This window comes from Nisaea sediminum, assembly GCF_014904705.1.
GTDB classification, from domain to species: domain Bacteria; phylum Pseudomonadota; class Alphaproteobacteria; order Thalassobaculales; family Thalassobaculaceae; genus Nisaea; species Nisaea sediminum.
Genome location: NZ_JACZCQ010000010.1, coordinates 114,887 through 171,177, shown reverse-complemented (window position 1 = coordinate 171,177; position 56,291 = coordinate 114,887). Strand labels below are relative to the sequence as shown.

Sequence of the window (56,291 nt, the reverse complement as noted above, 5' to 3'; positions counted from 1 at the left end):
CGCGACCAAGAAGGCGAACGAGCTCCTGAGCTATTCCTACGCCCATCTCTACCGCGTGCCCTCGACCGGACTGCGCTTCTTCACGGTCTACGGCCCGTGGGGGCGGCCCGACATGTCGCCCTGGCTCTTCACCAGCGCGATCCTCGAAGGCCGTCCGATCCGCGTCTTCAACAACGGCGACATGATGCGGGACTTCACCTATATCGACGACATCGCGAAAGGCGTCGTCGCGGCGCTCGACAATCCGCCGTCGGGCGCGGACGGCGCCTGCCCGCACATGGTCTACAACCTCGGCAATAACAATCCGGTGAAGCTGCTGGATTACATCCGGGTGATCGAACAGGCCTGCGGAGTCGAGGCGATCATGGACATGCAGCCGATGCAGCCGGGCGACGTCTACGCCACCTACGCCGACATCGACCCGGCGGCGCGGGATCTCGGCTACGCGCCGAGCACGCCGATCGAGGTCGGGATCCCGAAATTCGTCGACTGGCACAAGCGCTATCACGGGATGTGAGCGCTAACCCCTCAAATCAAAAACGGTCGTCATCCCCATGCAAATGGGAACCCAGGGATCGTAGGGCACCGACCTCGATCCCTAGGTCCCCGCGTTCGCGGGAATGACGACCCTTTTTTGGCACTCTATTCGTCATCCCGACGGAGGTCGGGACCCAGGGATGACAGGCGGAGATCTACGATCCTCTGGGTCCCGGCCTGCGCCGGGATGACGATCCGGAGAGTTGTTCTAAGCGGCGTCCGCCACCGCGCCCGCAGCTTCACCCGCCTTCAGCTTCGCCGCGACACTCGCGACATGGCGACCCTGGCTTTCGGCGATCTTGAGCTCGATCTCGCTCGGCGTGCGGCTGCCGTCAGGGCCGGCGATGGTGCCGGCGCCGTAGGGCGAGCCGCCGCGCACTTCGCTGACATTGGTCAGGGCCTGTTCACTGTAAGGCACGCCGACGAAGATCATGCCGTGATGCACCAGGGTCGGAAGGGTGGAGAGAATGGTCGCTTCCATGCCCGCGCCGGTGCCGGTCGAGGTGAAGACGCTGGCGACCTTGCCGATCAGCGCGCCCTTGGCCCAGAGCCCGCCGGTCTGGTCGAGGAAATTCCGCATCTGGGCTGCCATGTTGCCGAAGCGGGTCGGGGTGCCGAAGATGATCGCATCGTAGTCGGCAAGCTCTGAAGGCTCTGCGATCGGCGCTTCCTGGTCGAGCTTGACGCCGGCATTCTTCGCCACCTCTTCCGGCATCAGCTCCGGAACGCGCTTCACCGTGACCTCGACCTTGTCGACGGAGCCGGCGCCCTTGGCGATCGCGCCGGCCAGGGTTTCGATATGGCCGTAGGAGGAATAGTAGAGGACAAGGACCTTGGTCATGATTGCGGTCTCCGGACAGGGGGTTGGTTGCTGCCCCTTACCTGAGGCCATTCCCCTCCCCGGACAATCCAGCTAGATTGAACCGATCTGTTTCATGACAGAAACAATCGTCGCGCGGGGAAAGACATATGCTGGAGAACCTGACCGGGCTGGTGGTGTTCGCGAAGGTGGTCGAGGAAGGGGGATTCTCGAAGGCGGCGGCAAGCCTCGGCATCTCGAAATCTTCGGTCTCGAAGCAGGTGAGCGCGCTGGAGGACCATCTCGGGACCCGCCTGCTCAATCGCACGACGCGCCGCTTCAGCCTGACGGAATCCGGTACCCTGCTCTACGAGCGCTGCCAGCGGATCGTCGCGGAGGTCGATGCGGCCGAACGCGAGGCAGGCTCGCTGCAATCCAAACCGAGCGGGCTGCTCAGGGTCAGCGCCGGAGTCTCTTTCGGCCGGGTCCAGCTGGCGAAGCTGTTGCCGGGATTCCTGTTCGACTATCCGGATCTCTCGGTCGAGCTGGTACTCAACGACCGCAGGGTGGATCTTGTCGAAGAAGGTTATGACGTCGCGCTCAGGATCGGTGACCTCGCCGATTCCTCGCTGATCGCCCGCAAGCTCTGCCCCGTCCGCGTTGTCACCGTGGCCTCGCCGGACTACCTGAAGAAGCGCGGTGAGCCAAAACATCCGGACGATCTCGCCGGACACGCACATCTCGCCTACAGTTACCTCAACGAAGGCATGTCCTGGAATTTCAGGGCCGGGGACCGGACCCAACATGCCCGCATCTCGCCCCGGGCGCTCGCGAACAATGGCGACGCGATCCTGACCATGGCCGAAAGCGGCGGCGGCATCGCGCAGATCCCGACCTTCATCTGCGCGGACAGTGTGCGCGCCGGGCGGCTGAAACCGATCCTCTGCGACTTCGAGCCCGCGGAGTTCGGTCTCTACGCGATGTATCCCCACGCGCGGAACCTGCCGCTCAAGGTCCGGGTGTTCGTGGACTTCCTCAGCCGCAAGTTCCGCGGCGAGCCCGACTGGGATTTCGGGATCGAAGGGCCCTGAGCGACCTTACCAGTCCTCGCTCACCTTGCCGGTCTTGCGGAAGCTCTCGATCATCCCGGCCAGTTTTTCCCGGTCCTCGCATCCGGTCCCGGCCTTGCAGAGTTCGTCGAGCACGGCAAGGCGCTTCTCCGCATCCAGCACGCGGCCGGTTTCGAGATAGAGCTTGCCCGCATAGGCATTCGCGGCAAGGTGCTTGGGATTGATGCCAAGCGCCTGCTGGTAGGCATGCTCACTATCGACATAGCGTTTCAGCTTGCGCAGGCTGAAACCGACGAGCGACCAGGAATCCGCGTCCTTCGGATCTTCCTCGACGAAGGAGCGCATGATCTCAAGGCCCTTGGCGTATTCCCCGTCCTCGATCGCCTTCACGCCTGCCGCCCAGATCGGAGGGCGCTCGACGGCGCTGTCGGTCTCCGGGAACACGGCGCCGGCAGGTTGTAGCCCGGCGAGCAGAAGTCCGGCGGCGATCAATGCGGTTCTCATCATCTCCATCTCCTCCCGCCCTCAGGCGCTATGAGTGGTCTCATCCTAACCGATGCCGCAGGCAAAAATGTGGCGCCTCGCACGCAACGGGTCACGCCAGGAACCAGGGGTTCTCGCGCATGAAGGACTGGCAGTACCGAGTCCATGGCAACGCATAGGCATAGGTCTCGAAATGGTCTCGCTCTTCGGGCCCTCGAGCCGGAAGGTTTGCGCGGTACCGCTGCAGGTGAGAAGCGCCGAGTTCCGTGAATCGGGCGTCCAGCTCCGGATCCGCGTCGAAGCTTCCGTCGAGACGGGCCTCCATCTCCATGACCGCGGCCAGAATCTGTTCCGGGCTGTTGTCTTCGAGCACGACCCCGGCACGCTCGAACCCCTCGACCGTGTTCACGAGGAAGAGATCGCGCCGCAGCATTTCGTCATACCCGATGGGAGCCCCGGTTTCCCGATCGCGGTAGGTCTTGAACAGCAGCAAGTCATTCGCGTTCAGCCAGTGGTCCGGTTGACTGTAGCCGTTCACCAGAACCATCGGGCGGTTGAGGATGCGGGAGACTGCTTCGGGCCCCGAGGAACATGTGATCGCGAACCGCGCCTCGGCGATGCAGACGATATCCAGGACGTCAGAATAGTCCGGGAGGTGAGGAAGATCGACCACCAGCGGGTTCTCGTGGTTGAGCGGAACCGATGTCCGGTCCCCAAGGCGGAAGATCCGGTAACCTTTTGCCACCAGATGATTGATCGCGGGCATGTAATGCTCGATCCGTGCGGCCCGGAAGTGATGGTAGGCCATCTCCGGCAGGTATCCGGTATCGCGGACGTGAAGGGCGACAGACGGGCGGCCATCGTCGAACCCCATGGCGGCGAATCGGGCCCGCCCCTCGGCGCGCAGATCCTCCGGCACGGCAAGATGCCGCATCGGTGCGCCGCTCTCCAGATGCAGCACGAAATCGCGAAACAGCGCGCTCGGCGAGATGACCGCCCAGGTCAGGGGACCGATATCCATCGCGCGTGCATTGAAATGCCCCATCATGACCAGCTTGTGGTTCATGGTTTCCAGAAAATCGATGCGCGGTTCGTGCAGCCGGCGCACAGCGGAACTGTGCTTCTGGAAGCGGTGGTCGTGGATGATCGCGGCGATATTCCGATGGCTCTCGCCATAGAGATTGCGCAGGTAGAATGGTTCGAGACACATGTGCCCGATACGGGACGCCGCCGGCAGCATGTAGGCGAGCGTGCGGCCACCGCGCTGCAAGATCGGGCCGATGATCTCAACCAGCGCCTTCAGATTTTCTTCGGAAAAGATCTGCCGGGTCGCATCGAGATCGACCGACGCGAGTTCTGGCTTTCTGTCCGTCATAGAGCCCGCTTCTTCAGTGGCATCATACCGGAGTCTAGCGCGGCCCGCCGCGCTGCGACAGGCCGGTAAAGGCCTTTTTGTGATGGCCTAAAATCTTTTCGCAGACCTTCCTGCCCGGCATTCCCGGTTGATCGGGACGAGCCTTCGTCCTAAGTACCGCTGGACCAGCCAGCGCCGGAAGGCCAGACGTGACGCATTCCAGTCTTTCAAGCTCCCGACCGGAGACCGGCGAGACGCCGCTGCTCTCCATAATCGTTCCGGTTCTGAACGAGGCCGACAATATCGCCCCGCTCGTCGCGGAGATCGAGGCGGCGCTGACGGGCGTCTGCTCTTTCGAGATTCTCTATATCGACGACGCAAGCACCGACCGGACGCCCGAAATCCTGACGGATTTGAAGGCGACGCGCCCTCATCTCCGCATCATCAGGCATGACCGGACCTGCGGTCAGAGCGCGGGGCTCCGCAACGGGGTTCTCGCGGCACGAGGAGAGCTGATCGCGACGCTGGACGGCGACGGGCAGAACGACCCGGCGGACATTCCGAAGCTGCTCGCGAAGTACCGCGAGACCGCGACTGGCACCCGCCCGGTTATGATCACCGGGCACCGGGTCAACCGGCGCGACACCGCCTCGAAGCGCTGGGCCTCGAAATATGCGAACAAGATCAGACGCCTCCTCTTGAAGGACGACAATCCGGACACCGGCTGCTCGCTGAAGCTCTATGCCCGCGAGACCTTCCTACGCTTTCCTTACTTCGACCACATGCACCGCTTCCTGCCGGCGCTGGCGAAACGGGAGAATTGCGCGGTGCACGTGGTTCCGGTAAACCATCGCCACCGTCGGCACGGCCAGTCGAAATATTCCAATCTCGGCCGGGCTCTGGTCGGCATTCCCGATCTGCTGGGCGTGGCATGGCTGCTGCGCCGCAGTCCGGGACGCCTCGAAGCGAAAGAAATCGACACGTGAACCTCGACTCGTTTTTCGACCTCTCTATCGAAGAGATGGTCATGTTGACCTTCGGATTCGTCGCCCAGGCCCTGTTCGCCGCGCGCTTCATCGTGCAGTGGGTGAAGAGCGAGATCGGCCGCAAGAGCGTCGTGCCGGTGGCCTTCTGGTACTTCAGCGCGGCCGGCGGCCTGATGATGCTGGTCTACGCGATCTGGCGAAAAGATCCGGTCTTCATCGTCGGCCAGTCGACCGGTCTCGTGGTCTATCTCCGCAACCTCCACCTGATCCATCGCGAGAAGCGGGTCGCCCTGTCGATGGCGAAAGACGAGGCCGGCGACGACTGACCTGACGGTAATTTGCCGTCTGTCATATTGCTGCAACCATTTCAGGGGACACCTTCCCTCCTTTCGACGTTCAGCCCGCCCGAGGTTTCATGTCACTCACCCTGGTCAATGCGCGCATCCTGCTCGAGAGCGGTGCGATCGAGAAAACCGAGCTGCAGATAGACGGCGGTGAGATCCGCCGGATCGGCACTGGTGCAGGGCGCGGCAAGACGCTCGATCTCGGCGGTCGGCTGCTGCTTCCCGGCATCATCGACCTGCACGGTGACGGTTTCGAACGGAGCCTCGCACCGAGGGCGGGCACGGAGTTCCCGATCGACATCGCACTGATGGACGCGGACCGGGCAATCCTTGCCTCCGGCATCACCACGGCACTGCTCGCACAGGGCGTCAGCTGGGAAGGACGGTTGCGCAGCGGCGCGACGGCGGAGCGGATCCTAGATGCGATCGAACGCGCCCGGCACCGGTTCGGCGCCGACCTGCGCTTCCACCTCCGCTTCGAGATCTTCGCCATGGAGGAGCAGGAGCGTGCGCGGAAATGGATCGAGGACGGCCGCGTCGCGATGATGGTGTTCAACGACCATCTGCCGCAATACGAAGAATCGCTGCGCAACAGCCCCGAACGAATGCAGCGCTGGTCCCATATCATCGGCATGAGCTTCGACGAGTTCCGCGCCGAGCTGAAGGCCCGCCGGGCCCGCGAAGCAGAGGCCGAGGCCAATGTCCGGGCGATCGCCGAAGTGGCGCGCCGCGCCGGTGTGCCGATCGGATCGCACGACGACGATACGCCGGAGCTGCGAGAGAGATACAACGCGCTCGGTGCCGAAGTCGCGGAATTTCCGGTCAACATGGAGACCGCCCGGGCCGCGCGTGCGCTCGGAAACCCGGTCGGCATGGGGGCGCCGAATGTGCTCCGCGGCGGCAGCGCCTCGGGCAATGTCGCCGCGCGCGACGTCATCGAGGACGGTCTCTGCGACTATCTGATCTCGGATTACTACTACCCGGCCCAATTTCATGCTGCCTTCAAGCTCGTTGCCGACGGCGTGCTGCCGCTCGGCGATGCCTGGTCGCTGGTTTCGGCGGGCCCCGCGCGGGTCGGCAATATGCCCGACCGCGGCACGATCGCGCCCGGCAAGCGTGCGGACCTCATCGTCGTCGACGATAGCGAACCCGGCCTGCCGACACCGGTGGCGGCGTTCGTCGCCGGCAAGCTGTGCTATGCAGCGACCGATCTCGGGCTCGGCGCCGTGCCGGGACTGACACCTGCCTGACCGCTTTCGCGACGGCAACCGGGATGCCAGACTGAGCGGATGGACATACCTGCCCCCTTCCTGCTGACCGCTCATATCGTCTTCGGCGCGCTTTCGCTTGCCGCCGCCGCTTTCGCCGTCGCCGCGCCGAAGGGCCGCCGTCTGCACCGGATCGCGGGCAGGATCTACGTGTTGGCGATGACCGGCGTCTTCGTCAGCGCCATCATGCTCAGTCTACGGAGCAACGATCTCTTCCTGATGGTCGTCGGCATCTTCAGCTACTACATGGTGCTGAGCGGCTATCGCGCGCTCTACCTGAAGCAGCCCGCCGCATCCGCCGATCTGCGTTTCCGGCCCGGTGCGCTCGACAAGGGCGCCGCCCAGTTCACGCTGATCGCCTGTTCAGGGCTGGCGGCCTACGGGGCGGTCTACTGGTACACGGACCTCGCGCCGGTTCTGATGGTACTCGGCAGCATCGGGGCGTTGATGGCCCTGTTGGACCTGCGCAGGTTCAAGTCTACGAGAGTCGAGCCAACGCGCTGGTTCTTCACCCACATGATCCGCATGCTCGGTGGCACCATCGCGTCGGTCACTGCCTTTCTCGTGACCAATGCCGAGATGCTCCCGCCGCTTGCCCGCTGGCTCGCGCCGACCCTCGCCGGCACTGTCGTGATCACGCTCTGGGTTTTCTGGTACAAGCGGAAATTCGCTTCGGGGAGTGCGCCCGAGACGGTCGCGGATGTGAGGATCGGTGAATACGAAAATGACGATTGAGTTCAGATGCCGGGAAATGACAGCCACGGACCGGAGTATCTGGCTCGCGATGCGTTGTCGTATGTGGGAGCACCATCCCGGAACCGAACACGAGATCGATATCGACAAGATGCTTGATGTCGCGCATCGGTCAGGATTTTTGGTCGAGACGGCTTCGGGAACGCCTGTCGGCTTCGCGGAGACCTGCATCCGGGAGTACGCGAACGGGTGTACCGAACAGCCGGTGCCGTTCCTGGAAGGTATCTGGATCGAGCCCGGGTACCGCCGGCATGGTGCGGGGAGCGCACTCTTGCAACATATCGAGACGCTTCTGCGCGCCGAGGGGTACCGCGAGATCTGCTCGGACGCTGACCTCGAAAACCTGATCTCGCAGGCGGCGCACGCCTCCTGGGGCTTCGCGGAGACGGAACGGGTCGTCTATTTCCGAAAGGGACTCTGAGACGGGCAAGACTCGTTCAGAGCTCGGTCCCGGCCATGGAGAGGATCAGCTTCCATTGCTCTGCCGTGACCGGAACGACGGAGAGCCGGGACTGGCGCACCAGCCCGAACTCCTCGAGCCGCGGGTCCGCCTTGATGTCCGCCAGGGTCACCGGCTTCTCGACCGGCTTCACCGCCTTGATGGTCACCATGCCGAAGCGGCCTTTCGCATCGGTCGGGTCCGGATGGTATTCCTCGATCACCTCGACGATGCCGACGATCTGCTTCTCGTTGACCGAGTGGTAGAAGAAACCGAGATCGCCGATCTTCATGGCCTTCATGTTGTTCGAGGCCTGGTAGTTGCGGACCCCGTCCCAGCCTTCGCCTGCCGCGCCCTTGCGGACCTGATCGTCCCAGGACCAGGTATTCGGCTCGGATTTGAACAACCAGTAGGCCATCTGATCAGTCTCCTTGTCGGTCAGGAAGCGGACGGTCCGGCGTCCGCGAACTCCCAGCCGATCGGCCGGGAAAGAAGCTCTTTCACCACCGTGCCGGGATCGATGCCCCGGTTCAAGACCGCATCGACGCCCTCGGCAATCGGCATCTCGACGCCGAGTACGCGGGCCCGGCGGTGCAGGGCGGCGGCAGTGAACACGCCCTCGACGACGGACGGGCTGCCGCCCAGAATATCCTCGAGCGTTTCGCCCTTTCCAAGGCGCGTGCCGAGGGTGAAATTGCGCGAGCTCGTGCTCGAGCAGGTCAGCACCAGATCGCCGAGCCCCGAGAGTCCCATGAGGGTTTCCGGCCTACCGCCGAGGGCGACGGCGAAACGGGTGGCTTCGGCAAGGCCGCGGGTGATCAGCGCGGCGCGGGCATTGTCCCCGAGATTCATGCCGGACACGATACCAGCGGCGATGGCGAGCACATTCTTCACCGCGCCGCCGACCTCGGCGCCAACGATATCGGTCGAGGCATAGGGCCGGAAGGTTCCGGATCCGAAGGCCTCCCCCAGCTTCAGGGCCAATGCTTTGTCGGCGGCGGCGAGGGTGACCGCGGTCGGTTTCCCGGATGCGGCCTCGCCGGCAAAACTCGGGCCGGAAAGCACAGCGACCGGATTGTCCGGCAGCAGCTCCGCGAGGACCTGGCTCATGGTCTTGTCTGTGCCGTTCTCGATCCCCTTTGCGGCGGAGACCAGCGGGACGCCGGGCGCAATCGAAAATCCCGCGAGCGCCGCGCGCATATGCTGCGCCGGGACGACGAGAAGCAGGGCATCGGCACCGTCGATCGCGGTCTCCGGGTCGCTTGTGACCTCGATCTCGTCAGGCAGGCGGATCCCCGGAAGATAGACCCGGTTTTCGCGGAGGCGTCGCATTTCCTCCGCCTGTTCGGCGCGGCGAGCCCAGAGCGAGACCGAACGGCCGGCTCGGCGCGCCGCGAGTGCGAGCGCGGTACCCCAGGCCCCGGCCCCGAGTACGGCGATCCGTTCGATCTTCATGCCTTCACTCCAGCGCCGACGGCCTTTGGCGCGCCCGGATCGAGCGGCCAGCGCGGGCGCGGCGCGAAGCTGAGCGGATCTCTCTCGCCGGCACGCAACCGTTCGATCCCGGCCCAGGCGACCATGGCGGCGTTGTCGGTACAGAGCCCGATCGGCGGCGCGACGAAATCCATCCCGCTCTTCCCGGCCAGGTCCGAGAGGGCAGCGCGGAGATGTTTGTTCGCCGCGACGCCGCCGGCGACGACCAGCGCATGTCCGGCCCCGTGCATTTCGGAAAAAACCTGGATCGCGTTGCGGCAGCGGTTCACGAGGCTCGCGGCGACGGCGTGCTGGAACGCGGCGGCAATGTCCGCGATGTCCTGCTCCGTTGGCTCACCGAGGGCCGAGACCTTCTGCCGGACGGCGGTCTTCAGACCGGAGAAGGAAAAGTCGCAACCGGGTTTGCCCACCATCGGCCGCGGCAGTTCGAAGCGCTCCGGATTGCCCTTCTCTGCAGCCTTTTCCAATTCAGGACCGCCCGGATATCCCATGCCGAGCAGTTTCGCCGTCTTGTCGAAAGCCTCGCCGACCGCGTCGTCGATCGTCGTCCCGAGACGGCGGTACTTCCCGAGTCCTTCCACAGCGATGAGCTGGCAATGGCCGCCGGAAACGAGAAGAAGAAGATAAGGAAAGGGTACGTGATCGGTCAGCCGGGCGGTCAGCGCATGGGCCTCCAGATGGTTGACCGCGAGATAGGGGATGCCGCGCGCCATGGCGATGGCCTTCGCCGTCATGGTGCCGACGAGCACGCCGCCGATCAACCCGGGCCCGCCGGTCGCGGCGACTGCGTCGAGCGCCTCGAAACCGATACCGGCCTCCTCAAGCGCACGCTCGATCACCGGACGCAGATGGTCGAGATGCGCCCGCGCGGCGATCTCCGGGACCACACCGCCGAAAGGCGCGTGATCCTCGATCTGGGTGAAGACCACATTGGCATGGATCCGCCCGTCGCCGTCGACGACCGCCGCCGCGGTCTCGTCGCAGCTGGTCTCGATCCCGAGCACCAGCGGGTTTCCGCCAATTTCTCTTTGCTCTTCCAATGCCATGCGCTCCGGTCTACACAGTCCGCCCATGGAAGACCAGTCGAAAGCAAAAGCTCTGATCCGCCTCGGCACGCGCGGCTCCAAACTCGCGCTGGCCCAGGCCTACGAGACCAAGCGCCGGCTTGGTGAAGCCTTCCCGGAACTGGCGCCGGAAGGCGCGGTCGAGATCGTCGAGATCAAGACCACCGGCGACAAGGTGCAGGACCGCGCGCTGGCCGAGATCGGCGGCAAGGGCCTGTTCATGAAGGAGATCGAGGCGGCCCTGCTGGACCGCCGGATCGACATCGCCGTGCACTCCCTGAAGGATGTCGAGACGTTCCTGACTGAAGGCACCGAACTCGCGGCGATCCTGCCCCGCGAGGACCCTCGTGACGCGCTGATTTCGTTCAAGGCGGATCGCATCGAGGACCTTCCGCAAGGCGCGGTCATCGGCACCGCATCCGTCCGCCGCGCGGCACAGCTCCTCAGCAAGCGGCCGGATTTCAAGACCATCCTGTTCCGCGGCAATGTCGAGACACGGTTGCGCAAGCTTGCCGAAGGCGAGTGCGACGCGACGCTTCTGGCGATCGCCGGCCTCTCCCGCCTCGGCCTCGGCGACCGTGCGACCCGGGTTCTGGAACCTGAAGAAATGCTGCCGGCAGTCTCCCAGGGCGCGATCGGCATCCAGTGCCGGATCGGAAATACGCCCGATGACGAGCGGATCTTCGACTGGGTGCGCGGGATCAACCACGCCGAGAGCGAGACGCGGGTCAAGGCCGAACGGGCGATGCTTGCACGCCTCGACGGGTCATGCCGTACACCGATTGCCGGGCTTGCGGAACTGATCGGCGACGGCATGCTCCGTCTGCGCGGCCAGCTTGCCGCGCTCGACGGCTCCGCGCTCTGGTCGGCAGAGGCGACCGGGCCGGCAGACGCCCCGGAGACGCTCGGGGAACTCGTCGGCGAGGACCTGATCGCGCAGGCTGGCCCCGGCTACAAGGTCTGAGCAGTATGCGCGTCCTCATCACGCGAGCGGTTGAGGATGCAGAGGCCCTGGCCGGGGATCTGGTCACCGTGGGGATCGAAAGCGTGCTCGCCCCGATGCTGTCCTGCGACTTCCTCGACCCGAGACCGGATCCCGCGCTCCGGCCCGCCGCATTCATCGTGACCAGCCGCAACGGTGCCGAAGCTCTGGCCCGCTACACACGGGATCGCTCTCTCCCGGTTTACGCTGTCGGCGATGCGACGGCCGAACGCCTCCGCCGGCTGGGTTTCGAGACAGTGGAAAGCGCGGCCGGCGATGCGGCGGCTCTCGTCGACCTGATCGCCCGCCGGATGGAACCGAATGACGGCCCGCTCGTTTTCCTCAGTGCAGAGGAAGTCGCCGGGGACATCGACGGGACGCTCAGGGAACGCGGATACGATCTGCGACGCATCGTCGCTTACCGAAGCGTGCCCGTAACCGGATTTCCGCGAGAGACCGAGACCGCGCTGCGCGAAGGGAAGCTCGACGGGGCGTTGTTCTTTTCGTCGAAAACGGGCCGCACTTTCGTCTCCCTTGTCGAGAGAGCGGGCCTGGCCTCATGCTGTCACGACTTGACCGCTTTCTGTCTCAGCGAGGCGGTGGCCGACAGTGTCTCGGAGCTTCCGTGGGGCTCGGTCCGCGTCGCGGAGCGGCCGACCAAGACGGACTTACTCGGGCTGATAACCGCCCTATGTAACAAAGACGATTGAAAAAAATTTGCTGATTCCGCTGCGCCTTGATGCTTCGATGGCAGTGGAGCCTGAACGGGATACGAAGCGTCCCGTGTCGTGGAACTGGGATGACCTGAGGCGATGAGCGATCCAAAGAGCGATACCGGCGGACTGTCCGACAAGGAAGCCGTGGAGACGTTGAAAGACGTGGAGGATGCGACGGTGATCGATGCCGATCCGGCCGGGGAGTCCGGGCCGAAGTCGGTGTTTTCCTCGCGGACGAAAGTGATCGGAATTCTCATCGTCCTGTTGCTTCTCAGCGGCGGCGTCGCAGCGGCGCTCTATCCGCTCTGGCAGGATCACGCAGAAAACTTCGTCGAGCAGAACGGCATTCCGGTCACCGTCCCGGAAGTGCCGGAGAACGGTTTCTACGGGATGGTCTCGGACGTCATCGCGTTCCTCCGCGGAGCGCCGAGCGAACAGGCTCCGCAACAGGCCGCAGAGCCGGGGGCGGAACCGCAGCCGGTCGCCGAAACCGCGCCCGATCCCCTGACGGCGCTCGCCGACCGTGTCGTAGCGCTTGAAGCTCAGATCGAAACTCTGACGCGGGACTTGCAGGCCGCCCGAACCGCCGCTGACGATGCGGCACTGGCGGCAAGCGAGGCCTCGAACGCGCTCGGCGCCCTCAAGACCGGTTCCGCAGACCGGTCCGAGGCGGAGGCGGGACTTAAGGCTGAGTTGGAGGCCCTGCAAGGCCGGATCGACGAACTTGCAGCGCGCCAGGCCGTGGCCGGTGGCAGCGGAAGCGGTGCCGCAATCAATGAAGCGCTTCTGAGCACCATCGGCGCGTTGCGGGAACGGATCGTCGTTCTCGAGGCGCAGGAGAAGGTCTCCCCTTCCGATCTGAGCGCCGTCGCAAGCCGGATCGACTCCGCCGAGAGCGGTGCCGGAGAGCGCATCGCCAGTCTGGAAGCCGAACTTTCCGCGGTCCGCCAGATTGCGGAGAAACGTGCGCCCGAACGGGAGCAGGCGGGTTTGCTGCTGCTCGCTGTCGGCCAGCTCGAGGCCGTGACGATTACGTCCGCGTCCTTCGACGGGCAGCTTGCCGCGGTGAAGGACCTTGCCACCGGTGGAAATCCTGCAGTCGATGACGCGGTCGCCGTGCTCGACCGTCACAGCGCCGGTGTCGACACGATCTCCGCGCTTACGGAGCGCTTCGACGGCATGGCGAAGGCGGTGTCCCAGGCGAAGATCGCCGGCAGCGACGAAGGCCTTGTCGGCAAGACCCTGAACAAGGTGGCCTCCCTGGTGACGGTGCGGCGGACGGACGTCGCCGAAGGACCGGGCGTCGATGCCGTTCTGGTGCGGGCCGAAACCGCCCTCGACGCGGGCGATCTTTCCGGTGCCGTCTCAGCGCTCGAGGAATTGAGCGGTCCGCCCGCGGAGCGCGCAGGCGACTGGATCGCGGCCGCCAAGGCGCGCCTCGCGGTCGACGGAGCGGTCTCGCAGCTCCGCGGTGCCGCGCTCTCCTCCGTCGCGAAGGCAGGATAGCGCCATGTTCAGGATCTTCGGGTTCTTCATCCTCGTCGGCGCGCTGGTTTTCGCCTCGATCCAGCTTGCCGACAATCCGGGACAGATCTCCGTCGAGTGGCTCGGCTACAGGATCGATACCTATTTCGGGGTCGCCCTGCTGGTTCTGCTCGTCGCGCTCTACCTCCTGCTCGTCGCCTATCGCCTCGTGCGCGGCCTGCTCGGTCTGCCCGGCGGATTTCTCGACCGCCGCGCGGCGCGGCGGCGTGACGACGGGCTGAACGCCCTCAGCCTCGGCATGGCGGCGATTGCTGTCGGCGACGCCGAGGAAGCGCGCAAACAGGCGCGGCGGGCCGAGAAACTGCTCGGCGATCCCGCCAAGACCCGGCTGTTGTCCGCCCAGGCGGCGGCGCTCGGCGGCGACAGGGATGCCGCCGGCCGCTATTTCGACGCGCTGACGGAAAGCCCCGAAACCAAGTTCGTCGGGCTGATCGGCAAGCTGCGTCAGGCTCTTGAGGCGGGAGACAGCGAAGCCGCACTACCGCTGGCTCGGCAGGCCCGCAACCTGCGGCCCGATTCCGCCTTTGCCGCCCGCACCCTCTTTACACTCGAAACCGAGGCGGAAGACTGGGACGAGGCACAGAAGACTCTGTTCGATGCCGTCCGTCGCGATCTGATCCCTGAAAGCGAGGCCAAGCGCTACCGCGTCGCCATCGACATGGAGCGGGCCCGCCTGAAAGAGGCGGAAGGCCAGCTCTCCGAAGCGGCCGATTTCGCGCTGCGCGCCCTCAAGGTCGAACCGGCCTTCGCGCCGGCGGTGCAGATCGCTGCAGCCGCGGAGACTTCCAAGGGTCGGACCAAGAAGGCGCAGAAGCTGCTGGAGGATGCCTGGCAACAGGCACCGCATCCGAACTTCGCAAAGCGCTACGCGGATCTCTGGCCGGATGATTCGCCGGTCCAGCGCTTCAAGCACATCCAGAAGCTTGTCGGCACCGGGAAGGAAACCACCACCGGGCGGATCGCGCTTGCCGAAGCGGCGATCGCAGCCGAACTCTGGGGCGATGCCCGGGCGGCACTTGATGCCATTCCGGCGCCGGAGCGCCGGGCCGCGGTCTTCCGCTTGCTGGCCTATCTGGCGCAGGCCGAACACGGCAACGCGAGCGAAGCGCGGGCCCTGCTCGAGCGCGCCGGTTCCGCTGCACCCGACCCTGCCTGGACCTGTGCCGATTGCGGCGCCACCGCCGAGGTCTGGACCGTTTCCTGCGGCAATTGCGGTCACTTCGCCAGCCTGTCCTGGAAGCAGCCACCGCGGGTCTCGACCCTCGTCAGCCTGCCCCCGGAAGCCATCTCCGAACCGGCTGTACCGGAGACGCCACTGATCGTCGGCGACATTGAGGTCGCCGAGGCACCGGCGCCGGATCCGGCTCCCGAGAAGGGGCCACCCGCCCCGACGGAGAAACCGGGTGCGGCGGACGGCGAACCCTCCGCAGAGGATGGGGACAGGCCAAACCCGGAAGACGTGGTGCGTCGACTCGCGTGACTCTTACTGCAAGCTGAGTTAAATTAGCGGTTGGTTCCGGTACAATACCGGTTGGGGGGGAAGTCGCCCCGGGTGAGCTTAGGGTCCAGAATGGAGCCGTTCCGATGACAACCATATCCTCGATCTCATCTCTGTTCAGACCGACTCCGCCGGAACCGCGGACCGTCGGCACTTCCGGCACGGCCCGCAGCGAGCAATCGGCGCCGCTTCCGACCTTCCGTACCGCGAACCCTGTCGCCTTTTCCGCTTCCGTGACCTCGGAAACTCGGACGCAGAGCGGCCTCGAGAACCTTTTCGGAAGCGAACTTGAAACCATCTTCGGCGCCCTTAACAAGCGGGGCGACTCCGAGGCATTCCTCAAGGAAGCACTCGACAGCCTTAAGGACCTGACGCAGAAGGCGCTCGAGGATCCGAGCGTCAGCGGGATCCAGATCCGCATTTCGAGCGTCAGCCAGCAGTTTCGCTCCGCCGATGGTGAAGGCGGTGTCTTTTCCAGTATTTCCCAGCTCTCGATAGAGGTTGGCCTGGTGCGGGACGGCAAGGTTGCCGCCGCCGACACCGAACTCCTGTCCTTCGAAGGCAAGAAACTTGCGCTGACAGAAGCGCAAAAGCAGACCGGTATCGTCAGCGGCCTGTTCACGATCGACGACAAGGAAGCCGAGACCGCCCCCAACAAGGCCCAGGCCGCCGCGATCGAAAAAGCTCTGGAGCGGCTGCGCCTTGTCAATGACGCGCTCGCCGCCTTCCGAAAGGGTGACCTTCGCCCGCTGCAAGAGATCGAGACCCTGTTCCGCGGCGGGACGCTCGACGCCGAAACCGTGCGCGCACTTTCCAAGGCCAAGGACGTCACCGGCAGCAAGGTCTTTCCCGGTAGCGGCATTCTCGATCTCTGAGATCTTCCGGCACTCGACAGGCCTTGGGGCTTCCGGCTAAACCGGGCGCGGGGATTCCGCTCCCCGTTTCGCACGCCCGATACCGGATTGGCCCATGTATATCTCGACCGAAGAGCAGAAAAACGAAGCCCGCGCCTGGTTCGAAACCCTGCGCGACCGGATCTGCGCCGCATTCGAAAAGATGGAGGACGACTACGAGGGGCCGTTGAAGGACCGGCCCGCCGGTCGCTTCAAGCGAAAGAGCTGGGAACGCGAGGGCGGCGGCGGTGGCGTGATGTCGCTGATGCAGGGCCGGGTCTTCGAGAAGGTCGGAGTGAACGTCTCGACCGTGCATGGCACCTTCTCGGAAGAGTTCCGCAAGTCGATCCCGGGCGCAGATGAGGATCCGCGCTTCTGGGCCTCCGGCATCTCTCTGGTCGCGCACATGCACTCACCCAAGGTACCGGCCGTACATATGAACACGCGGCACATCACCACGACGAAATCCTGGTTCGGCGGCGGTGCGGACCTGACGCCGATGGTGCCGGAACAGGTCGACACGGATGCCTTCCATGCCGGTTTCAAGGCGGCCTGCGACAAGCACGATCCGGCCTACTATCCGAAATTCAAGGAATGGTGCGACGAGTACTTTTTCCTGAAGCACCGCAACGAACCCCGTGGTGTCGGCGGGATCTTCTACGATTATGTGGACGGCGATTTCGGGAAGGATTTCGCCTTCACCCGGGACGTCGGCACCGCCTTTCTGGAGACGTATCCGAAGATCGCGCGCCGGCGGATGAACGAGGACTGGACCGAGGCCGAGCGGCACCACCAGCTGGTTCGCCGCGGGCGTTATGTCGAATTCAATCTGCTCTACGACCGCGGCACGCTTTTCGGGCTGAAAACCGGCGGAAATGTCGAGGCCATCCTGATGAGCATGCCGCCGCAGGTGATCTGGCCGGCCCCCGAGGGTCTCTGAGGCACCAAGTGATACTCCTATTTCAGTTGGGATTCGTAAAATTTTGCATTAACTTCTTCTTTACCTTTCGGCAGACGGTTGCCGGGGAACGTGATTTATGTGGCATGAGTGATGTCGATATCCGGAACGCTCATATTTCCGACGACCATTTCACCCGAAGGACCGGTTGCGTCCTTCAGGGCGGAAACGCGTGCGGAAGAGCGGCAGCCGGTCGGCAACGAGCGCTTTACCGCGCCGCGCGATCAGGAGACACCGTCGCCATCTGACCAGCGGATCCCGCAGGCTTCGCCCCAACCGATCGTCAATCCGGCAAATCTCTCTCAGGCTCAGGAAACCGGAACGCCGTCACAACCCGCGGCCGGTCCGGTTCAGCAGGCCGAAGCCGGGACAGACGGGGAGCCGCCCCGCGCGTTCGCCGACCCGACGCGGCTTCGCGAGGTCCAGCAGGGCGAAGGAGGCGAGAGCGACGAAATCAGGCTCGGACTGCAGGGCGAAGAGAAATCGACCGACATCGCGGCCCGCCTGGTCCCCGTGTCAGGCGTCGAGAGCGCGGACTCCGTGGCGCTCGACGGCCGTCCGGACTCGGTCCGTGTCGGCGACCTGATCAGCGATGACCAGCGCCTGACCGGCGATCCCCTGGAAGTCCCTAATTACGCCATCGATCCGGACGAACGCTCGCTCCAGATCTTTAACGAGCGCTTGACCCGGACAACCGAGGTCCTGCAGTTCCTGAGCAGCCGCCCCAACGTGGGCACGGCACGCGGCGTCAGCATCATCGTCTGAGCCGAGTAGTTCCGCTTCAGTCGAAGCGCATCTCCGCCTCTCCCAGTCCCGGAAACTCGATCTTTGCGGCAACGCCGGCACCCGCGAACGAGATCCCGTTCCACGATCCGGTCGTAATCACATCCCCCGACTTGAGGCCGCGCCCCGTCATGGAACCGGTGCGCTCCAGCGCGTGATTGGCGAGCCAGGCCATCAGGGTAAAGGGGTCCCCGCCCTTGAAGCTGCCTGTATCCTCGAAAACAACCTTGCCGTCGAACAGAACCCGGACCGGCTGATTGGGGATATCGAGCGCTTCCGGCACCGGCATTTCCGTGCCGAGCACGAGAGAGTCGTTGGCCTGGAAGTCCATCAGCGCCCAGAGCGGATCGACTTTCGGCCAGTCCCGAAGGCGTGATTCCACGACCTCCATGGTGACGATCAGGGTCGAGGCCGCCGCGCGCAGATCCTCTGCCGTATAGGGGACATCGCGCGCCGGAAGGTCCCGGCCGAGACGAAAGGCGATCTCCGCCTCGATACCGAAATTGCGGTGCGCTTTCGAGGGCAGGACCTGTCCCGAGGGATAGAGCTTCGACGCCGCGATCGGTGCCGCCGTCGGCGCGGTACCGGGACTGCTTCCAACCTTCCAGGCACCTGCCGTGCGTCCGAGCAGATCGAAAGCGGCGTCCTGGATTGCGAATGCTTCCTGCTGCGTGGCGGGCGCGTCCCCGGCCGGGATATCGGCGATCGGCACACCGCTTTCGAACGCCGCGTGGAGTCTGGCGGCGGTTCGGGCAATCTTCTCGCTCATGTCTTTTCCTCGGCAATCATCCGGCGGGTTTCGGCAAGGCAGGCGTCCCGGTCCGGAACAAAGTCCCGTGCGATCCACCAAGCTTCCAGGCGGCGGAGAGCCTCGCCGACGGACGGGCCGGCGGCAAGTCCCATTTCCACCAAATCGGCGCCGCGGACCGGAAGGTCCGGCTTGGGCCAGGTCCGCGACGCTTCGATCATGGCCTCGGCATCGGCGGAACTGATCGCCCCCCGGGCGGCCTTCAGACGGACCGCATCCTCGAACAGCGCGTTGCCGAGGCGGTATATGTCCGGGCGGAACGAAGGAGCGCCAGGCTCCGGTTCGGAGACGGAAAGCGCATGAAACCGGGCGGCCTCGGCGTTCGAGAACCGCATGCGCTCCGAGGCGCGGAATGCATGGCCGTTTCGTTCGGGCGCGAGGGCGGCGAGCCGAAGAACCGGGTCCGCCGCTTCGTCATCCATCTCGATCAGGCGCAATAGCGCCTCCAGATCGTAGGGACCGGGCAGGAATACTTGAAGCACGCCGGCATTTTCCATCAGATCGAGCACCGGAACAGGAGACGGCGCCGAGAGAAGCTTCAGGAACTCGACCCGGATCCGCTCGCCGGACAGGCTGTCGATCAGACCCGCATGCTCGCGGCAGGCCTTGAGCCCGGCCGGGTCGACCTCGCCCTTGCCGTAATAGGCGTGAAACCGGAAGAAGCGCAGGATCCGGAGCACATCCTCCCGGATCCGCGTGGTCGGATCGCCGACGAAGCGGACCTTGCCTGCCAGCGCATCGCCATGCCCGCCGAAAGGGTCGTCGATACTGCCGTCCGGGCGCAGGAACATCGCATTCATGGTGAAGTCGCGGCGCGCCGCGTCCTCGCGCCAATCTTCCGTAAAGGCAACGACGGCGCGGCGGCCGTCGGTCTCTACGTCGAGCCGGAGCGTGGTGATCTCGAAATGCTCATGATTGACGACCGCCGTGACAGTGCCGTGGTCGAGCCCGGTCGGAACCACGCGGATGCCGGCATCCCTCAGCAACTCCATCACCTTTTCCGGCGTGTAACGGGTGGCGATGTCGACATCGGCGATCGGGATGTCGAGGACCGCACTCCGCACGCATCCGCCGACGAACCGTGCCATGTCGCCGTCGCGGTTCAGGACCTCCATGACGGCGCGGGTCTCGGGGGCCGTCATCCAGGGTTTCGGGGAAATGCGCATAAAGCGGGTTCCGGATTCAGTTGCCGCGTTCAGGCGTCGACGCGTGGCAACAGGACGTCGACGAAGTTGACCAGCATTCCGGCCGTAGCACCCCAGATATAATAATCGCCATAGGGCATGGCGTAGAAGCTGCGTGTCTGGTTGTTCCACTCGCGGCTGTGGCGCTGGTGGTTCGCGCGGTCGAGAAAGAACGGCAGCGGCACCTCGAAGATTTCCTGCACCTCGCCGGGCTCGGGCCTGAGTTCGAACGGCGGGGTCAGCAGGCCGACGACCGGCGTGATCTCGAAACCGGTCCGGGTGCGGTAGAGATCGAGCTGGCCCACCACCTCGATATGCCGGCGGTGCACGCCGATCTCCTCTTCCGTTTCCCGAAGCGCGGTATCCGCTGGCCCCTGGTCCTCTGCTTCGGCCCGTCCGCCTGGAAAGCTGATCTGGCCCGGATGCACCGGCAGATCGTCCGACCGCCGCGTGAAGAGAAGCGTCAGGCCGCCCTCGCGTTCGACCACCGGAATCAGGACCGCGGCGGGGCGCCGTCGCTCGGCCACTTCCATGCCGGGATTGAGATCGTGATCGCCGCGCCCGGCGCCGTTCTCGATGGCGCTCGTCAGCGCCGCGCGCAACCGCTCCCTGTCAAAGATGCCGGTCATATCGACCCCAACTCGTGAAAAATGCCGCCACTCCAGAGACCAAGCACAGTTTCTCCATCGCGCTCCATCGGTATCGCCTGATCGACCAGATCGTAAAATATCGATCTTGTGATCAGTGCATCCAGCCCGTTTCCGGTATCGATATAGGGACGCGGCTCGCCGCTTTCCGGATTGGTCTCGACACGAATCCGGTGTTCCGGTCCGGCAGCCACAATGCGGTCAAGGTTTGTGCGGAGCATGAGTCTCCGAGTTGTCATGTCCTCCGCACCGGTCTCGTCGTACCATGCGGCGACGATGGTGAAGGGCGCGTCGTCCACCGTGATTCGGCCGCGCTCGACCGGGGTGCGGAGCGAATAGCCGCCATCCTCGTCCCGGTGGAGGACGGTGGCGAAGAGCTTTACCAGGGGGAGCCGATTGATAGGAGTGCCAAGATGATACCAGGTGCCGTCGCGATCGATCCGGATCCCGTAATGCCCCATATCGATCTGTTTGCGCGGTTCCGGCTTGCCAGTTGCTGCGGCTGCGATACGCTCTAACTGATCTTTGGATGGGGGGAGATCGGAAGACGCGTTCGATGCGGTCATCGGTAATGGCTGCTTCTATGAGTTCTTCGGCGTGCGCCGGCCAGGTCCGGCGGGCCAGTGATTAGAAGGAAGTATAGAGTCCATGACCAATTCCTCCACTCTCGATCAACGGCTCGAAACCGAGACCGTCGAAAAAATCGATGCGCTGGGTGCCCGCATGGCGAAAGCGAGGGCGCAGGTAGAGACGGTGATCTTCGGCCAGCGCGACGTCGTCGACCAGACACTGACCACCGTTCTCGCCGGCGGACATGCGCTTCTGATCGGCGTTCCCGGCCTCGCCAAGACGCGCCTCGTCGAGACCCTCGGCATCGTGCTCGGGCTCGAGGACAAGCGTATCCAGTGTACCCCGGACCTGATGCCCGCCGATATCATCGGCGCCGAGATTCTCGAGGAATCGGACGATGGCAGGCGGCATTTCCGTTTCGTGAAGGGACCGGTCTTCGCGCAGATCCTGATGGCGGACGAAATCAACCGCGCCAGCCCGCGCACCCAGTCGGCGCTGCTGCAGGCGATGCAAGAACGCACCGTCTCGGTTGGCGGCCATACTTACGAACTGCCCTCCCCCTTCCTGGTGCTCGCGACCCAGAACCCGCTGGAGCAGGAAGGCACCTATCCGCTCCCCGAAGCCCAGCTCGACCGCTTCCTGCTGCAGATCGATGTCGGCTATCCCGACCATGATGCCGAGCGCCGCATGCTGCTCGCGACCACCGGAAGCGAGGACGTGAAGGTCGAGCCGGTGCTGAACGGCCCGGAGCTGATCGAGGCACAGAAGCTGCTGCGCCAGATCCCGGTCGGCGAGAGCGTTGTCGAAGCGATCCTCGGAATCGTCCGCTCCGGCCGCCTGGAGACCACCGAGGTGGAAGAGGTGAAGCGGCATGTCGCCTGGGGGCCCGGACCGCGCGCCAGCCAGGCGCTGATGCTCGCGGCCCGCGCCCGCGCGGTGCTCGACGGCCGGCTCTCGCCCTCGATCGAGGATGTTCTGGAACTGGCGCCGCCGGTGCTCAGGCACCGCATGGCGCTGAATTTCGCCGCGCGTGCCGAAGGCGTCTCGCTCGACGATATCATCCAGCGGCTGCTGGCCGACTATCGCTGACCCGGGGGGCGCGCCATGCGTCATCACGCCGAGGAACTCGCCGGTAAATTCCCGCCCCTGCTCGTGGCGGCGGAGCGGGTTGCCGCGACCGTCTCGCAAGGCATGCACGGGCGGCGGCGCGTCGGCATGGGCGAGGCCTTCTGGCAGTTCCGTCCCTACCAGATCACCGACTCGGTGCGCCGGATCGACTGGCGCCGCACGGCCCGAAGCGACGAGGTCTATGTCCGCGAGACGGAGTGGGAGGCCTCCCAGAGCGTCTGGATCTGGCGCGACGCCTCGCCGTCCATGCGTTTCGCCTCCGATCGGACCCTGCCGGAAAAGACGGTGCGCACCGATCTCCTGGTCCTTGCTCTTGGCGCATTGCTGACCGAGGCCGGAGAGCGGATCGCACTGCTCGGCGAGGGAACCCCGCCGCGCGGCGGGCGGAGCGGTTTGAACCTCTTCGCGAACACGCTGGAGAACGCTCGAAACAGCGCCGCCAGCCTGCCGGCGCTGGAGCATCTTCCGCGCCATGCGGTCACCGTGATGGTCTCCGATTTCATGGAGCCGGCGGAGGATTATGCCGAAATCATCGGTCACTTCGCCGCTTCCGGCGTCTCCGGCTTCCTGCTGCAGGTGACCGACCCGGCAGAAGAAGCGTTTCCGTTCCAGGGGCGCATCCGTTTCGAAGGCACCGAAGCCGAGACCGCGCACCTGCTCCGCCGCGCCGACAGGGTGCGCGAAGCCTATGTCGAAAAACTGGCGCTGCACCGCGCCCGGCTGAAGGACGCCTGCCGCAAGGCCGGCTGGTTCTTCGCCCAGCACGTCACCTCCGAAGCGCCGGAAGCGGCCCTGCTGCAACTCTATGCCGCGATGACGCGGCAGAACGGGTAGGGCGACGCCATGCTGAGTCTCGGCCCGCTCGCCTTCGCCTCTCCCTGGATCCTGACGGCGCTCATCGTGCTGCCGGCGATCTGGCTGCTGATCCGGATCACCCCGCCCTCTCCTCGCACCGTCGCCTTCCCGGCGATCCGGCTGCTCTATGGGTTGCAGTCTCCGGAAGAGACGCCGGACCGCACGCCCTGGTGGCTCTTACTGCTGCGCCTGCTGTTTGCGGCCCTCGTCATCCTCGCGCTGTCACAGCCGCTGATCGGCGCCAGGGATGAGCTCGACGGGGGCGGCCCGGTGGTGATCGTCGTCGATAACGGATGGGCGGCCGCGCCGGGCTGGGCCGAGCGCAAGTCTGCCGCTCTGGACCTGATCGAGCGCGCAGAACGGGCCGGTCGGGAAATCGCGGTCTTCCCGACTGCGTTCTCGGATTCGGCGGCACTGGAGCGCGGCGGACTGATGGCGCCCGAGGCGGCCCGCACTTTCGTCAATGCGCTCGCACCCCAGCCCTGGGCCAGCGTCCCCTTCGTCGCGGCGGAACGGATCGGGGCGGCGCCGATCGAACGGCCGGCCTCCGTCTTCTGGCTCACCGACGGGATCCAGGACGCGGACGATGCCGTTCTCGCGGAACAGCTGATCCGTTTCGGCGCCCTGACCGTCTATGAGGGCGGCCAGCAGCCGATGGCGCTGACGGCGCGGATCGGGGACGGCAATGCACTGACGGCGCGGGTCACGCGGCTGAAACCCGGCGCCGAGCAGGGCGTGAACATCCGCGCCGTGGCGACCGACGGACGGGTTCTGACCCGCACCGCTGCGACCTTCGCCGAGGGTGAGCCTGCGGCGGAAGTGAATGTGGAGTTGCCGCTGGAACTGAGGAACGAGCTCGCCCGGCTCGAGCTTGCCGATCTGCCTGGAGCGGCCTCCGTCGCCCTTTTGGACGAGAGTTTTCGCCGCCGTCCGGTCGGTCTCGTCTCCGGCACCGGCTTTGCCGACTCCCAGCCGCTGCTGGAGGAGATGTTCTTCATCGACCGGGCCCTGTCGCCGTTCAGCGAGGTCAGCCGCGGCACACTCGCGGAGTTCCTCGAGCGCGACATCTCGGTGATCGTGCTGCCCGATACCGGCCTGTTGCCGCCGGCGGAAAAGCAGAAGCTGTTCGACTGGGTCGAGAAGGGCGGCACGCTGATCCGCTTCGCCGGCCCGCGCCTCGCCGCCGCAAGCTTGGAAAACCGCGGGCTCGGCGAGTCGGAACTGCTGCCGGTCCGGCTCCGCGGCGGCGACCGCTCGCTCGGCGGCGTGCTCTCCTGGTCGGAACCGGCCGCACTCGCCCCGTTCGACGGCGAGACGCCGTTCGCCGATCTGCCCGATTACGACAACGTGCTGATCTACAAGCAGGTGCTCGCCGATCCCTCGATCGAACTCGCGGACCGGACCTGGGCCAGCCTCGTTGACGGCACGCCCATCGTGACCGCGATGGCGCGCGAAGACGGGCGCATCGTCCTCTTCCACACCACGGCCAACACGGACTGGAGCGATCTCTCGCTCTCGGGCGCCTTCGTCGAGATGCTCCGACGTATTGTCGCCGTCAGTGCCGGCGTCGGACAGCGGACGGATGGCGGGGCCGCGGCACCGGTCGAAACGCTGGATGGCCTGGGCCAGCTCGGGACCCCGCCGGCGAGCGCACGCGCCATTTCCTTCCTGAAGGGCGAGGCGGCCAATATCGATCACGAGCATCCGCCCGGCTACTACGGCAGCGAGCTCTCTCGCACGGCCGTCAATCTCGGGCCGGAAGCGGCAAGGATGACGCCGCTGGAGACCCTGCCGGGAGGCACATCGCGGGTCAGCTACGGCGGCGGCGACGAACTCGATCTCGCGCCCTGGGCGCTCACGGCGGCGGTCCTGCTGCTGCTGGCGGATTTCGTCATCACGCTGGTGATGCGCGGCCTCGTGCCGGGCGTGGGCAATGCACGGGTGCGCGAAACGGCGGCGATGCTGCTGCTCGGCGCAACGCTTGCGACGGTTCCCGTGACGGCGAGTGCGCAGAACATCATCTCCAGCGGCGCGCCGATGAGCGAGGAGGACCGCTGGATCATGCGCGCGGCGCTCGCCACGAGGCTCGCCTATGTCATCACCGGCGACCGGGAGGTGGACGAGATCAGCCGCTCCGGTCTCAGCAGCCTGACCGAGGTCCTGACCCAGCGCACGGCGGTCGAGCCGCTGGAGCCGATGGCGGTCGATGTCGAGGTCGACGAGCTCTCGCTCTTCCCCTTGCTCTACTGGCCGATCACGGAGGCGCAGAGCGACCTGACGCCGAACGGTGTCGTGCGGCTCAACCTCTACATGCGGAACGGCGGCACGCTCTTCTTCGATACGCGGGACCGGATCGACAGCGGCGCGGGCGCGGGCGCCGGCCTGCAGCGCCTACGCAGCCTGACCCGCGAACTCGACATCCCCGCGCTCGCACCTGTGCCGGAGAACCACGTCCTGACCAAGGCCTTCTACCTGCTCGACAGCTTCCCCGGGCGCTACGAGGGCGGCCGGCTCTATGTCCAGCAGGACGAGGGCGACCGCTCGAGCGAGGTCTCGCCGGTGATCATCGGCAGCCATGACTGGGCCGCCGCCTGGGCGAAATCCGACGACGGCTTCTACCAATTCCCGGTGGTGCCGGGCGGCGAGATCCAGCGCGAGATGGCCCTCCGCTCCGGCGTCAACCTGGTGATGTACATGCTGACCGGGAACTACAAGGCCGATCAGGTGCATGTCCCCGCCATTCTCGAAAGGCTCGGGCAATGAGGGGGACGCGGCAATGATCGGCTCCGCCGTCGGCATAGACTTCTCGCCGATGATCCCCTGGTGGGCAATCGCACTCTTCGCCGCCGCCGGGATTCTGCTGGTGATCTACACGGCCGTGATGCGCGGCCGCGGCGTGGTCTGGCGCAGCCTCGCGCTCGCGGTGCTCGTCGCGGCGCTCGCCAACCCCTATCTGATCGCCGAGGATCGCGATCCGCGCAACGACGTCGCCGTGCTGCTGCTCGACGAGAGCACCAGCCAGAGCATCGACGGGCGTACGGAGCGGGCGGCCGCGATCTCCGAAAACCTGCAGCGCCAGCTCCAGGATTTCGAGGATCTCGATCTCCGCGTGGTGACCCTCGACGGCGGCCGGGCCCGGGCCAGCAGCGGGCGCGACGGCACCCGCTTCTTCGCCGCCCTGCGCGACGTGCTGGACGACGTGCCGCAAGGCCGTCTCGCCGGCGTGCTGGCGGTCACCGACGGGCAGAGCCACGACCGAGTGGAGGAGCTGCGCGGCCGCGACCTCGGTGCGCCACTGCACGTGATCCTGACCGGCAAGCGCGGCGAACGGGACCGCCGCCTCGTGGTCGAGCATGTCCCCTCCTTCGGCGTCGTCGGCCGCTCCGTCACCGCGAAGATCCGGGTCGAGGATGCGGAGGAAGCGGCGGCGGTGCCCTTCAGCCTCTCCATCGACGGTGTCGCCCAGCCGGACCAGGTGATCCGCGCCAACCAGGTGGTGGAGATCGAGATCCCGATCACCCATGGCGGCGAGACCATTGTCGAGCTCACCGCGGCGCCGGGCGAGGACGAGCTGACCATAAAGAACAACCGCGCCGTGCTCGCCATCAACGGCGTGCGCGACCGGCTGCGCGTGCTGCTGGTCTCCGGCGCCCCGCATGCGGGCGAACGCACCTGGCGCGACCTGCTGAAAGCCGACCCCTCTGTCGACCTCGTGCATTTCACTATTCTGCGCCCGCCGGAGAAGCAGGACGGCACGCCGGTGCGCGAGCTTTCGCTAATCGCCTTCCCGGTGCGCGAGCTGTTCGAGCTGAAGCTGGACGAGTTCGACCTGATCATCTTCGACCAGTACCAGCGCCGCGGCGTGCTGCCGCGCAGCTACCTGCGCAACATCGTCGAGTTCGTACGCAAGGGCGGCGCCTTCCTGGAGGCGAGCGGTCCGCCCTTCGCCTCGCGCCTGTCGCTCGCCAATACGCCGCTCGGCGAGGTCCTGCCGGCACTGCCGACGGGCGCCATCGTCGAGGAGCCGTTCCGCGCGCACACCACGCTCGACGGCCATCGCCATCCGGTGACCTCCGGCCTCAGCGGCGGCCCGCTGCTGGACGCCGACGGGATCGAGACCGAGACGGCGACCTGGGGCCGCTGGTTCCGCCAGATCGAGGCCGACGTGCTGCGCGGCGTGGTGCTGATGGACGGGCCGGAAGGCCGCCCGCTGCTGGTGCTCGACCGCTTCGGCGAGGGCCGGGTCGCGCATCTGCTGACCGACCAGATGTGGCTCTGGACCCGCGGCTTCGACGGCGGCGGCCCGCAGGCCGAACTGCTGCGCCGCACCGCCCACTGGCTGATGCGGGAGCCGGACCTGGAGGAGAACGATCTCCGCGTCCGGGTGCGCGGCGAGGAGATCGAAGTGATCCGCCGCTCGCTCGACGGCGAGCTGCCGGACGTGACCATGACCCTGCCGGACGGCGAACGCGTCACCCTGCCGCTCACCCGCACCGGCCCCGGCCGCGGCCAGGCGAGCTTCACCACGGACCAGGTCGGGCTGCACAGCTTCGCCGACGGGGTGCTGACCAAGCTCGCCGCCGTCGGCGCCCTCAACCCGATCGAGCTCTCGGACGTGCGCACGACGGATGAGTGGCTCGGCCCCGTGGCGGAAGCGACCGGCGGCTCGGTCACCTGGGGCGCCGAGGAGGCCGTCCCCGACCTCCGCCGCGTCCGCGCCGGCCGTGCGACGTCAGGCCGCGACTGGGCGGGGCTGATCCGGAACGAGGACTACATCGTGACGGGGGTAAGGACCGTGCCGCTGCTGCCGGGCGTACTCGTACTGCTGCTGGTGATCGGGGGGATCATCATGGCGTGGAGACGCGAGGCGGGGTGAGCACAGTATAATTTAATCTAGATTAGTATGTATCGCGATACGTTGTAGGCAATCTCGACCAGCCACTGGAATATATTTCTGTCCAGAGACGCTATCAACGTCATATTCAGAAAGAAAAAAACAAAAGATGTGATGCCAAGCGTAAATAGTACAGGGGCATGACGCAATGTGATCATTTCATCTTTATCGGCATCGGCTTGTGTCGAGACTTTCTCATCTTTTTCCGCAGGTAGGCTAGGGGAGTATTGATGCCAGCGGACAAGGTGGACGAAAAGAAATCTGAAAACCAATAACCCAGCGGCGATAAGGAAATGCAAAAATGTCGGAAGCAATGTGGTAACGAGCATGACGGTCACCCAGAACCGATCTCCGATTGATGCTGCTTTTACCTCCTCGAGCAGCGTCAGGAAACTGGGAGCAGAAATGTTCGAATAACTATCCGAGAATAAACTTGAAAGGATTTCAATAAATATAGACAACAATATAGCCGTAAACACCAGAAAGACAAAAGCAAGAACAGCGTCTATTATCAAGAAAAAAACTATGATTCCCTCTTTTTCTTTATTCTTAATTGTGTGAAAAAGGAGAAATCTACTTGCCTCAAAAGAAATTAGATCGGTTATCGCGTTTGTAATCGGCAAAATGAACACAAACAATGTAAGCGCATAGAATGCGTGAAAATTGATTATCCCATAATTCTGCAATGCGATTGCGGTAAGATACGTCACGATAATCGGCAAGAGACAACCAGAAACAGTAGACTTTCGGTCTGTGCTCTTAAATGAGCAAATCAAAACCGCCGAAAACCCACAAATCATAGTAATTGCAAGAGAAATGATCGCAATCTCTTTCAACCCCGAGACCGCAAGGAGCGAAAGAGACAAAGCCATCGTACCAACAATAAAAATATATGAAATTCCAACAACATCAAAGACAACAATATTAAAATATGAAATCACGCTTTTCCTTAATGTCTTTATCGCTTTTTCATTTCCTTGCCGGAATCTCTCAATCCATCGCGTGGTAACGTCGTCTATGCTCGAATAGTATAACGGCGTCTCGCCAATAACTCTCTTGAAAAAAGCCAACGAGCCCTGCACGAATCCAACAATAAATACGATTATTGCTCCAGCGAATCCGATTCGCGCCGCATCCACAAGGGATTGCGCTGTAAAGGTGGTAGAGGTCGCGATCGGCTGCCGCCCCGTAGAACCGAACAAAAGCGCAGCAATATCTGTCGTGAAAATGATCGAATTTAGACCACAAATGAATCCCGCCCACATGCAGCTAAGGGACAGAATCTTAATCGCCCTCTTAATATCAAAATTGTGTTCTGTGACGTCGAGGAACTCCAAAGAAAAAATCAAAAACGTGACAAAGGAAATGACACAGACAATCCCGAACAAGAGACGCTGATCACGTGATAGTAAATTATCCAGAATGCTAAATGGCCCTAAATTTACTTTTCCATCTATGATAACGGTAAACATAAATGAAATCGTTGCGTAGAAAAAAGCAAGAACAACAAAAGACCCAAAAGACTGCACACTGAATGGAGGGCCGATATATTTATTGAGAAAGCGCTGAACAGACACCAAAAAAATACGATAGACTTTTATGGCAGCATTTGAAATCAAAAACAGGCGAAGAGATTTAAGATAGCTTCCATTTTTTACAAAAAATCGAACGAGCAATAGAGAGATCGCGATGCTTAAGTAAGCAACGGGATACTCGCCGAGCCCTGCCGAGCCGAGAAAATCCAATAAATCCTGCATTGGTATTCGAATCTGACCCCCAAACGTGTAATGCATTCAAGCATTTTTTGCATCATGCGCAACAATAATCGCGCACTAAGTGCCTTATAATACTTCGCTCTCACCCAAACAAACTCATCCGCCGCATCACCCCGTCCTTTTTGATCAGCCAGTGCCGGAGCGCGCCGGCGATGTGCAGGCCGATCAGGCCCGCGACGGCCAGCGCGGCGAGGCCGTGCAGGGCGAAGAGGGTTTCCGAGAGCGCCGGGTCCTTGGCGAGCAGGCCAGGGAGGGTCCAGTTGAAGAACTCCACCGGATAGCCGCCGGCGGCGGTCGCCGCCCAGCCGAGGATCGGGAGCGCGATCAGCATCACGTAAAGCAGGTGCTGCACCCCGGTCGCGAGGATGCGTTCGGGCGGGGTCAGGCTGTCCGGCTTTGGCGGCGCGCCGAGGCGAATACGCAGGACGAGGCGGAGCAGCATCAGGGCGAGGACGAGGACGCCGGCGGTCTTGTGGTACTTGTAGATCGCGTTGGTGAGGTCGCCGCCGAATGTCTTCATCAACCCGTCGAAGCCGAGGGTGAAGAACAGGGTGCCGGCGCCGAGCGCGGCGAGGACCAGCAGCGCGATGATCCAGTGCAACCAGCGCTGGGGGAGGGAATAGCGGTCGTCCTGCATGGGGCTCCCTGCCGGGTGGTGATCGGGACGGTGCATAGTGTAGCCGACATCGGTGGGTATGCGACAGTTGCTCCGATGATCGTCACCCCGGCGGAGGCCGGGGCCCAGGAGATCGAAGGACACGATCCTATGTTCCCTGGGTCCCGGCCTGCGCCGGGATGACGCTTTTTTTGGATGAGGTGGGCCGGAAGCTCCCCTACCCCGTGATCGCCTTCGTCTCCAGAAACTCCGCAAGCCCGAACGGCCCATTCTCGCGGCCGATGCCGGACTGCTTGTAGCCGCCGAAAGGCACGTCGGTGTCGCCGTAATTTCCGTTGATATAGACGTTCCCCGCCCTGAGCCGGCGGGCGACGCGCTGGGCCCGCGCCGCGTCCGAGGTCTGGATATAGGCGGCGAGGCCGTAATCCGTGTCGTTGCCGATGGCGACCGCCTCGTCCTCGCCGTCGAACGGAATCATCACCAGCACCGGGCCGAAGATCTCGTTGCGGGCGACATGCATGCCGTTGTCGACATCGGCGAAGATCGTCGGCTTGACGAAATAGCCCCGTTCGAACCCGTCCGGCTTGCCGAGACCGCCGGTCACGACGCGGGCACCCTCCTCGATCCCCTTGCGGATATGGTCCTGTACCCGCTCGAACTGGATCTTGTTCACCAGCGGGCCGATGTGGTCGCCCGGCTGCTGCGGGTCGCCGACCTGCACCTCGGCGGCGAAGCGCCCGGCCATGGTGACCGCCTCGTCATAGACGCTCTTCTCCACCAAGAGGCGGGTCGGCGCGTCGCAGGACTGGCCGCTGTTGGAGAAGCAGTTCCGGACGCTGAAGCGCAGCGCCGTGTCGAGATCGGCGTCGGCGAAGAGGATGTTCGGGCTCTTGCCGCCAAGCTCCAGCGCCACCCGGCGGATGCCGTCCGCCGCCGCCTTCATCACTTCTGTGCCGGCGCGGGTCGAGCCGGTGAAGGAGAGCAGGTCGATCCCCGGATTGGCGGAGAGCGCGGTGCCGGTGCAGAAGCCGTCGCCATGCACGAGATTGAAGACGCCCGGCGGGCAGCCCGCCTCGGCCAGCACCTCCGCCACCATGCCGGCGGAGAGCGGCGCGTATTCGCTCGGCTTCAGCACCATGGTGCAGCCGGCGGCAAGCGCCGAGGCGACCTTGGCCATCACCTGGTTGACCGGCCAGTTCCAGGGTGTGATCAGCCCGGCGACACCCGCCGCTTCGTCGCGCAGCGTGCTGCCGCCGCGTAGGCTCGGGCGTTCGAAGACATGTGCCTCCAGCGCCTCGATCGCCGACGCAAGGAGCGTGTCGCCGCAGGGTGCCTGGCTCTCCCGCGAGAAGTCGCGCGGCGCGCCCATCTCCATGGTCATCGCCTCGGCGAACTCGTCCCGGCGCCGGAGATAGATCTCGCGCGCCCGGCGCAGCAGGTCGGCGCGTTCGGAGATTGCGGACTCGCTCCACATCTCGAAGGCGTCCCGCGCGGCGCGGACGGCATAGTCCACGTCCTCGGCGCCGCCGAGCGAGATCACCGCCACGGCCTCCTCGGTCGCCGGGTTCACGACCTCGAAATCCTGGCCGTCGATCGGTGCGACCCAGCTTCCGTCGATGAAGAATGCGCGTCGGTCCAGCATGGCTCTCCTCCCGGCTGCAGATTGTCCGTCGGGAGCGGCCCCTAAGCGCGCCCCGGGGGTACGATTTCATAGCCCGGCGCCTCCGGCTCGTCATCCACCATCTCCGCCGGGAAGCCCGGCGCGGTGATGTCGAGGCCGGTCGCCTCTTCCAGCCGCTTGATGATGTTGGGCGAGAGCTCGCGCGGACCGAAGCGGGAAATGCCGTCGCGGAAGATGTCGCAGAGCAATGGAGAGACCTCCAGCGGGACGCCATTCTTCTCCGCGATCTCGTGGAAGAGGCCGACATCCTTCAGCACCAGATCCATAGTGAAGCTGATGTCGCGCGAGCCGTTCAGGATGACCTGGCTCTCGGTCTCGTGGACGAAGGAATTGCCGGAGGAGATGCGGATCGCCTCGAAAGTGGTGTTGAGATCCATCCCCGCCGCCTTCGAGGTCACCAGCGCCTCGCAGAGCGTCACCAGATTGGCCGTCGCGAGGTAGTTGGTCATCACCTTCAGCACCGAGGCGGTACCGAGATCGCCGGTATGCAGGATGCGGCGGCCCATCATGGTCAGCACCGGCAGGATCTTCTCGAAGGTCGGTCGCGCACAGCCGGCGAGGATCGCGATATTGCCGGTCGCCGCCCTGTGACATCCGCCGGAGACCGGGCAGTCGACCGCCTCGGCGCCCTTTGCCGCGACCAACGCGCCGAGCCGTTTGACTTCATCGGCGTCGGTGGTCGACATCTCCGCCCAGATCTTCCCCGGCGCGAGCCCGGCGAGGATGCCGTCTTCCGCTTCCATCACCGACGCGGAGATCGCCGGGCTCGGCAGGCAGGTGATGACGATGTCAGAGGCCTCCGCCATCGCTTTCGGGCTTGCGCCGGCTGCCGCGCCTTGCTCGATAAATGGCTGCATATTCGCCGCGTCGAGGTCGCGTACCGTGAGTTCGGCGCCGTTCCGAAGCAGACTGCCCGCCAGCTTGGCCCCGACATTTCCAAGTCCGATGAACCCGATCTTCATCCCGTCTCCCCCGCGATCTGAACTCCGGGCGAGCTTGCAGGCGACGGAACCGGATGGAAACCGGAGAAATGCTTATCGGAGAACCGGGCTCACGTTATGAATCCCGCGCGCCTACTTTCTAGCCGACAGAGAGCGCCAGCGTCCGGCTGATCTCGGCGCGCGGGCGACCGCTCTCCTCGTGCCACGCGTTGAAGGCGGCCTGGATCTTCGCCAGGGCCGATTTCGAGGTGGCCGGACCGTCAATCACGCCGGCCTGCCCCAACGCCGCGACCACATCCTTCGAGAGGATGAAGCCGTCCCAACCGACGAAGCGGAGGAAATACTGCCCGGTCGCGCCGCCGAGCCGGGTGCCGTGCTCCTTCAGATACTCCAGCAGACCGATCTGATCGGTCCGGTCCCATTTCGCGAGGAACCTGCCCGCGCTGCCGTCAAGCGCCGCCATCTGCTCCACCAAGAGGGCATTGTCCCGCACCGCGAGAATCTTCGGCTTGTTGCGCACGATACGGTCGTCTGCCATCAGGGAGGCAAGCCGCTCCGCGCTCATCTCCACATTCACGGCGATGTCGAAATCGTCGAACGCCTCCTCGAATCCCGGCCATTTGGCCTCGATCACCTTCCAGGAGAACCCGGCCTGGAACACCCGCTTGGCCATCTCCGCAAGGATCCGGTCGTCGGAGAGAGCCGCCGGATCGCCCGGCCGCAGCCCCTCGGTGATGCGCTTGTCCAATGCGGCGGCACCGCCATGTTTTTCCTCGGCCCGTCGACGGATCGCGGCAAAGCTTTCAACCGGCATCTCTCGTCTCTCCAGTGTAGAGCTCGGTACTCAGATATTTGACCCCACTGTCGCACATCACGGTGACGATGACGGAGTCCGGCCCCAGCCGCTCCGCTTCACGGAGGGCGACGAGGACGTTCGCCCCGGTCGAGGTGCCGGCGAAAAGCCCTTCCTCGCGCGCCAGACGGCGGGACATCGCCATCGCCTCCATCGTGCTCACGGCAGCAATCTCGTCGATCGGCGAGGGATCCCAGAGCGGAACCACGAACCCCGCCCCGACGCCCTCGATCCTGTGCTTGCCCGACGGACCGCCGGACAGCACCGCCGATTCTGCGGGCTCGATGGCAATTGTGCGGATATCCTTGCCCCGCTCCTTCAGGAACTCGGAAACGCCCCGCGCCGAGGCGGCTGTCCCGGTCGCCTGAACGAAGGCATGGAGGCGCCCGCCGGTCTGCTCCCAGATCTCCGCGCCCATCGCATGGTAGGCCGCAAGCTGGTCGGCATTGTTGAGCTGGTCCGTCCAGAAGGCGCCGGTCTCCTGCTGGATCCGGTCCGCCTCGGCGATCATCGCGCGGGTCAGCGCCGCGTCCATAGCGCCCTTGTCGCTCGGCACCACGGTCAGCTTCGCGCCGAGCGCCTGCATGTGCCGTCGCTTCTCGAGGCTGAAGGCATCGGACGTGACGATGTGAAGGGGATAGCCCTTCACCGCGCAGACCATGGCGAGCGAGACACCGGTACTGCCCCCGGTATATTCCACCACCGGTCCGCCGGGCGGGAGCCGCCCGTCGCGCTCCGCCGCCTCCACCATGGCCAGCGCCATGCGGTCCTTCATCGAGCCGGTCGGGTTTTCGCTTTCGAGCTTGAGCAATACCCGGCCCGCCCCGGCCGGTACCAGTTTCCGCAGCTCGATCAGCGGCGAGTTGCCGATCCGGTCGATAATCGTCTGTCCGCGCACTGTCACCTCCGTCAAATGCGAATGCGGGACCTTAAGTGGCTATTTATAAGGACCAAAGAGCGATAATATTCACCATTATGGTCAAAATTTTATCCACTAGTTGGGACGATCTCCGGTATGTGCTCGCGGTCGCGCGGGCGGGGTCGATCCGCGCGGCCGCACGAGACCTCGGGGTGAATCACGGCACCGTGCTGCAGCGCCTGAACGCGGTCGAGCAGACGCTTGGCACGCGCCTCTTCGGGCGGACGCGCCGGGGGCTGGAAGCAACCGCGGAAGGAACGGAGCTGGCCCGCCATGCGGCCGAGATGGAGACCGCCTTCCGCACCGCGACAAGTCTCGCCGCCGGACGGGATGCGGAACTGAAGGGCCCCATCCGGGTCAGCATTCCCTTCGCGCTTTGCCCCGCTGGGCTCGGTGCTGCGCTGGCCGGGTTCGCGGAGGATTACCCGGAAATCGAGATCGAACTGGAGATCACCGACCGCTTCACCCGTTTTGCCGAGCTCGAGGCCGATCTCTCCGTCCGCCTCGCCTTTGAGGTCGACGACGAAGCCATCGGCCAGCGGGTGATGCAGTACCGCAAGACGGTCTATGCAAGCGCGGAGACCCGCGCGCTGCTGGAGCGGGACCGCGGTGCCGTCCGCTGGCTCGGCTGGGCGAAGGAGGACGAGGGTACCGGCTGGACCGAGGAGACCGGGATCACCGGCCTCGCCATGGTGCATAAATGCCCGGAGCACCGGAGCCAGATCGAGATCACGCGACACGGCCCTTTCCTGACACTCCTGCCCTGTTTCCTCGGCGACTGCCAGTCCGGCCTGGTGCGCGTACCCGGCGCGAAGCTGATCGCCGACCGGAGCATCTGGATCCTCTCCCGCCCGGACCAGAAGAACCTGGCGCGGCTGCGAGCCCTGAAGGACGCGCTTGCCCGGCATTTTGCGGAACGAAGAACGTTCTACGAGGGCGTGCCTGCTCAGTAGGCCTTGCCGCGCGCCGTCACAGGCCAGAGGCATTCGACCTTGCCGCCGCGCACGCCGACATACCAGTCGTGGATGTTGCAGGTCGGATCGCAATGGCCCGGCACCAGCTTCAGCCTGTCGTTCGCCTTCAGCACATTACCCGGATCGCGGATCGTACCGTGCTCGTCCGAGCAGCCGACATACTCGACATCGTTCCGTCCGAAGATCACCGGCAGGCCGGAATCGATACTCTGGACCTTGAGGCCGGCATCGCAGACCGCCTGCCCGGGTTTCGCCGTGCTCATGACCGAGGTGAGCAGGAAGAAGGCGTTCTTGAAATCGGAGATCGGCGCGCCGCTTTCGTCGAGGTCCTTGCCATAATCCGCGTCCATGAAGGCGTAGGAACCGCATTGCAGCTCGGTATAGACCCCGGAATTGCCTTCGAACATGTAGCTGCCGGTTCCCGCGCCGGTCACGGTCGGACAGGGAATGCCGGCCGCGACGAGCGCATCGCGGGTTTCCCGCGCAAGGGCGATGGCGCCGTCGATCCGCGCTTTCCGCTCGGCGAAGGCACGCACATGCTGGGCTGCGCCGTGATAGGCTTGGATACCCGAGAAGACGAGCCCGGGCGCGGCCATGATCGCTTTCGCCAGTTCCACCGCCGGCGCCCCCGGCTCGACGCCGCAGCGACCGGCGCCGCAATCGATCTCGACCAGCACCGATATCTCGCTGCCGTGCCGGGTCGCCGCCGCCGAGAGTTCCGCGACGTTCTCCGCATCGTCAACGCAGATGCCGAGTTTCACGTCGCCCGCAAGCCGGGCCAGCCGGTCGATCATGCGCGGACTGCGGACCTGGTTGGTGACGAGGATATCGGTGATGCCGCCGCGCGCGAAGGCCTCGGCCTCGGAGGCTTTCTGACAACAGATCCCCGTTGCGCCGCCGATCTCGATCTGCCGGCGGGCGATGTCGGCAGACTTGTGCATCTTGCCGTGCGGCCGGAGCTTCACGCCCATCCCGGCGCAGAGTTTTCCCATCTTCCGCAGATTGTCCTCGAAAGCGTCGAGGTCGATCACCAGACAGGGCGTCTGAATCTCGGCTTCCGGCATGCCGACGGCCGCCGGCATGTCGTATCCGACTTCAGGATTGCTTGAAGACATGTCGATCATCTTTATCACTCCCTCATCTCAGCCTTTCATCGCCGCAAGCCCGACAACGATCAGCATCGACAGCGCCATGCCCTTGTTGATCACGGACTGGCTCCTCTCCGACAGATCGAGATGCTTCAGCGAGACCCCGGCCCAGAGCCAGAGCAGGTGAACCGGAACCCAGATCGCGTTGATGATCAGGAATTTCAGCGCCAGTTCCATGCTCATGTTCTCGGGCATGAAATGAAAACCTGAAAAAAGCGTGGTGTTGACCGCGTATGCCTTCGGATTGATCAGCTGCAGAAGGAACCCGCCGACGATTCCCGGCGCGGTCTGCCGTTCGACAAAGGCGATCTTCGAGCCGGCCCAGCCGATCTTGAAGGCGAGATAAAGCAGGTAGGCGACCGATCCGTAGAGCAGCACCGGCCCGAGGATCGGATTTGCAAGCACGATCGCCGCGATCCCGGTCACGGTGAGCACGGCCACCGCGTTGGTGCCGATGCAGAGCCCGATCAGGAAGCGTATGCCGGCTGCAAAGCCGTATCCAGCCCCGACGCCGGCTGCCGTCAAAACGCCAATTCCGGGCGTGATGATGAGAAAGAAGATCGCCGTTGCGAATGAAAGCATGAGAATCCGGAAGGCTGGAGGCGGAAAACGCCGGATGAGGAGCCTAGCCTCGCCGGCGGAGCTGTCAATCTGTTCGCTGGTTATCCCGGGAAGCGGGACGCGCGCTCTGATCGCTCGCCGAAATACATGGCATTTTAGATAGTTGAACCGGTGTTCCAGAATTAACCGCTTCTTTATTATCTCAATGATAAAACGCTGAAAATTCCAGCAGGACGAGACAAACGATGACCAGGATTCAACTCTTCGCGCTCGGGTTCTTCATGTTCGCTGCCGTCGCAGCTCCGACAGGGACCGCGTCCGCGCTCACCCTCTCCGAGAAAGCGGCGATCCAGGCCGCGATGCAGCGGCACGTCGACAGCACACTGGTCAACGGCTCGGTTCTCTATCTCGATCCGAAAGATGGCGAGGTTCACAAACTGCATCCGGTCACGGCTCATCCGATGATCCTGTCGATGGCGGATCACTACGTCCTCTGCTTCGATTTCCGTGACGATTCCGGAAAAGACGTGCCCATCGACTACTACATGGCCCGCAGCGACGGCGATTATGTCGTTTTCCATACCGCCGTCGCCGACCGCGCCCTGCTGCAGCGGTTGATGAAGGACGGCCGCGTGAAGCGGGTTCAATAAACGAACGCACGGTTACTCTCAGGCTGATCCAATGGGCGCCAATCCGCCATTCCCGAGACTTCTGAAGGTCAAATTGCTGGCAATTGTCAGCATGACCTTCCTTGCGCTCATCGTCCCGGGGATCTGGCTGTTGCTCGTCAGCTCTTCGCTCGTCGACGAGGAACTCCTCGCCAGCCGGATCGGCAACCTGACCGCCCGCACCGCGCTCGCCGTTGACAGGCACGCCGCCTACGACAAACCGTTCCTCGCCCGCGACCTGTTGTCGCCGCTCGCCGCCGACCGCGCCTTCCTGTGTGCCGAGCTGACGAAAGGCAATGAGGCACCGGCTATGGCGATGCCGTCGTCGCAGGGCTGTCCGGATAATCTCGACGGCATGGAAATCCGAATTCCGGCCTCCAAGGACGGGCTCTGGTCCTTGCGTGTGATGTTTACGGACAAGGAATTGAAGGAAACCAGGCAGTTCGAATATACCGCCGGTGCGACAGCGATTGCCGTCGCTTTCCTTGCGGCGCTGATTGCCGTGGTCGTCGGTTTCTTCTTCCTCGTCGACCAGCCGCTGAAGCGCCTGCTCACGGCCATCCGGGAATCCTCGAACTGCGGCGAACTGCAAACCGTGAACTGGCAAAGCCGCGACGAGATGGGACTGGTCGTACAGGCCTACAACACGATGGTAGAGCGCGAGCGACAGCGTGAACTGACGCTACGATCCGTCAACGAGGAACTGCGCCGGTCCGAGGCGGATCTGGGGGACCTCAACCGGGATCTCGAAGATCGCGTGCGCGAGCGCACGCGCGAACTCGAGATCGCCAAGAAGGCCGCCGAGTTCGCCAACAGTTCCAAGACCCGCTTCCTGCGTGCGATGAGCCATGAGTTACGGACGCCGCTGAACGCCATCATCGGCTTTTCCGACATCATGGCGCACGGCACGCTCGGCAAACTCGAGAACGAGCGCTACCGGGAATTTTCTGTCGATATCCGCGAGAGCGGGCGGCACCTGCTGAAGATCATCAACGAACTGCTGGACATCGCCCGCATCGAGGCCGGTCAGGACTCGCTCGAAGAGGAAATCGTCGGCGTCGATGCGCTGATCACCGAAGCGGTCCGGCTGGTAAAGCCCCTGGCGGACGAGCGGGGCATCGAACTGCAGCGCTCCGAAGTCGACCCGGAACTGGTGCTCGATGTCGATGCGACGAAAATGAAACAGGTGCTGCTGAACCTGCTCGGCAATGCGGTCAAGTACACGCCGGCGGGCGGCACCGTCAAAGCGACCGTCTCCCTCCGGCCGCGCCATGGCGACAGCCGCCGGGGCGGGATCGAGTTCCATATCTCCGATACCGGACGCGGCATCCCGTCGGATCAGATACCGAAGGCCCTGACCGCTTTCGAGCGGCTCGACGACGAGATTACTGCGTCGCAGAGCGGCACCGGCCTCGGTCTGCCGTTGGCGCAGATGATGGTCGAACTGCATGGCGGCACGCTCACGCTCGAAAGCGAAGTTGATGTCGGAACCACGGTCTCCGTCTGGCTGCCGGCGGCGCGCGTCGGCTATCTCAGAAACGCGCTCGACGATCTCAAGGCCACCGGCACACACTAGCCGGAAGGCCCGTCTTCCGGCATGGCGATCGCTTTGCGTCAGGTCATTTCCGTCGATTGTGCGGTGCGATATAGAGTACCTGCGGCCTCTCGACATAGCCGGAGATACCTGACGTGGAGATCCAAAACCGGGACGGACTGACCTCGGCGGAAGCCGGACGGCGTCTGGCGGAGTTCGGGCCGAACCGGCTTCCCGAGCCGAAATTGTCCGGACCGCTTGTGCTGTTTGCCCGGCAATTCCTCAGCCCGTTCATCTACATCCTGTTCATCGCCGCTCTTGCCTCGCTGGCCATCGGACAGATCCCGAGCATGGTTTTCATCGTGGCGGTCCTGTTGATCAATGCCGTGATCGGAACGGTGCAGGAATATGCCGCGCAGAAATCCGCCTCGGCGCTCCGCAAGATGGTCCGCGGCACGGCGCGCGTCCGCCGCGACGGGACGGACCGGAGCATCGACATCGAGGAGGTTGTTCCGGGCGACCTCGTTCTGCTCGCTTCCGGCGATAAGGTACCGGCCGATATCAGCCTTGCCACCACTCACAATCTTGCCGTCGACGAGTCCGCACTCACCGGGGAATCCCTCGCGGTCACCAAGAATGCCGAGGCGCACTCCGACGGCGACGCGCCGATCTCGGAACGGGTCGATATGTGCTTCGCCGGAACCGTCGTCACTCACGGCCGCGCCCTTGGCACGGTGACGGCGACCGGACTTTCCACAGAGATCGGTTCGATCGCGCGGGAGATCGGCGCGGGACGGCTGTCCGAGCCGCCCCTGATGATTCGGATCCGCCGCTTCACCTACAAGGTGGCGGGCGGCATCGGGCTCTCGATCCTCGCCCTGATTCTGCTGATGCTCCAGATCGGCGGTTACGACACCCGCGACATGGCGATGATGTCGATCGGACTCGCCGTCTCAGCGATCCCGGAAGGCTTGCCCGCGGCGCTGACCGTCGCGCTCGCCATCGGCATGGGGCGGATGGCGAAGCTGCACGTCATCATCCGCAAGCTGGTCGCGGTCGAATCCCTCGGTTCCTGCACCTTCATCTGCTCCGACAAAACCGGCACGCTCACCGTCAACGAGCTCACCATCACGAAGATCGTGCTGCCCGGCGGCGCCGAGTTCGAGGTCAGCGGCTCCGGTGTCGGTCCGGGCAGCATCGGCTCGCCGGAGCAGCATCACCGTCTGCGCGATATCTGCCTGACCGGGGTCTTCGCCAACGAAAGTTATCTGGATTACGCGGGCGGCGAATGGGCCTCTGACGGCGATATCGTTGACGTCGCCTTTCTCGTCCTCGCCAAGAAGCTCGGCCTTTCGCTGCGCCAGGTCCGCGCCGAGCAGGCGCAGCTGGAGATGATTCCCTACGAATCCGAGCGCGCGCTCTCCGGCAGTCTGACCAGGCTCGGCGCCGGCGCCTGTCTGCATGTCAAGGGCAGTCCCGAGAAACTGGCGGCGATGTCGAGCCACATGCTCACCCAGGACGGCGTGGTGCCGGTCGACCGGGCCGCCATCGAGGCGCAGTCGCTGGACCTGGCGCGGCAGGGCTACCGGGTGATTGCGCTCGGGAGGCGTGAAACCGACCGCTCCACAGGCGCGATCGACCAGCTTTCCGAGCTTACCTTCCTCGGCCAGGTGGCGATGATCGATCCGGTCCGCCCCGATGCGAAGGACGCCGTCGACAGATGCCGCGCCGCCGGGATCGAGGTCGCGATGATCACCGGAGACCACCCGGCGACGGCGGGCGCTATCGCCCGGGATCTCGGCATCCGAAACCTCTCCGGCGAGGTCGTGACCGGAAGCGCCCTGCGCGATGCCGCCGAAACGGGACAGGATGCGCTCGACGCCCTGGTGAAGCCCGCCCGGATCTTCGCGCGGATCGAGCCGCTACAGAAGCAGCAGATCGTCGACTCGCTGATGCGCGCGGGTCATTTCGTTGCCGTCACCGGCGACGGGGTCAACGACGCCCCCGCGATGCGCCGCGCCAATGTCGGCGTTGCCATGGGCAAACGAGGGACTGACGTCGCAAAGGAGGCTGCGGACCTGATCATCACGGACGACCGCTTCGCCTCCATCGTCGCTGGAGTGGAGCAGGGCCGGGTGGTCTACGGCAACATCCGCAAGGTCATCGCGCTACTTGTCGCCACAGGGTTCTCGGCGCTGCTGCTGTTTTTCCTGACCGTTCTCGCCGGCCTCCCGATGCCGCTCAACGCGGTCCAGTTGCTCTGGCTGAACCTGATCGCGAACGGCCTTCAGGACGTCGCCCTCGCCTTCGAGCCGAAGGAGGGCAACGAGCTCAAACATCCGCCGCGACGCCCGGACGAGCCGATTTTCGACCGGCGCATCATCGGCCATGTGCTGGTGACCGGCACGGCGATGGGACTGCTCGCTTTCACCGTCTTCGACTGGCTGATCTCGAGCGGCAGAAGCGCCGACGAGGCCCGCAATCTCACGCTGATGCTGATGATCCTGTTCGGCAACATCCATGCCCTCTCGAGCCGTTCGGAAACGCGCTCGCTGTTCCGGATCCGGTTCTGGGGCAACCCGTTCCTGGTCCTCGCCGTACCGATCGCACAGGCCGTCCATATCGGGGCGACGCATGTGCCCTGGATCGCGGACGTGCTTTCCCTGCGCCCGGTCGCCGTCTCGGAATGGCTGATGCTGCTCGGCGTCTCGCTGCTTCTGCTGGTGATCGAGGAGGCGCACAAATACTGGCACCGCCGCGGACACGGGGATCAGACGGCGAGATAGCTCGCCGAAATCTCCGCGTCTGCCTCGAGTTCGGCGAAGCTGCCGTCGAAGCGGATATGGCCCCCATCGATGATCAGCGCGCGCTCCGCCACGGTGCGGGCGAAGCGGAGATTCTGCTCCGAGAGCAGAACAGTAACTCCGGCCGCCTTCAGGCGCCGGACTGTCCTGGTCATCTGCTCGACGATCACAGGCGCGATGCCTTCTGACGGCTCGTCCAGAAGCAGGAGACGGGGATTGCCCATCAGGGTGCGGGCGATGGTCAGCATTTGCTGCTCGCCCCCCGACAACGTGCCGCCGAGGGCGTTCCGGCGCTCGGCAAGATTGGGGAAGAGCTCGAACAGACGCTCGGGCGTCCAGAGAGGAAGACCGGTGCGTACCGGCTGGCGGCCGACCTCCAGGTTCTCGCTCACGGTAAGGTCGGCGAAGATCCGGCGTTCCTCCGGCACATAGCCGAGCCCCATGCGGGCGATCCGGTGCGGCGGCAAGCGGGTGATGTCGCGGCCCTCGAAAAGCACCTTTCCGCTCTCGGGGCGGACGAGCTGAAGGATCGATTTCAGTACCGTCGACTTGCCGGCTCCGTTCCGGCCGAGCAGAGCCACCGCCTCGCCCTTGCCGACGGAGAAAGACACGTCGAACAGGATATGCGCCTTGCCGTAGAAGCTGTTGACCGCGGCGAGTTCAAGCATGGCCCGCCTCCGCGCCGGAGCCGAGATAGACACTGCGGACCTTCGCATCCGCGCGCACGATGTCCGGCGCCCCGTCGGCGATGAGCCGCCCCCGGTCGAGCACCATGATCCGGTCGGCGTGGCCGAACACCACGTCCATGTCGTGCTCGGTGAAGAGCACGCTGATCCCGCCCTCGGCGACGATGCCCGAGACCAAATCCATCAGCGCGTGCCGCTCCCTCGGCGCCATGCCGGCAGTCGGCTCGTCCATCAGCAGGAGGCGCGGCGCACCGGCGAGAGCGATGGCGAACTCCAGCCGCTTGACGTCGCCATAGGCGAGCACGCTAGCGGGTCTGTCCGACTGTTCCGCCATTCCGACGCGTTCCAGCAGGGCGACGGCCTCATCCCGCCGGCGGTCGCGGGCACGGCGGACCGGGTCGAAGCTCTCGCCGTTCCGCGCCTGCAAGGCCGTCTGCACGTTTTGCGCCACCGTCATCGAGGCGAAGACCGAGGTGATCTGGAAGGTGCGGCCGACACCGAGCGCCCAGATCTCGCGCGGGTCCTTGCCGACCAGATCGACACCCTCGAAGCGGGCGGTGCCCGCGTCGGGCCTGAGCTCGCCCATCAGCATCTGGAACGAGGTAGACTTGCCGGCCCCGTTCGGCCCGATCAGGGCGAGCCGTTCGCCTGCGTGGAGATCGAAACCGAGCTCCTCGACCGCATGCACGCCGCCGAAAGCCTTGGAGAGACCGCGCACTTCGAGCATCGCGCTCATGTGACCTCCCGGCGCCCGAGGAGGCGCCCGGCAAGACCTGCGAGCCCGGTCGGCGCGACCAGCACGATGGCAATGACCGCGAGGCCGAGCAGCAGGCGCCAGCTTTCGAGCCGGGAAAGCCAGTCCTGCAGCAAGGTCAGGACCGCCGCCCCGACGAGCGGCCCCGCGAGGGCGTCGACGCCGCCGAGGAAGACCATGATCAGCGCATCGAAAGAGCGCGCGATTTCCAGCGCGCTCGGAAAGACGCTGCCCTTGGAGAAGACGAAAAGCCCGCCCGCCAGCCCGGCCATGGTGCCGGAAACGACCATCGCGGCGAGCCGCACCCGCTGAACATGGATACCGGAGACGCGGGCCCGCTTTTCGGAATCCCGTGCCGCCCGGAGCGCGTAGCCGAAGGGAGAATGCGCAAGGTGGCGCAGCATAAGGATGGCGCCGCCGCCGAGCGCAAGGGTCAGGTAATAATAGACCGTTCCGCCCGAGGCCCATTCGGAGGGCCAGATCCCGATCAACCCGTCGTCGCCGCCGGTCACCTCGGTCCACTGGAAGGCCAGCGACCAGAGCAGCTGGGCGAAAGCGAGGGTCAGCATGGCGAAATACACCCCGGTCAGGCGCAGGCAGAACCAGCCGATGGCGAAGGCGAGCCAGCCGCCCGCAAGCGGCGCCAGGAGCAGCGCGAGCTCCATCGGAGTTTCCGCATAGGTGACCGCAAGGGCCGCCGCATAAGCACCGCCGCCGAACAGGGCCGCATGGCCGAAGGAGATCAGCCCGCCGAGCGAAAGCATGAAATGCAGGCTCGCGGCGAAGAGCGCGAGGACCACGATGTCGGTCGCAAGCACCAGGGCGAAATCGCTGCCGATGAGCGGCAGCACGGCGAGCAGTCCGATAAGAGCCAGTGCCGCGGCCCGCCAGCGCGGCCCGAGCGGTGCCAGCGGCCGGTCCGGGACGCCGGCGGCAGGCGGTCCCGCCTGCAGCTCGGCCCGGCCGAACAACCCGTGCGGGCGCACCAGCAGCACCAGAGCCATCACGACATACATCAGCACAAGCGTGCTTTCCGGCAGGTAGAGCACGCCGAAGACATTGACGACGGAGATCAGCACGGCGGCGACGAAAGCACCGCCGATCGAACCCATCCCGCCGATCACGACGACGACAAAGGCGGGAGCGAGGATACCGAGATCGAGCGTGAGATCAGCCCCGCCCTTCGGCAATTGTAGCGCCCCGCCGAGACCGGCGAGCGCCGCGCCGAGAAAGAACACGCCGCTGAACAGGAGCGACTGGTTGATGCCGAGCGCGCCGACCATCTCGCGGTCCTGGGTCGCCGCCCGGATCAGGATCCCGGCCCGTGTCTTCGTCATCAGCAGCCAGAGACCGAGCAGCACCAGCGGCGCCACCGTGATCAGGGCGAGATCGTATTCCGGGACCGGCTGGCCGAACAGCATCACCGCGCGGTCGAGCCCCGGCGCGCGCGGCCCGAGCAGGTCTTCCGGCCCCCAGAGCATCAGGGTCAGATCCTGCACGACGAGCACCACCCCAAAAGTCGCGACCAGCTGGAACAGCTCCGGCGCCTTGTAGAGCCGGCGCAGGATCAGACACTCGACCAGCAGGCCGAAGAGACCGACGGCAACGGCAGCGCCAAGCGCTGCCGCCCAGAAGCCGAGCGGTCCGGTCAGATATTGCAGTGCCGTGTAGCCGCAATAGGCGCCCAGCATGTAGAGCGAGCCGTGGGCGAAATTGACGATCCGGGTCACGCCGAAGATCAGCGAGAGCCCGGAGGCGACGAGGAACAACGCCGCCGCGTTCGCCAGCCCCGCCAGAAGCTGGGCAACCAGAAGTCCCATAAGACCTTCCCCGGCCCTTGTTCCCGGCGGCTACTCCGCGGGACGGAGCGCGCGCACCTCGTCGTCGGACGGCAGATAGTCGGCGCCGTCGCGATAGGTCCAGTCCACCATGATGCCCTTGCCGTCCTTGACCGCCGTCTTGCCGACGAAGGCGCCCATGGTCGACTGGTGATCGATCGCCCGGTAGGTGATCTCGCCGACCGGCGTCGCGAGTTTCAACCCCTTGAAGGCCTCGACCAGCGCCTCGGTCTCGGTGCTGCCCGCCTTCTCGATCGCCGCGGCGATGGAGAGCATGGTGTTGTAACCGACCAGCGAGCCGTTGCGCGGATAGTCCCCGTAGCGCTTCTCGTAGGCTTCCTTGAAGGCTGTGTGCTCCGGCGTCTCGATCGCGTACCAGGGATAGCCGGTGACGATCCAGCCCTCCGGCGCCTCGTCTTTCAGCGGATCAAGATATTCCGGTTCGCCGCCGAGCAGGCCGAGCATGGTCTTGCCGTCGAACAGATTGCGCAGCGAGCCCTCGCGCGCGAATTTCGCGAGATCGGAACCGAAAGTGACATTGTAGATCGCCTCAGGATTGGCCGCGGCGAGCGCCTGGGCCTCGGCGGCACCGTCGATCTTGAACAGGGCCGGCCACTGCTCGGCGACGAACTCGACATCGGGCACCAGCTTGGTCAGCACCTGCTTGAAGGCCGCGACCGCCTCCTTGCCGTAGGCATAGTTCGGCGCGATGGTGGCCCAGCGCTTGGCGCCGGTCTTCGCCGCTTCCTCGGCCAGCATCGCCGCCTGCATGTAGGTCGAGGGGCGGAGCCGGAAGGTGTAGCGGTTGCCTTTCTCCCAGACCAGCGCATCGGCCAGCGGCTCGGACGCAAGATAGAGCTTCTTCTTCTGCTTGGCGTAGGAGGCGAGTGCGAGGCCGACATGGCTGAAGAGGTTGCCGGAGACCAGCACGACGCCGTCGCGGCTGAACATCTCCTCGGCGATCTTCACCGCCTCGTCCGGCTTGCCGAGATCGTCGCGCGAAACCACCTCGATCATGCGCCCGCCGAGGACGCCGCCCTTGGCGTTGATATGCTCGACCGCGAGATCGAGGCCCATCTTGTAGGGCACGGTGAAGGCCGGCAGCCGCGTATAGCTGTTCATGTCGCCGATCTTGACGCTGTCGGCGGCATGAGACGGCGCGGCGATGGCGGCGGTCAGCAGCGCCGCGCCGAGCGCGAGTCCGGTGAAAATTGTCCTGATGGTCATTCCGGTCCCTCCTCTTTGACAGCCGGGTTGCGCTGTTGCTGCGCGCCGCGGCGCCGCTCGCGCCGTCGGTCCCAATTCCGACTGCCCTTCAAACCTGGAAAAGGGGACCCTTCGTCAAAGCCCCCCGCAAGTCAACCGTCACCGATGCCGCCGACCGGGAATTTCCTGATCGCAGAACGGAACCAGTGTTTCGGAACGAATTGGAGCGGGTGCCCCGTGGCGGCAAGGCTCTGTGGTGCGGCTCGCAGCTTCCGGCCTTGCCACCGGCCCCGCCCCCTCCCAGAATTCCCGAAAAAGCAGACCCGGGAGGGGGCGATGGCAGGGACCGCAACAGGCATCTACCCGATGCTCTATGCGCTGTTCGGCGCGGACGGAAAACTCGACAAGGGTGCCCACGAGGCCCAGATCGAAGCCTGTCTCCGCGCCGGAGTCCACGGGCTCGCGGTCGGCGGGCTCGCCAGCGAATGCAACAAGCTGACCGTCGCCGAGCGACGGCGACATGTGGAATGGACGCTGGCCATGACCGCGGGGCGCCGCCCGGTCAGCGTGACGATCAGCGACAACACGGTCGAGGGACAGATCGAGGGCGTGCGCCACGCTGCCGATCTCGGCGCCGCCTGGGCCGTCCTGCAGCCGCCGCCGGTGAAGACCGCCTCCGAGGCCGCCTTGATCGACTTCTTCGGCGCCGTCGCCGACGCCTCCCAGGTCCCCATCGGGATCCAGAACGCGCCGGAATATATCGGCATCGGGCTCTCCAATGCCGGGCTCATCGAACTCAACCGCCGCCACCCGAACGTCTCGATCCTGAAGGCGGAGGGCCCGGCGCTCTATATCGGCAGGTTGGCGGAGGACGCGGCCGGACGCTTCGAGCTGCTGAACGGCCGCAACGGCATGACCCTGATCGACGATCTCCGGGCCGGCTGCTCCGGCTGCATTCCGGGCGTCGAATGCTCGGACGTCGAAAGCCGGATCTTCGAGCTCTGGCAGGCGGGCAAGCAGACGGAGGCGGAAGCGCTCTTCCGTGAGGTTCTTCCCCTGCTGCATTTCCTGATGACCGGGATCGATCACCTGCTCTGCTACGGCAAGCGGCTGGCGGCGAAACGCATCGGGTTGAAGGAGGTGCACGACCGCGGCCCGGCGGAAGCGCCGCACCCTTTCGGCTTGCAGGTGCTCGAGGCCTGGTCCCGCGATCTCGGGCCGCTCTGAGCCTCTAGCCCTTCGCCTCGAGCAGGTCGTACATCGCCCCCAGCGCCGTCACGTAGCCGCGCGGGCCGAGGCCGCAGATCACGGCGGTGACGGCCGAGGACATGATCGAGTGCCGGTGCAGCGCGTCGCGGGCGTGGATGTTGGAGATATGCAGCTCGATCTTCGGCCCCTCGAAGATCTTCAGCGCGTCGAACAGCGGCACCGACTGGAAGCTGAGGCCCGCCGGGTTGATGATCAGCCCGTCCGCCGCATCCTCGGCCTCGTGGATCATGTCGATCAGCGTGCCCTCGTGGTTGCTCTGTTTAAATTCGATCGGCCCCCGCGCCGCATCCCGGCACCAGCCCTCGATCTCCTCCAGCGTCGTCCGCCCGTAGATCGTCGGCTCCCGCTTGCCGAGCTTGTTCAGGTTCGGGCCGTTCAGGATGTGGATAGTGTGGGCCATGAGGTACTCCGTAAAGATACCGAATCAATTGAGATCCAGTGAGCTGGATTCACTATTCTGGTTAGCTAGTCTTCTTTGGATATGGTGACTTGATCTCCGGCAGGAGGTTGCCCGCTTGGTGGTGCTTGGACAAAGTTCATCACGTCGACAGGCACACCCGTCCGCCTTGCCGCTAGCTCAATAATCCAACGTCGAATAAGTGATTGCTCGTCCTCAATATTAGCCCAACCTTGGGGAGAGTATCCTCCTTCAAAAATCTCAAGCTGCTCGATATTGAATCCGAGGGATTTCGCGATCGAATGAAGCAGTTTCGAGCGCAATCGTTCTCGTTCTTCAGACAGCCTCCTGCCATAACTGTTGTCTCTCTGTCTTATCTGATCACTGGTAAGGCCCGGAATATCTGTTCGCTCAGATTCTGATCGTGCCTGCTGCCCTCCTAAATGGGCGAATAAATCACGCAACTTTTGCACCACGTCTTTTTGATCAAAAAATTCGATCTCAACTAAATTTAATGCGCCTACGTGTTCAGGATACATTGGAGTTCGCCGAGTTCTCATGAGCGTCCTAAATACTTCCATACGACGCTCTCGTTTTTCGCGGATCGCATCTACAATTCGCGTCACGACTATGGCCATTATCGGACCAAAAATTATTGCAAGCAGTGTAAGTACTTCGAACATAGAGATGTGATCTTGAACGATTTGAATCGCAGATTGCTCTTCCATAGCTCCCTCAAGAAAAAAGAGTTCAATTTTAACTTCTTAATGATTAGGCAATTTTCAAACGATGGTCGAGCCGGGACGAAGCACGCCCAATCATCAACCAGCCAACCTCTCCCTTTTCCCGAACGGACTCTACGCTAATTCCTTCTTGGGCACGCAACCGGCCGCAGGGAGGCAGGGACATGGACGAGCGGAAAATCGATCCGAAGATCTACGCGCTTTACGACGAATATTGCCACTCAGCGATGGAGCGGCGCGAATTTCTGAGGCGGGCGGCGGCGATGGCCGTGGTGGGCGGCTCCGGGCTGGCGATGGCACAGGCGCTCTTGCCGAAATATGCCGCGGCGCAGACCATCTCCTTCACCGACCCGCGCATCAAGGCGACCTATGAGCTCTACGACTCGCCGGGCGGCAACGGGGACGAGATGCGCGGCTATCTGGTGCAACCGGCCGATACGGGGCCGTTTCCGGCGGTCCTGGTAATTCACGAGAACCGCGGCCTCAATCCCTATATCGAGGATGTCGCGCGGCGCGCCGCCGTCGCCGGGTTCCTCGCCTTCGCGCCGGACGGGCTCTGGCCGCTCGGCGGCTATCCGGGCAACGACGATGACGGCAAGGTCATGCAGGCCAATCTCGACCGCGACAAGCTGATGGTCGACCTGCTGAATGGCGCGAAGTTTCTCAAGGGACACGAGCTCTCGAACGGCAAGCTCGGCGCCACCGGCTTCTGTTTCGGCGGCGGCGTGGTGAACTGGCTCGCGGTCGAGATGGGCGCGGATCTCGCCGCCGGCGTGCCGTTCTACGGACGGGCGCCGGAGGATGCCGGCGTGGCGAAGATCAAGGCGGCGATGATGATCCAGTATGCCGAGGACGATCCCAGGGTGAATGCCGGCAAGGACGGCTACGAGGCGGCGCTGAAGGCGCACGGCGTCGAGTACGAGATGCATGTCTATCCGGGCACCAAGCACGGCTTCCACAACAACTCGACGCCGCGCTATGACGAGGCGGCGGCGAAGCTCGCCTGGGAGCGGACGACGGCCTTCTTCCAGAAGCATCTGGCGGGCTGACCGCCCTCAATACGGTCCCGGATAATGCGCCGCGACCTCGGTGCCGGCCTCGACCAGAAGCTCGATCATGCGCTTCTGGGAGAGCGTCGGGCGCCAGCCGCGGCGCAGCGACAGGCCGATCCGGCGCGGGGCCGAGGGCACGCGGAAATTCAGCCGCGCGAGAATGTCGAGCGACACCTCGTGCCGGACCTGATGGGCCGAGATCAGCGCGACCGCGTCGCTCTCGGTCAGGACGCCGCGGATCAGGATCAGCGAACTGGCCTCTACGATATGGGTCGGCGGCGCATCGCTGCCGGCGAACATCTCGTCGAACTTGGCCCGGGTCGGGGTTCCCGGACGCGGCACGATCCAGGTATAGCCGGAGAGGTCCTCGAGGGTGAGATCGTCCCGCCCGGCAAGCGGATGATCCGGACGGGCGACGAGTTCGAGCCGGTCTTCGAAGAGGGTGCGCTGCTCGATATCCGCGACGATGCCGGGCTCCCGGAGCGCACCGATCAGCATGTCGATCTCGCCGTGGCGCAGCGCCTGCAGAAGCGCGTTATAGGGTCCGTCGACGACGCTGATATAGGCGTCCGGGCGCTCGCCCAGAAAAGCGGTGATCGCGCGGGGCAGAATGTAGGTGCGGGCGAGCGGCAGCGTGCCGAGTGTGATCCGTGCGGTGTCGCGCCCGTTACAGGCCGCGACATCTTCCATCCCCTGCGCCAGCTCGCCGAAGGCGAGGCCGGAATGGCGTGCCAGCCGTTCCGCTGCCCGCGTCAGCACCACGCCCTGCGACACCACCTCGAAGAGCGGCACGCCGGCATCCTTCTCCAGACTGCGCGCGGTCCGGTAAAGCGCCGACTGGGACATGCCGAGAGAACGGGCCGCGATCGAGAAGTTCCCCGTCTTGGAGACCGCGAGCAGGGCGCGCAGCTGCGCCGCGGTCACCCGACGTTCGAAATTCTCCGCCGGCCGGGAGCCCTTGCGGCCACCGGTCCGCGCTCCGTCCGCGATATGGCCGAGCGCGCGCTTGGCCCGCAGTAGGAAGAGCTTGCCCGACCCGGTGAGATTGAGGCCGTCCGCCGTCCGCTCGAACAGCGGCGCGTCCAGCAGGGTCTCGAGTTTTGCGATCGCTTGTGTCACGGCCGGCTGCGAGAGATGCACCTGTTCCGCCGCGCGGCTGATGCTCCCGAGAGCGGCCGCCTCGCAGAACGCCCGCAAATGCCGAAGATTGAGACGATCAGGCTCCACGGCCGCGCTGCTCCACCATCCCGAAACACACCTTATGCATAATTCTTATATCGCGCATCGCCCTTTGAAATTGGCCCCTTTCCGCATCGCGGCGCATAATTCCGGACGAAATCAAACTCAGAGGCCGAAATGTCCGAGAAAAAAACCGCGCTCGTGATCAGCGCGCATGCCGCCGACTTCGTCTGGCGCGCGGGAGGAGCCATCGCGAAACACCAGAGCCTCGGCTACGACGTCACCGTCGTGTGCCTGTCTTATGGCGAACGCGGCGAGTCCGCCAAGCTCTGGAAGGAAAGCGGCATGACGCTGGAGAAGGTGAAGGCCGCGCGCCGCACCGAGGCGGAGAACGCCGCCGCCGCGCTCGGCGTTTCCGACATCCGCTTCATGGATCTCGGCGACTACCCGCTGATCCTTGAGCGCGACGACAAGTACAAGCTGGTCGACATCATCCGCGAGGTGCAGCCGCGCTTCATGATGTCCCACTCGCATTACGATCCCTATAACACCGACCACATGTACACGACCTCGATCGCCCTGGAAGCGCGGATGATCGCGCAGGCCTGGGGGCACAATCCGGGAGAGAAGGTGCTCGGCGCGCCGCAGCTCTACCTGTTCGAGCCGCACCAGACCGAGCAGATGGGCTGGAAGCCGGACACCTTCCTCGACATCACCGACGTCTGGGAGAAGAAGCAGGCCGCCATCGAATGCATGGAGGGCCAGGAGCATCTCTGGAAGTACTACACCAACGTCGCGGAGAACCGCGGCAATCACTTCCGGCGCAATTCCGGAGGCCAGTCCGGCGGGCGTAACGCGCGCTATGCCGAGGGCTTCCAGTCCGTCTTCCCGCGCACCGTCGACGAGCTTTGAGCCATGGCAGAACCCTGTTTCGACGTCGCCCACCTCGCCCATGTCGAGCTGCTCACCGACAAGTTCGAGGAGAGCCTGAATTTCTTCGTAAATGTCTACGGCCTGACCGAGAGCGGACGTGACGAGAGTTCGGCCTATCTTCGGGCCTTCGACGATTACGAATATCACAGCCTGAAGCTGACCCGCTCGGATACCACCGGCGTCGGCCATGTCGCCTACCGCACCAGCTCGCCGGAAGCGCTTGAACGCCGGGTGAAAGTGATCGAGGAGATGAGCTGCGGCATCGGCTGGGTCGACGGCGATCTCGGTCACGGCCGCGCCTACCGCTTCACCGATCCGGACAACCACGTGTTCGAACTCTATTACGACACGAACAGGTACGTCGCCCCGCCGGAGGAAAAGCCGGCGCTGAAGAACATCGCCCAGCGCTTCCACGGACGCGGCGTCGGCGTCCGCCGGCTCGACCATCTGAACCTGCTCGCCACCGACGTCGAGGCGATCCGTGATTTCATGCAACAGGCCCTCGGCTCCCGCGTCACCGAGCAGATCGTGCTCGACAACGGCACCCTCGCCGGCTGCTGGTTCACGGTCAACAACAAGACCTACGACATCGCCTATACCAAGGACATGACGGGGGTGAAGGGGCGCTTCCACCACGTCACCTACGCCGTCGACCAGCGCGAGGAAATCCTGCGCGCGGCAGACATCTTCCTTGAGAACGGCGTCTTCATCGAGACCGGCCCGCACAAGCACGCCGTCCAGGGCACCTTCTTCCTCTATGTCTGGGAGCCGGCCGGAAACCGGGTCGAGGTCGCCAATGCGGGCGCCCGCCTGATCCTCGCGCCGGACTGGGAGACCGTCACCTGGACCGAGGCCGACCGCAGGAAGGGCCAGGCCTGGGGCCTCAAGACCATCGAGTCGTTCCATACCCACGGAACGCCGCCCGTCGAGGGAGGAGCACACTGATGTCCGTCGTCGTCCAGAATATCGAGCGGGCCGATCCCGCGATTATCAAGGCGCTCGGCGAATGCGGCGTCGCGGCGGTGCACGAGGCGCAGGGCCGCAAGGGCCTGCTCGCCTCCTACATGCGGCCGATCTATGCCGGCGCCGCCGTCGCGGGCTCCGCGGTTACCATCCTCGCCCCGCCCTGCGACAACTGGATGATCCATGTTGCGATAGAGCAGCTGAAGGCGGGCGACATCATGGTGATGGCGACCACCTCGCCGTCCGATGCCGGATATTTCGGCGACCTGCTGGCGTCCTCCGCCAAGGCGCGCGGCTGCGTCGGCATGGTCCTGGATGCGGGGGTGCGCGACGTCAGGGACCTGACCGAGATGGGCTTCCCCGTCTGGTCGAAGGCGATCTGCGCCCAGGGCACGGTGAAGGAGACCCTCGCCCGGGTGACCGTGCCCGTGGTCTGCGCCGGTGCTGCCGCCGATCCGGGCGACGTCATCGTCGCCGACGATGACGGGGTCTGCGTGGTGCGCCGTGCCGAGGCCGCCGAGGTGCTGGAGAAGACCCGCGCCCGGATCGCCAACGAGGGCGAGAAGCGGGCGAAACTGGCGAGCGGCGTGCTCGGGCTCGACATGTACGACATGCGCGGAAAGTTGGCCGAAAAGGGCCTCAAATATGTCTGACGGCGTCCGCGCCATGTGGATGCGGGGCGGGACCTCGAAGGGCGGCTATTTCCTCGCCGCCGACCTGCCGGCAGACATTGCGGAGCGGGACGCCTTTCTGCTCCGCGTCATGGGCTCGCCCGACCCGCGGCAGATCGATGGTCTCGGCGGCGCCGATCCACTGACCTCCAAGGTCGCCGTGGTGAAGCCGTCGGAACGTCCGGGCATAGACGTCGACTATCTGTTCCTCCAGGTCTTCGTCGACCAGGCCATCGTCAGTGACGCGCAGAATTGCGGCAATATCCTCGCCGGCGTCGGACCTTTCGCCATCGAGCGCGGCCTCGTGAGGGCGAAGGACGGCGAGACCGAAGTTGCGATCTTCATGGAGAACACGGACCAGACCGCGACGGCGACGATCCGCACGCCCGGCGGCAAGGTGAGCTACGAGGGCGAGGCGCGGATCGACGGCGTGCCGGGAACCTCCGCCCCGGTCCCGATCGCCTTCCGCGACACGGCCGGCAGCACCTGCGGCGCCCTGCTGCCGAGCGGAAACGTCGTGGACGTGATCGAGGGTGTCGAGGCGACTCTGATCGACAACGGCATGCCTTGCGTGATCCTTCGCGCCGCCGATCTCGGCATCTCCGGACCGGAGAGCCGCGACGAACTGGAGGCGAACGGGCCGCTCCGGGCAAAACTGGAAGCGATCCGTTTGAAAGCAGGCCCTCTGATGAATCTCGGCGACGTGAGCGAACAGTCCGTGCCGAAGATGACCATGCTCTCGGCGCCCCGAAGCGGCGGCACGATCTCCACCCGGACCTTCATCCCACACCGCTGCCACGCCTCCATCGGGGTGCTCGGCGCCGTCACGGTCGCGACCTCCTGCCTGATCGAGGGTGCGGTCGGTTCGGAGCTGGCCGTCATTCCGGACGGATCGCGCAAGACGCTGCCGATCGAACATCCGATCGGCGAGACCACAATCGTCGCCGAACTGGATACGGCCGGGAACGTTACAAGCGCCGCCATCCTGCGCACCGCGCGCAAGCTGTTCGACGGGACGGTTTTTGCCTGACAGAATGCGTCATCTTCACGACGGATCGAGATCCATGGACCAGAGAATTGCCTTCATCGGCTTCGGCGAGGCCGGCAGCGCCATCGTCAGCGGCTGGAAAGACGTGCCGGACATCCGCGTCTTCGACATCAAGACCGACGACGAGGCGCAGCGCCCGGCCATGCTCTCGCGCTACCAGGAATTCGGCGTCGCCGGACGCATGAGCGCGGCCGAGGCGGTGCAAGACGCGGACATGGTGTTCTGCACGGTGACGGCGGACCAAGCAGCTATCGCCGCCGGAGGCTGCGCCCCTTACCTGAAGCCGGGCGCGCTCTGGCTCGACCTCAATTCCTGCGCGCCCTCGACCAAGAAGAGCGCCGCCGAGACCGTCGAGGCCGCCGGCGCGCGCTATGTCGATGTCGCGGTGATGGCCCCGGTCTACCCGAAACGCAACATGGCGCCGCTGCTGATCGCCGGACCGCATGCGGAGACAGTGAAGCCGCTACTGGACGCCCTGCCGATGGCGCCGCGCATCGTCGAGGGCCCGGTTGGCTCCGCCTCCTCGATCAAGATGATCCGCTCGATCATGATGAAGGGCATGGAGGCGCTGACCGCCGAATGCGTGCTCGCCGCGGTCCGCGCCGGGGTCGATGACGAGGTGCTCTCCTCCCTGCAGGCGAGCAATCCCGATTTCGACTGGCGCGCCCGCTCCGCCTACAATTTCGAGCGCTCCCTCGCCCATGGCATTCGCCGGGCGGCGGAGATGCGCGAAGTGGTGAAGACCGTCGCCGATCTCGGCTTCTCGCCGGACATGGCGAGCGCGACGGTCGAGTGGCAGGCCCGCATGGGCGCGCTCGGGCTCGGCCCCGACGTCCGCGAGGACGATGATTACCGGGACATCGCCGGCAAGGTACTGAACCGGCTCGACACGGCGGACTAGGCAAACACTGCCAGGGTTCGCACCAGATCACCCGACAGCGCATAGACACAGTCCATCTCGGTACCGTCGGGCAAGGCGTCCGACAGACGGCGCACAAGCCGAAGCCTTGCCCGACCACCGCCGAT

Annotated in this window: 55 protein-coding genes (2 of these 55 running past the window's edge); 29 read left to right on the top strand and 26 right to left on the bottom strand. The window is 64.7% G+C overall.

Going from position 1 to position 56,291, the window contains the following annotated elements; translation table 11 throughout:
* Positions 1–517: the 3' portion of an NAD-dependent epimerase/dehydratase family protein gene (locus IG122_RS19640; protein WP_193187720.1), read on the top strand. 476 nt of this gene lie to the left of the window's left edge; 517 of the gene's 993 nt are visible here — the last part of the coding sequence; the start codon falls outside the window, past its left edge; its stop codon occupies positions 515–517.
* A gap of 228 nt (positions 518–745) precedes the next feature.
* On the opposite strand, the gene wrbA is transcribed toward IG122_RS19640, so the two are convergent.
* Positions 746–1,378: an NAD(P)H:quinone oxidoreductase gene (gene wrbA, locus IG122_RS19635; protein ID WP_193187718.1), complete on the bottom strand. Its 633-nt coding sequence runs from the start codon at positions 1,376–1,378 to the stop codon at positions 746–748.
* Positions 1,379–1,506: 128 nt separating this feature from the next.
* On the opposite strand from wrbA, the gene IG122_RS19630 reads away from it, so the two are divergent.
* Positions 1,507–2,427 carry a LysR family transcriptional regulator gene (locus IG122_RS19630; RefSeq protein ID WP_226893771.1) on the top strand — a complete coding sequence of 307 codons (921 nt, stop codon included), beginning with the start codon at positions 1,507–1,509 and terminating at the stop codon, positions 2,425–2,427.
* Between the two features lie 6 nt (positions 2,428–2,433).
* Here IG122_RS19630 and IG122_RS19625 read toward each other — a convergent pair whose 3' ends face one another.
* Positions 2,434–2,913: a tetratricopeptide repeat protein gene (locus tag IG122_RS19625; protein WP_193187716.1), complete on the bottom strand. Its 480-nt coding sequence runs from the start codon at positions 2,911–2,913 to the stop codon at positions 2,434–2,436.
* 88 nt (positions 2,914–3,001) lie between these two features.
* A complete protein-coding gene (locus IG122_RS19620; RefSeq protein ID WP_193187714.1) occupies positions 3,002–4,264 on the bottom strand; it encodes a TIGR04372 family glycosyltransferase in 1,263 nt (420 codons plus the stop codon).
* 188 nt (positions 4,265–4,452) lie between these two features.
* On the opposite strand from IG122_RS19620, the gene IG122_RS19615 reads away from it, so the two are divergent.
* From IG122_RS19615 to IG122_RS19595, 5 genes are all read left to right on the top strand, one after another.
* The gene (locus tag IG122_RS19615; RefSeq protein WP_319024940.1) at positions 4,453–5,229 is read left to right on the top strand and encodes a glycosyltransferase family 2 protein; all 777 of its coding nucleotides are present in this window, start codon (positions 4,453–4,455) and stop codon (positions 5,227–5,229) included.
* The gene (locus tag IG122_RS19610) at positions 5,226–5,555 is read left to right on the top strand and encodes a lipid-A-disaccharide synthase N-terminal domain-containing protein (RefSeq protein ID WP_319024939.1); all 330 of its coding nucleotides are present in this window, start codon (positions 5,226–5,228) and stop codon (positions 5,553–5,555) included. Before IG122_RS19615 ends, IG122_RS19610 begins: the two co-directional genes overlap by 4 nt.
* 89 nt (positions 5,556–5,644) lie before the next feature.
* Positions 5,645–6,823 carry an alpha-D-ribose 1-methylphosphonate 5-triphosphate diphosphatase gene (locus IG122_RS19605; RefSeq protein ID WP_193187710.1) on the top strand — a complete coding sequence of 393 codons (1,179 nt, stop codon included), beginning with the start codon at positions 5,645–5,647 and terminating at the stop codon, positions 6,821–6,823.
* Positions 6,824–6,862: 39 nt separating this feature from the next.
* On the top strand, positions 6,863–7,576 hold the full coding sequence (locus IG122_RS19600) for a hypothetical protein (protein ID WP_193187708.1): 714 nt from the start codon (positions 6,863–6,865) through the stop codon (positions 7,574–7,576).
* A 16-nt stretch (positions 7,577–7,592) separates the two neighbouring features.
* Entirely contained in the window at positions 7,593–8,015 is a 423-nt protein-coding gene (locus IG122_RS19595; RefSeq protein ID WP_193187706.1) for a GNAT family N-acetyltransferase, read from the top strand.
* Between the two features lie 16 nt (positions 8,016–8,031).
* On the opposite strand, the gene IG122_RS19590 is transcribed toward IG122_RS19595, so the two are convergent.
* From IG122_RS19590 to tsaD, 3 genes are read right to left on the bottom strand one after another with little or no spacing between them, the layout of a single operon-like run.
* Positions 8,032–8,451, bottom strand: a complete 420-nt coding sequence (locus tag IG122_RS19590; RefSeq protein WP_193187704.1) for an EVE domain-containing protein — start codon at positions 8,449–8,451, stop codon at positions 8,032–8,034.
* A 20-nt stretch (positions 8,452–8,471) separates the two neighbouring features.
* The gene (locus tag IG122_RS19585) at positions 8,472–9,488 is read right to left on the bottom strand and encodes an NAD(P)H-dependent glycerol-3-phosphate dehydrogenase (protein WP_193187702.1); all 1,017 of its coding nucleotides are present in this window, start codon (positions 9,486–9,488) and stop codon (positions 8,472–8,474) included.
* The gene (gene tsaD / locus IG122_RS19580) at positions 9,485–10,567 is read right to left on the bottom strand and encodes a tRNA (adenosine(37)-N6)-threonylcarbamoyltransferase complex transferase subunit TsaD (RefSeq protein WP_226893770.1); all 1,083 of its coding nucleotides are present in this window, start codon (positions 10,565–10,567) and stop codon (positions 9,485–9,487) included. The genes IG122_RS19585 and tsaD overlap by 4 nt, the downstream gene beginning before the upstream one ends.
* 31 nt (positions 10,568–10,598) lie before the next feature.
* Between tsaD and hemC the strand changes: the two genes are divergently transcribed.
* The 7 genes from hemC to IG122_RS19545 all read left to right on the top strand — a co-directional run bounded on the left by hemC (position 10,599) and on the right by IG122_RS19545 (position 17,948).
* Positions 10,599–11,555: a hydroxymethylbilane synthase gene (gene hemC, locus IG122_RS19575; protein ID WP_193187698.1), complete on the top strand. Its 957-nt coding sequence runs from the start codon at positions 10,599–10,601 to the stop codon at positions 11,553–11,555.
* Positions 11,556–11,560: 5 nt separating this feature from the next.
* Positions 11,561–12,283 carry a uroporphyrinogen-III synthase gene (locus IG122_RS19570; protein WP_193187696.1) on the top strand — a complete coding sequence of 241 codons (723 nt, stop codon included), beginning with the start codon at positions 11,561–11,563 and terminating at the stop codon, positions 12,281–12,283.
* Positions 12,284–12,385: 102 nt separating this feature from the next.
* Positions 12,386–13,795: a COG4223 family protein gene (locus tag IG122_RS19565; RefSeq protein WP_193187694.1), complete on the top strand. Its 1,410-nt coding sequence runs from the start codon at positions 12,386–12,388 to the stop codon at positions 13,793–13,795.
* A 4-nt stretch (positions 13,796–13,799) separates the two neighbouring features.
* Positions 13,800–15,314 carry a heme biosynthesis protein HemY gene (locus tag IG122_RS19560; protein ID WP_193187692.1) on the top strand — a complete coding sequence of 505 codons (1,515 nt, stop codon included), beginning with the start codon at positions 13,800–13,802 and terminating at the stop codon, positions 15,312–15,314.
* Positions 15,315–15,418: 104 nt separating this feature from the next.
* On the top strand, positions 15,419–16,207 hold the full coding sequence (locus tag IG122_RS19555; protein ID WP_193187690.1) for a hypothetical protein: 789 nt from the start codon (positions 15,419–15,421) through the stop codon (positions 16,205–16,207).
* A gap of 94 nt (positions 16,208–16,301) precedes the next feature.
* Entirely contained in the window at positions 16,302–17,165 is an 864-nt protein-coding gene (hemF, locus tag IG122_RS19550; protein WP_193187688.1) for an oxygen-dependent coproporphyrinogen oxidase, read from the top strand.
* Positions 17,166–17,276: 111 nt separating this feature from the next.
* Positions 17,277–17,948, top strand: coding sequence for a hypothetical protein (locus IG122_RS19545; RefSeq protein WP_193187686.1), 672 nt, complete (start codon positions 17,277–17,279; stop codon positions 17,946–17,948).
* A 16-nt stretch (positions 17,949–17,964) separates the two neighbouring features.
* On the opposite strand, the gene IG122_RS19540 is transcribed toward IG122_RS19545, so the two are convergent.
* The 4 genes from IG122_RS19540 to IG122_RS19525 are packed head-to-tail and all read right to left on the bottom strand — an operon-like array spanning position 17,965 to position 21,171.
* Positions 17,965–18,735 (bottom strand): 2-keto-4-pentenoate hydratase, encoded by a 771-nt coding sequence (locus tag IG122_RS19540; protein WP_193187684.1) that lies wholly within the window; start codon positions 18,733–18,735, stop codon positions 17,965–17,967.
* Positions 18,732–19,940 (bottom strand): CCA tRNA nucleotidyltransferase, encoded by a 1,209-nt coding sequence (locus IG122_RS19535; RefSeq protein WP_193187682.1) that lies wholly within the window; start codon positions 19,938–19,940, stop codon positions 18,732–18,734. The genes IG122_RS19540 and IG122_RS19535 overlap by 4 nt, the downstream gene beginning before the upstream one ends.
* 29 nt (positions 19,941–19,969) lie before the next feature.
* Complete coding sequence (locus IG122_RS19530) at positions 19,970–20,587, bottom strand: CoA pyrophosphatase (RefSeq protein ID WP_193187680.1); 618 nt, start codon at positions 20,585–20,587, stop codon at positions 19,970–19,972.
* Positions 20,584–21,171 (bottom strand): DUF1285 domain-containing protein, encoded by a 588-nt coding sequence (locus tag IG122_RS19525; RefSeq protein ID WP_226893769.1) that lies wholly within the window; start codon positions 21,169–21,171, stop codon positions 20,584–20,586. Before IG122_RS19525 ends, IG122_RS19530 begins: the two co-directional genes overlap by 4 nt.
* An 82-nt stretch (positions 21,172–21,253) precedes the next feature.
* Between IG122_RS19525 and IG122_RS19520 the strand changes: the two genes are divergently transcribed.
* The 4 genes from IG122_RS19520 to IG122_RS19505 are packed head-to-tail and all read left to right on the top strand — an operon-like array spanning position 21,254 to position 28,034.
* Entirely contained in the window at positions 21,254–22,264 is a 1,011-nt protein-coding gene (locus tag IG122_RS19520; RefSeq protein ID WP_193187677.1) for an AAA family ATPase, read from the top strand.
* 15 nt (positions 22,265–22,279) lie between these two features.
* A complete protein-coding gene (locus IG122_RS19515; protein ID WP_193187675.1) occupies positions 22,280–23,137 on the top strand; it encodes a DUF58 domain-containing protein in 858 nt (285 codons plus the stop codon).
* A 9-nt stretch (positions 23,138–23,146) separates the two neighbouring features.
* Positions 23,147–25,921 (top strand): DUF4159 domain-containing protein, encoded by a 2,775-nt coding sequence (locus tag IG122_RS19510; RefSeq protein WP_193187673.1) that lies wholly within the window; start codon positions 23,147–23,149, stop codon positions 25,919–25,921.
* Positions 25,922–25,934: 13 nt separating this feature from the next.
* A complete protein-coding gene (locus IG122_RS19505) occupies positions 25,935–28,034 on the top strand; it encodes a hypothetical protein (protein WP_193187671.1) in 2,100 nt (699 codons plus the stop codon).
* 17 nt (positions 28,035–28,051) lie between these two features.
* Here the strand turns inward: IG122_RS19505 and IG122_RS19500 are convergent, their stop codons facing one another.
* From IG122_RS19500 to IG122_RS19475, 6 genes are all read right to left on the bottom strand, one after another.
* Entirely contained in the window at positions 28,052–29,845 is a 1,794-nt protein-coding gene (locus tag IG122_RS19500; RefSeq protein ID WP_193187669.1) for a hypothetical protein, read from the bottom strand.
* A gap of 64 nt (positions 29,846–29,909) precedes the next feature.
* Positions 29,910–30,464 (bottom strand): cytochrome b, encoded by a 555-nt coding sequence (locus tag IG122_RS19495; RefSeq protein WP_193187667.1) that lies wholly within the window; start codon positions 30,462–30,464, stop codon positions 29,910–29,912.
* A gap of 196 nt (positions 30,465–30,660) precedes the next feature.
* Entirely contained in the window at positions 30,661–32,085 is a 1,425-nt protein-coding gene (locus tag IG122_RS19490) for an aldehyde dehydrogenase family protein (protein WP_193187665.1), read from the bottom strand.
* Positions 32,086–32,126: 41 nt separating this feature from the next.
* Entirely contained in the window at positions 32,127–33,086 is a 960-nt protein-coding gene (locus IG122_RS19485) for an NAD(P)-dependent oxidoreductase (protein WP_193187662.1), read from the bottom strand.
* Between the two features lie 118 nt (positions 33,087–33,204).
* Positions 33,205–33,879, bottom strand: coding sequence for a DNA-3-methyladenine glycosylase I (locus IG122_RS19480; protein WP_193187660.1), 675 nt, complete (start codon positions 33,877–33,879; stop codon positions 33,205–33,207).
* A complete protein-coding gene (locus IG122_RS19475; protein WP_319024938.1) occupies positions 33,869–34,816 on the bottom strand; it encodes a PLP-dependent cysteine synthase family protein in 948 nt (315 codons plus the stop codon). Before IG122_RS19475 ends, IG122_RS19480 begins: the two co-directional genes overlap by 11 nt.
* A gap of 77 nt (positions 34,817–34,893) precedes the next feature.
* On the opposite strand from IG122_RS19475, the gene IG122_RS19470 reads away from it, so the two are divergent.
* Entirely contained in the window at positions 34,894–35,790 is an 897-nt protein-coding gene (locus tag IG122_RS19470) for a LysR family transcriptional regulator (RefSeq protein WP_226893767.1), read from the top strand.
* On the opposite strand, the gene IG122_RS19465 is transcribed toward IG122_RS19470, so the two are convergent.
* On the bottom strand, positions 35,784–36,935 hold the full coding sequence (locus IG122_RS19465; RefSeq protein ID WP_193187655.1) for a DSD1 family PLP-dependent enzyme: 1,152 nt from the start codon (positions 36,933–36,935) through the stop codon (positions 35,784–35,786). The genes IG122_RS19470 and IG122_RS19465 overlap by 7 nt on opposite strands.
* Positions 36,936–36,953: 18 nt before the next feature.
* Entirely contained in the window at positions 36,954–37,541 is a 588-nt protein-coding gene (locus IG122_RS19460; RefSeq protein ID WP_193187653.1) for a LysE family translocator, read from the bottom strand.
* Positions 37,542–37,765: 224 nt separating this feature from the next.
* On the opposite strand from IG122_RS19460, the gene IG122_RS19455 reads away from it, so the two are divergent.
* The 3 genes from IG122_RS19455 to IG122_RS19445 all read left to right on the top strand — a co-directional run bounded on the left by IG122_RS19455 (position 37,766) and on the right by IG122_RS19445 (position 42,508).
* Entirely contained in the window at positions 37,766–38,170 is a 405-nt protein-coding gene (locus IG122_RS19455) for a hypothetical protein (RefSeq protein ID WP_193187651.1), read from the top strand.
* Between the two features lie 73 nt (positions 38,171–38,243).
* A complete protein-coding gene (locus IG122_RS19450) occupies positions 38,244–39,764 on the top strand; it encodes a HAMP domain-containing sensor histidine kinase (RefSeq protein ID WP_193187649.1) in 1,521 nt (506 codons plus the stop codon).
* Between the two features lie 113 nt (positions 39,765–39,877).
* A complete protein-coding gene (locus IG122_RS19445) occupies positions 39,878–42,508 on the top strand; it encodes a cation-translocating P-type ATPase (protein ID WP_319024937.1) in 2,631 nt (876 codons plus the stop codon).
* On the opposite strand, the gene IG122_RS19440 is transcribed toward IG122_RS19445, so the two are convergent.
* Genes IG122_RS19440 through IG122_RS19425 form a run of 4 tightly spaced genes read right to left on the bottom strand, consistent with a single transcriptional unit; the run spans position 42,493 to position 47,031 of the window.
* The gene (locus IG122_RS19440; protein WP_193187647.1) at positions 42,493–43,194 is read right to left on the bottom strand and encodes an ABC transporter ATP-binding protein; all 702 of its coding nucleotides are present in this window, start codon (positions 43,192–43,194) and stop codon (positions 42,493–42,495) included. The two genes, IG122_RS19445 and IG122_RS19440, sit on opposite strands and share 16 nt — an antisense overlap.
* A complete protein-coding gene (locus tag IG122_RS19435) occupies positions 43,187–43,948 on the bottom strand; it encodes an ABC transporter ATP-binding protein (RefSeq protein ID WP_193187644.1) in 762 nt (253 codons plus the stop codon). Before IG122_RS19435 ends, IG122_RS19440 begins: the two co-directional genes overlap by 8 nt.
* Positions 43,945–45,786: an ABC transporter permease gene (locus IG122_RS19430; protein ID WP_193187642.1), complete on the bottom strand. Its 1,842-nt coding sequence runs from the start codon at positions 45,784–45,786 to the stop codon at positions 43,945–43,947. Before IG122_RS19430 ends, IG122_RS19435 begins: the two co-directional genes overlap by 4 nt.
* A 30-nt stretch (positions 45,787–45,816) precedes the next feature.
* Positions 45,817–47,031: an ABC transporter substrate-binding protein gene (locus IG122_RS19425; RefSeq protein ID WP_193187640.1), complete on the bottom strand. Its 1,215-nt coding sequence runs from the start codon at positions 47,029–47,031 to the stop codon at positions 45,817–45,819.
* Between the two features lie 315 nt (positions 47,032–47,346).
* Between IG122_RS19425 and IG122_RS19420 the strand changes: the two genes are divergently transcribed.
* Positions 47,347–48,237, top strand: coding sequence for a dihydrodipicolinate synthase family protein (locus tag IG122_RS19420; RefSeq protein ID WP_193187638.1), 891 nt, complete (start codon positions 47,347–47,349; stop codon positions 48,235–48,237).
* Between the two features lie 4 nt (positions 48,238–48,241).
* On the opposite strand, the gene IG122_RS19415 is transcribed toward IG122_RS19420, so the two are convergent.
* The gene (locus tag IG122_RS19415; protein ID WP_193187636.1) at positions 48,242–48,679 is read right to left on the bottom strand and encodes a type II 3-dehydroquinate dehydratase; all 438 of its coding nucleotides are present in this window, start codon (positions 48,677–48,679) and stop codon (positions 48,242–48,244) included.
* Positions 48,680–48,744: 65 nt separating this feature from the next.
* Complete coding sequence (locus tag IG122_RS19410; protein ID WP_193187634.1) at positions 48,745–49,404, bottom strand: DUF6680 family protein; 660 nt, start codon at positions 49,402–49,404, stop codon at positions 48,745–48,747.
* Positions 49,405–49,583: 179 nt separating this feature from the next.
* On the opposite strand from IG122_RS19410, the gene IG122_RS19405 reads away from it, so the two are divergent.
* Positions 49,584–50,468, top strand: coding sequence for a dienelactone hydrolase family protein (locus IG122_RS19405; RefSeq protein ID WP_193187632.1), 885 nt, complete (start codon positions 49,584–49,586; stop codon positions 50,466–50,468).
* A gap of 6 nt (positions 50,469–50,474) precedes the next feature.
* Here the strand turns inward: IG122_RS19405 and IG122_RS19400 are convergent, their stop codons facing one another.
* A complete protein-coding gene (locus IG122_RS19400; protein WP_193187630.1) occupies positions 50,475–51,698 on the bottom strand; it encodes a LysR family transcriptional regulator in 1,224 nt (407 codons plus the stop codon).
* A 129-nt stretch (positions 51,699–51,827) separates the two neighbouring features.
* On the opposite strand from IG122_RS19400, the gene IG122_RS19395 reads away from it, so the two are divergent.
* Genes IG122_RS19395 through IG122_RS19375 form a run of 5 tightly spaced genes read left to right on the top strand, consistent with a single transcriptional unit; the run spans position 51,828 to position 56,166 of the window.
* Positions 51,828–52,562 carry a PIG-L deacetylase family protein gene (locus IG122_RS19395; protein WP_193187628.1) on the top strand — a complete coding sequence of 245 codons (735 nt, stop codon included), beginning with the start codon at positions 51,828–51,830 and terminating at the stop codon, positions 52,560–52,562.
* 3 nt (positions 52,563–52,565) lie between these two features.
* Positions 52,566–53,528: a catechol 2,3-dioxygenase gene (locus tag IG122_RS19390; RefSeq protein WP_193187626.1), complete on the top strand. Its 963-nt coding sequence runs from the start codon at positions 52,566–52,568 to the stop codon at positions 53,526–53,528.
* Entirely contained in the window at positions 53,528–54,199 is a 672-nt protein-coding gene (locus IG122_RS19385; RefSeq protein WP_193187624.1) for a 4-carboxy-4-hydroxy-2-oxoadipate aldolase/oxaloacetate decarboxylase, read from the top strand. The genes IG122_RS19390 and IG122_RS19385 overlap by 1 nt, the downstream gene beginning before the upstream one ends.
* On the top strand, positions 54,192–55,247 hold the full coding sequence (locus tag IG122_RS19380) for a 4-oxalomesaconate tautomerase (RefSeq protein ID WP_193187622.1): 1,056 nt from the start codon (positions 54,192–54,194) through the stop codon (positions 55,245–55,247). The genes IG122_RS19385 and IG122_RS19380 overlap by 8 nt, the downstream gene beginning before the upstream one ends.
* 34 nt (positions 55,248–55,281) lie before the next feature.
* Positions 55,282–56,166, top strand: a complete 885-nt coding sequence (locus IG122_RS19375) for a DUF1932 domain-containing protein (protein WP_193187620.1) — start codon at positions 55,282–55,284, stop codon at positions 56,164–56,166.
* On the opposite strand, the gene IG122_RS19370 is transcribed toward IG122_RS19375, so the two are convergent.
* On the bottom strand, positions 56,163–56,291 hold the end of the coding sequence (locus tag IG122_RS19370; protein WP_193187617.1) for a 4'-phosphopantetheinyl transferase family protein. The gene runs 570 nt beyond the window's last position; only the last 129 of its 699 coding nucleotides appear in the window; its start codon lies off the right edge, out of view; it ends in the stop codon at positions 56,163–56,165. The two genes, IG122_RS19375 and IG122_RS19370, sit on opposite strands and share 4 nt — an antisense overlap.

Coding starts and splice junctions, on each gene's coding strand:
- IG122_RS19490 (WP_193187665.1), bottom strand. CDS start 32,085: ATGCTGGACCGACGCGCATTCTTCATCGACGGAAGCTGGGTCGCACCG.
- IG122_RS19480 (WP_193187660.1), bottom strand. CDS start 33,879: ATGCCGGTTGAAAGCTTTGCCGCGATCCGTCGACGGGCCGAGGAAAAA.
- IG122_RS19560 (WP_193187692.1), top strand. CDS start 13,800: ATGTTCAGGATCTTCGGGTTCTTCATCCTCGTCGGCGCGCTGGTTTTC.
- IG122_RS19605 (WP_193187710.1), top strand. CDS start 5,645: ATGTCACTCACCCTGGTCAATGCGCGCATCCTGCTCGAGAGCGGTGCG.
- IG122_RS19470 (WP_226893767.1), top strand. CDS start 34,894: ATGGTCAAAATTTTATCCACTAGTTGGGACGATCTCCGGTATGTGCTC.
- IG122_RS19625 (WP_193187716.1), bottom strand. CDS start 2,913: ATGATGAGAACCGCATTGATCGCCGCCGGACTTCTGCTCGCCGGGCTA.
- IG122_RS19425 (WP_193187640.1), bottom strand. CDS start 47,031: ATGACCATCAGGACAATTTTCACCGGACTCGCGCTCGGCGCGGCGCTG.
- IG122_RS19375 (WP_193187620.1), top strand. CDS start 55,282: ATGGACCAGAGAATTGCCTTCATCGGCTTCGGCGAGGCCGGCAGCGCC.
- IG122_RS19495 (WP_193187667.1), bottom strand. CDS start 30,464: ATGCAGGACGACCGCTATTCCCTCCCCCAGCGCTGGTTGCACTGGATC.
- IG122_RS19405 (WP_193187632.1), top strand. CDS start 49,584: ATGGACGAGCGGAAAATCGATCCGAAGATCTACGCGCTTTACGACGAA.
- IG122_RS19515 (WP_193187675.1), top strand. CDS start 22,280: ATGCGTCATCACGCCGAGGAACTCGCCGGTAAATTCCCGCCCCTGCTC.
- IG122_RS19460 (WP_193187653.1), bottom strand. CDS start 37,541: ATGCTTTCATTCGCAACGGCGATCTTCTTTCTCATCATCACGCCCGGA.
- IG122_RS19410 (WP_193187634.1), bottom strand. CDS start 49,404: ATGGAAGAGCAATCTGCGATTCAAATCGTTCAAGATCACATCTCTATG.
- IG122_RS19630 (WP_226893771.1), top strand. CDS start 1,507: ATGCTGGAGAACCTGACCGGGCTGGTGGTGTTCGCGAAGGTGGTCGAG.
- IG122_RS19465 (WP_193187655.1), bottom strand. CDS start 36,935: ATGATCGACATGTCTTCAAGCAATCCTGAAGTCGGATACGACATGCCG.
- IG122_RS19570 (WP_193187696.1), top strand. CDS start 11,561: ATGCGCGTCCTCATCACGCGAGCGGTTGAGGATGCAGAGGCCCTGGCC.
- hemF (WP_193187688.1), top strand. CDS start 16,302: ATGTATATCTCGACCGAAGAGCAGAAAAACGAAGCCCGCGCCTGGTTC.
- wrbA (WP_193187718.1), bottom strand. CDS start 1,378: ATGACCAAGGTCCTTGTCCTCTACTATTCCTCCTACGGCCATATCGAA.
- IG122_RS19385 (WP_193187624.1), top strand. CDS start 53,528: ATGTCCGTCGTCGTCCAGAATATCGAGCGGGCCGATCCCGCGATTATC.
- IG122_RS19485 (WP_193187662.1), bottom strand. CDS start 33,086: ATGAAGATCGGGTTCATCGGACTTGGAAATGTCGGGGCCAAGCTGGCG.
- IG122_RS19525 (WP_226893769.1), bottom strand. CDS start 21,171: ATGACCGCATCGAACGCGTCTTCCGATCTCCCCCCATCCAAAGATCAG.
- IG122_RS19565 (WP_193187694.1), top strand. CDS start 12,386: ATGAGCGATCCAAAGAGCGATACCGGCGGACTGTCCGACAAGGAAGCC.
- IG122_RS19395 (WP_193187628.1), top strand. CDS start 51,828: ATGTCCGAGAAAAAAACCGCGCTCGTGATCAGCGCGCATGCCGCCGAC.
- IG122_RS19510 (WP_193187673.1), top strand. CDS start 23,147: ATGCTGAGTCTCGGCCCGCTCGCCTTCGCCTCTCCCTGGATCCTGACG.
- IG122_RS19430 (WP_193187642.1), bottom strand. CDS start 45,786: ATGGGACTTCTGGTTGCCCAGCTTCTGGCGGGGCTGGCGAACGCGGCG.
- IG122_RS19455 (WP_193187651.1), top strand. CDS start 37,766: ATGACCAGGATTCAACTCTTCGCGCTCGGGTTCTTCATGTTCGCTGCC.
- IG122_RS19415 (WP_193187636.1), bottom strand. CDS start 48,679: ATGGCCCACACTATCCACATCCTGAACGGCCCGAACCTGAACAAGCTC.
- IG122_RS19540 (WP_193187684.1), bottom strand. CDS start 18,735: ATGAGCGAGAAGATTGCCCGAACCGCCGCCAGACTCCACGCGGCGTTC.
- IG122_RS19505 (WP_193187671.1), top strand. CDS start 25,935: ATGATCGGCTCCGCCGTCGGCATAGACTTCTCGCCGATGATCCCCTGG.
- IG122_RS19500 (WP_193187669.1), bottom strand. CDS start 29,845: ATGCATTACACGTTTGGGGGTCAGATTCGAATACCAATGCAGGATTTA.
- IG122_RS19545 (WP_193187686.1), top strand. CDS start 17,277: ATGTCGATATCCGGAACGCTCATATTTCCGACGACCATTTCACCCGAA.
- IG122_RS19590 (WP_193187704.1), bottom strand. CDS start 8,451: ATGGCCTACTGGTTGTTCAAATCCGAGCCGAATACCTGGTCCTGGGAC.
- IG122_RS19440 (WP_193187647.1), bottom strand. CDS start 43,194: ATGCTTGAACTCGCCGCGGTCAACAGCTTCTACGGCAAGGCGCATATC.
- hemC (WP_193187698.1), top strand. CDS start 10,599: ATGGAAGACCAGTCGAAAGCAAAAGCTCTGATCCGCCTCGGCACGCGC.
- IG122_RS19420 (WP_193187638.1), top strand. CDS start 47,347: ATGGCAGGGACCGCAACAGGCATCTACCCGATGCTCTATGCGCTGTTC.
- IG122_RS19530 (WP_193187680.1), bottom strand. CDS start 20,587: ATGACCGGCATCTTTGACAGGGAGCGGTTGCGCGCGGCGCTGACGAGC.
- IG122_RS19435 (WP_193187644.1), bottom strand. CDS start 43,948: ATGAGCGCGATGCTCGAAGTGCGCGGTCTCTCCAAGGCTTTCGGCGGC.
- IG122_RS19380 (WP_193187622.1), top strand. CDS start 54,192: ATGTCTGACGGCGTCCGCGCCATGTGGATGCGGGGCGGGACCTCGAAG.
- IG122_RS19595 (WP_193187706.1), top strand. CDS start 7,593: ATGACAGCCACGGACCGGAGTATCTGGCTCGCGATGCGTTGTCGTATG.
- IG122_RS19535 (WP_193187682.1), bottom strand. CDS start 19,940: ATGCGCATTTCCCCGAAACCCTGGATGACGGCCCCCGAGACCCGCGCC.
- IG122_RS19585 (WP_193187702.1), bottom strand. CDS start 9,488: ATGAAGATCGAACGGATCGCCGTACTCGGGGCCGGGGCCTGGGGTACC.
- IG122_RS19390 (WP_193187626.1), top strand. CDS start 52,566: ATGGCAGAACCCTGTTTCGACGTCGCCCACCTCGCCCATGTCGAGCTG.
- IG122_RS19620 (WP_193187714.1), bottom strand. CDS start 4,264: ATGACGGACAGAAAGCCAGAACTCGCGTCGGTCGATCTCGATGCGACC.
- IG122_RS19555 (WP_193187690.1), top strand. CDS start 15,419: ATGACAACCATATCCTCGATCTCATCTCTGTTCAGACCGACTCCGCCG.
- IG122_RS19520 (WP_193187677.1), top strand. CDS start 21,254: ATGACCAATTCCTCCACTCTCGATCAACGGCTCGAAACCGAGACCGTC.
- IG122_RS19600 (WP_193187708.1), top strand. CDS start 6,863: ATGGACATACCTGCCCCCTTCCTGCTGACCGCTCATATCGTCTTCGGC.